The following is a 53,809-nucleotide window of genomic DNA, read 5'->3' as shown; positions in this document are numbered from 1 at the left end:
GCCCCCTCCCGCCGTACGACCGCCCCCGCTCCGATCAGTCCGCTCCTTCCCCGCAGCAGACCGACCTCCCTGGAGACAGCCGATGGAACGCAAGCCCACCACCGTCCCGGTTCAGCCCGCCCCCTTCCGGATCGACGCCACCGGCAGCGACATCCACGGCGAGGCCGCCCGCATCCGGGCCCGGGGCGCGGCGACGCCCGTGGAGCTTCCTGGGGGAGTGGTGGCGTGGGCAGTGACCACCCAGCCGCTGCTGAAGGAGCTCCTGACGGACCCGCGCGTCTCGAAGGACCCCCACCAGCACTGGCCGGCCTGGGTCAACGGTGAGATCTCCCCCGAGTGGCCCCTGTTCACCTGGGTCGCGGTGCGGAACATGTTCACCGCGTACGGCACCGACCACAGGAGGCTGCGCGCCCTGGTCGCCAAGGCCTTCACCGCCCGCCGCACCGCCGCCCTGCGCCCGCGCATCGAGGCGATGACGGCGGAGCTCCTCGACGGCCTGGCCGCCGCGGATCCCGGCGAGCCCGTCGACCTGCGCGAGGGGTACGCCTACCCGATCCCGATCCAGGTCATCTGCGAGCTGTTCGGCGTCACCGACCCGGACCTCCGCGAGGGCCTGCGCGACTGCGTCGACAGCATCTTCCACACCTCCGCCGACCCGGCGGAGGTCACCGCCACGTACGCGCGGACCTACGAGCTCCTGGGCGCCCTCGTCGCCGCCAAGCGGACCGCCCCGGGCGACGACATGACCAGCGTGCTGATCTCCGCCCGCGAGGAGGACGGCTCCCGGCTCAGCGAGCAGGAGCTCCTCGACACCCTGCTGCTGGTGATCAGCGCCGGGCACGAGACGACCGTGAACCTCCTCGACAACGCCATCCACGCCCTGCTCACCCACCCCGACCAGCTGGCCCTCGTCCGCGCGGGCACGGCCGGCTGGGACGACGTGATCGAGGAGACCCTGCGCCACCGGTCCCCGGTGGCGAGCCTCCCGCTGCGTTACGCCACCGAGGACATCGCGCTCCCGGACGGCACCGTGCTGCGGCAGGGCGACGCGATCCTCGCCGCCTACGCCGCGGCCGGCCGCGACCCGGAGCTGCACGGCGCCGAGCCGGACCGTTTCGACGTCACCCGCGCCGTCAAGGACCACCTCGCCTTCGGCCACGGCGTGCACTTCTGCCTCGGCGCCCCCCTCGCGCGCCTGGAGGCCTCGATCGCCCTGCCCGCGCTCTTCGAGCGCTTCCCCCGGATGCGGCTCGCCGTGGAGCCGGGCGAGCTGCGCCCGGTGGAGTCCTTCATCTCCAACGGCCACCGGGCCCTGCCGGCGCTGCTGGACGGCTGACCCGCACCCTGCCGCTCACTGCAGACGCACATGCAGGAACGCGCGCGGACACACGCCGCACCCCGCGACCGGCCGGGTGCGGCGTGCGCCACATTTCCCTTCCGGCGGGTGGCGGGTGGGCGCCCGTCCGGGCGAGCGCTTACGATCCTCTGTTGTGTCCAAACTGACCGACCTGCCGAAACGGATCCTCATCGGCCGGGCGCTGCACAGCAGCAAGCTGGGAGAAACCCTTCTCCCGAAGCGCATCGCCCTGCCCGTCTTCGCCTCCGACCCGCTCTCCTCCGTGGCGTACGCGCCGGGCGAAGTGCTCCTCGTGCTCTCCGCGGCAGGCGTGTCGGCCTACCACTTCAGCCCATGGATCGCCGTCGCCGTCGTCGTGCTGATGTTCACGGTGGTCGCCTCGTACCGCCAGAACGTCCACGCCTACCCGAGCGGCGGCGGCGACTACGAGGTCGCCAACGTCAACCTCGGCCCCAAGGCCGGCCTCACCGTCGCGAGCGCCCTGCTCGTCGACTACGTGCTGACCGTCGCGGTCTCCATCTCCTCCGGCATCGAGAACCTCGGCTCCGCCATCCCGTTCGTCATCGAGCACAAGACGGCCTGCGCCGTCGGCGTGATCGTGCTGCTCACCCTGATGAACCTGCGCGGCGTCAAGGAGTCCGGCAAGCTCTTCGCGATCCCCACGTACGTCTTCGTGGGCGGCGTCTTCATCATGATCGTCTGGGGTGCCGCCCGCGGCCTCTTCATGGACGAGACCATGAAGGCCCCCACCGCCGACTACACCATCCACGCCGAGCACCAGGGCCTCGCGGGCTTCGCCCTCGTCTTCCTGCTGCTGCGCGCCTTCTCCTCCGGCTGTGCGGCCCTCACCGGCGTCGAGGCCATCAGCAACGGCGTCCCCGCCTTCCGCAAGCCGAAGTCGAAGAACGCCGCCACGACGCTCGCCCTGATGGGCGCCCTCGCCGTCACCATGTTCTGCGGCATCATCGGCCTGGCCATGGCGACGAACGTCCGCATGGCCGAGAACCCGGCCACCGACCTGCTCAAGAACGGCACGCCGGTCGGCGAGGACTACACCCAGAACCCGGTGATCTCGCAGGTCGCCGAGGCCGTCTTCGGAAGCGGATCGTTCCTCTTCATCATCCTCGCGGCGGCCACTGCACTGGTGCTGTTCCTCGCGGCCAACACCGCGTACAACGGCTTCCCGCTGCTCGGCTCGATCCTCGCCCAGGACCGCTACCTGCCGCGCCAGCTGCACACGCGCGGCGACCGCCTGGCGTTCTCCAACGGCATCGTGCTGCTCGCGGGCGCCGCTGCCGTCCTGGTCTACATCTACGGCGCGGACTCGACCAAGCTGATCCAGCTCTACATCGTCGGCGTCTTCGTCTCCTTCACCCTGAGCCAGACGGGCATGGTCCGGCACTGGAACCGCCACCTGCGCACGGAGACCGACCCGGCCAAGCGCCGCCGCATGGTCCGCTCCCGCGGCATCAACATGTTCGGCGCCTTCCTCACCGGCCTCGTCCTCGTCGTCGTCCTGCTGACGAAGTTCACCCACGGCGCGTGGGTCGCCCTGCTCGGCATGGTGATCTTCTACGCCACGATGACCGCGATCCGGAAGCACTACGACCGGGTGGCCGAGGAGATCGCCGCCGACGAGGGCCCGGGCGACGAGGCCGTCCGCCCCTCGCGCGTCCACTCGATCGTCCTGGTCTCCAAGATCCACAAGCCGACGCTGCGGGCCCTGGCCTACGCCAAGCTCATGCGCTCCGACACCCTCGAAGCGCTCAGCATCAGCGTCGACGCGGCCGAGACCAAGGCGCTGCGCGAGGAGTGGCAGCGCCGCAGCCTCGACGTCCCGCTGAAGGTCCTCGACTCGCCCTACCGCGAGATCACGCGCCCCGTCATCGACTACGTCAAGAGCCTCCGCAAGGAGAGCCCGCGCGACGTCGTCAGCGTCTACATCCCGGAGTACGTGGTCGGCCACTGGTACGAGCACCTGCTGCACAACCAGAGCGCCCTGCGCCTGAAGGGCCGCCTGCTCTTCACGCCGGGCGTGATGGTCACCTCGGTGCCCTGGCAGCTGGACTCCTCGGAAGCGGCCAAGCTGCGGGCGCGCAAGCGGGCCGAGTGGAACGCGCCGGGTTCGGTGCGCCGGGGCCCGGTGAGCGAGCAGAAGAAGGAAAAGGCGTCGACAAAGAAGTAGCGACGCAGTGACGTAACGAATCCGCCGGTCGGCGAATTCGCAGGTGGGGTGGGACGGCCCGTAGACTGGACGGCTGTCCCACCCCACCTTTCCCTTTACGTCTCTGGAGCCGACCACCATGCAGAACGCCCCGCAGGAATCGCTGGTCGGCGAGGAGTACGAGGTGGAGGTGGGCCCGGTGGCCCACGGAGGCCACTGCGTCGCCCGTACGGAGTCGGGCCGCGTGCTCTTCGTCCGCCACGCCCTGCCGGGCGAGCGCGTGATCGCGAAGATCACGGAGGGCGAGGCGACGTCCCGCTTCCTGCGCGCGGACGCGGTGGAGATCCTCTCCGCCTCCAAGGACCGGGTCCCGGCCCCCTGCCCCTTCTCCGGCCCGGGCAAGTGCGGCGGCTGCGACTGGCAGCACGCCAAGCCCGGCGCCCAGCGCCGCTTCAAGGGCGAGGTGATCGCCGAGCAGCTCAAGCGCCTCGCGGGCCTGACCCCGGAGGAGGCCGGCTGGGACGGCACCGTGATGCCGGCCGAGGGCGACAAGCTCCCCGCGGGCGAGGTCCCCGCCTGGCGCACCCGTGTCCAGTACGCGATCGACGCCGAGGGCCACGCGGGCCTGCGCAAGCACCGCTCCCATGACGTCCAGGTCATTGACCACTGCATGATCGCCGCGCCGGGCGTGAGCGAGCTGGGCATCGAGAAGCGCGAGTGGCCGCAGATCGCCACGGTGGAGGCCATCGCGGCTTCGGGCTCCGCCGACCGCCAGGTCATCCTGACCCCCAAGCCGGGCGGCCGCCTCCCGATCGTAGAACTGGACAAGCCGGTCTCGGTGATGCGAGTGGGCGAAAAGGATGGACGGGTCCACCGAGTCCACGGCCGCCCCTTCGTCCGCGAACGCGCCGACGAGCGCACGTACCGCGTGGGCGAGGGCGGCTTCTGGCAGGTCCACCCGCAGGCCGCCGACATGCTGGTGAAGGCCGTCATGCAGGGCCTCATGCCCCGCAAGGGCGACATGGCCCTGGACCTCTACTGCGGCGTCGGCCTCTTCGCCGGCGCCCTCGGCGAGCGCATCGGCGAGAAGGGCGCGGTCCTCGGCATCGAATCCGGCAAGCGCGCCGTCGAGGACGCCCGCCACAACCTCCAGGACCTCGACCGCGTCCGCATCGAACAGGGCAAGGTCGAGCAGGTCCTCCCGCGCACGGGCATCAAGGAGGCCGACATCATCGTCCTCGACCCGCCCCGAGCCGGCGCCGGCAAGCAGACGGTCAACCACCTCGCCTCCCTCGGCGCCCGCCGCATCGCCTACGTAGCCTGCGACCCGGCCGCCCTGGCCCGAGACCTCGCCTACTTCGCCGAGTCCGGCTACAAGCCGGTCAAACTCCGCGCCTTCGACCTCTTCCCGATGACCCACCACGTGGAGTGCGTGGCGATCCTGAAGCCCATGGGGAAGGACGCCTGACCTTTCGGCCTGAGGCGCAGCCACGGAGACCCTTGAGGCAGCGATGACGGCCGCGCCGGAGGCGAACGCGGACGGAGGCTCTGCCTTCAGTAGGAGTGGGGGCCGTAGGGGCTCCAGCCGTGCAGGAAGGGCTTCAAGTCTTCGGTGCGTGGTTCCGGGACCGTTGGCAGACGGGGCGGTGTGGTCAGAGGATTCAACCGCTTCACGTGGGCGTCGGCCCAAGCGATCCACGCCTCGGCGTCGGCTCTGACCTGCCCACTCGGCAAGCCCTCCACCTGCAGGCGGACGGCACTGAGGTACTCGGCCAGGCCGGCCGCGCGGCGCCACGCCTCCTCCTGCGCTTCCAGGTGCTTCACGCGATACGCCTCGGCGTACTCGGTGCGTGCTTGCTGCATCGCGGCTTCCCAGCGCAGCCGCTGATGCTTTGCCGCCTCCAAGTCGGCCAGCCGCTTGCGTTCGGCGGCTTCTCCTCGGAGATCCACCTCCTGCACGACCTCTGCGAGCTGATCTTCGAGGGGTCGCTCCGGAGTGTCTGCCCATTCACTCGCCCGGTGCGCCCGTCCGCCGCTGAGAACGATCCGCAGGCGGTCGGCAGGGGTGTAGTCGAACCGAGGGATCTTGACCCAGGAGTACCTCTTGGCCTCTGCGAGTTCCTTCTCGGTGGGCGTGTGCTTGCTCCGGTCCTGTTCCTGGATGATGAGGAAGCCGCACTCCTGCCCCTGAGCGGTGATCGTGAAGTGGGGATCGGCACTTCGCCGCCGATGCGGCGAGGGCGCGCCACGAGTCGCCCCGGCCTTACTGCTGTGGCCTCGCCTCTGAGTTGCGGTGATAAGCGCTTGAACAAGCCTCAATGCTCGCGCTTGCACGGCCTTGGTCAGCCCCATGGGCGGGGACTGGCTTTGCAGGGCTTTGACCACGGCATGGGGCTGAGTGAGTCTGGCCGGTACGGGGATGGGTTCGAGGACGGCCAGGCGCCACGCCGGGGTGTCTGTCAGCCGGATTTCGTAGCCCTCACGGCACCAGCTTCCGTGCAAGTCCTTCGTCTTGGGAATCCTTCCGGACCTGCGCGCCGCACTCACGCGGGCCGGCCAGTTCACGGCATTCGGGCCGCGGGCACTGCTCTTGACGATCCGGCCACCCGCTTCGGTCAGTTCCTCCAGAAGCTGCTCGGTGACCGTCTTGCGTGTCTGCTGTGCCTGTGACGCCTTCCGCGGGGCGGCGGGCGCAGCCGGTCCTGCGCTTGTGCCACTGCCGGTGGACGTTGCCGGAACCGTGGGAGCCGGCCTCTCCGCAGGCCTGGTGCGGCTGACCCGAGGCTGGGCAGGCGGGTAGTTCCCGTGCTGCAGATAGTGCTGGCCGGCACTGGTCAGGGCGGTGCTCCACTGCCCCCGCCGCTTCGTGACCGTGAGCAGTCCGCGGTTCTGCAAGGCCTGACAGGTGATCTTGTGCGAGCTGCCCTCCCACACACCGTCGAGGCATCCTTGTTGGACCCACCGCAACACTGCTAGCTGACGTTCATTGAGCTTCTGTTTCACATGAGCCTCCAGCCGGAGCGACAATACGCCGTCGGTCGCGAGCTGTGAGGTCTCTGGCTTTTTCTGGACCGGTGCCGGATACGCCTCCTTCGCGCGCCTCGCCGTGCCCGATGTCGTCCTTTACCGGAGAACGATGCGGGCGTTCCTCGCCACCAAGCAGAGGTTCGCGATGCACCTGCGGCCCGAGGACGTGCGCGAGGCTCTGCCGGCTGATGAGCGTCCGGCCGAACTGGAGATCGTGGTCGAGGCACTCGACAGCCTCGTGGAGCGGGGGAACCTGCGAGCCGATCCCGACACCGCGCGCGTCACCGCCGTCGAAGACTTCTACCGCAAGAGGTTCGTCTACCGGCTCACCCGGGCTTGGGGAGGCCGCGGAGGAGGCGCTGCCACGCACGACGAGGCGCTCGGTCGGCGCGGCGCGCGGCAGGCGGTGGCTCTGCACGACATTGTCACCCAGCTTGAGTGCCTTGCTCGTCTTGGGAACCGGGAACGAGCTCGACCCGGCCAAGACGTACCTCGCACTCGAGATGCCGGCCAGCCGGTTCGCGGCCCGCGCCGAGAGCGCGTACCCTCGCCGCCCGCATGGCACGACCGGTGCCTGCCGCCACACCGTGGGTCGAGTCCGACCCGACCTCCTGCGTATCCGCCCGCAGTTACGTCGAACCGGCAGCTGCGGACGGCGTCGCTCCTCGCGGACCTGGCATGACCATGCGCGCCCATGCTGCTCCGCCCGGGCCCCGGCCGGAATCTTCCGCGAACGTCGGTTCGAGGTCTCCTATACCCTGAAATGACACTCTGGACTGCAGGAACGGAGCTCCTCGCCATGTCTCGGCCTCGGCCTGACGTCACGGTCATCATTGCTGCGTACAACGCCATGCCGTACGTGACCGGCAGCGTCGGTTCCGTTCTTGAGCAGACCCTTGGGTTCGACCGGATCGAGTTGATCGTGGTCGACGACGGGTCCACGGACGGGACGGTGGCCGAGCTGGACCGGCTTGCGGAGCGGGCCGGGCCGGGGATGCGGGTTGTCCGGCAGGCGAATTCCGGGGGGCCGGCCGGGCCGCGGAATCTTGGGCTCGAGCAGGCCACCGGGCGTTATGTCTACTTCCTCGACGCGGACGACCGCATCGGGCCCGAGGCCCTCGAGCGCATGGTCGCGGCCGCGGATGAGAACGGGTCCGACGTCGTGCTCGGGCGGATCGTCGGCGAGGGCGGGCGTCGGGCGCCTCAGTCGATGTTTCGGAGGAACCAGCCCAAAACGGATGTTTTCTCTTCCAGGGTCTACTGGACGCTCAACCCCATGAAGCTGTTCCGTCGCGAGCTGATAGACCGGCTCGGGCTCCGCTTCGACACCGGGCTGTCGATCGGCGAGGACCAGCCGTTCGTCGCCACCGCCTACCTCCAGGCCGCCGCGATATCCGTCGTCGCCGACTACGACTGCCTCTACTGGGTCGCGCGCGAGGACGGCAACAACATCACCGCGCAGGAGCACGGCGCGCGGATGCGAATAGACCTCTTCCGGATGATGTCGGGCCTCGTCGCCGAGCACGTACCGGCCGGCCCCGGCCGCGACACGCTGATGCACCGGCACTTCGCCGTCGAACTGCGCGACGCCGTCCTCCAGTTGAGCCGCGAGCCTCAGCGCGACGTACAGGACAAGCTGCTGCACGAGCTGGCGGACCTTGTCGCGCTGCACTGGAGCGAGGGCCTGGCCGCCCGTCTGCCCGCCGTGGTCCGCCTGCGCTGCCACCTCATCCGCCACCGGCTCCTCGACGAGCTCCTCACCCTCGTCCGCTGGGAGCTCGACCGGGGCGCCGCCAGCTACGGCATCACCACCCTCGCCGCCACCGCCGCCACGCTCCCCGACCTGCAGATCGAGGACGGGCGCGTCTACGCGCTCCACCCCTACTTCCGCGACTCCACCCTCAACATCCCCGACGACTGCTACGACATCACGGCCGAACTGCGCGTCCGCCACCGCGTCGACTCCGCGGAGATCAACGCCGCCGGGCTGCGCCTCACGGGTCACGCGTACATCCACCGCATCGCCACGCACGACGTCACCACCGAACTCGTCCTCCGCAAGCGCGGCACGGACACCGAGCACCGCCTTCCTGTTCATCACACCCCCACCCCGGGGCTGGGGGCCGAGGAGGACGGCGGTCTCCATGAGTACGACACCGCCGGGTTCGACGCGACGATCGACCTCGCCTCGCTGACCGCCGGCCTCTGGGACCTCTCGCTCGCCGTGGGCGCCCAGGGCATCGTCAAGGAAGCCCGCCTCGGCAGCAGCCGCGCCGAGTCCGTGACCGCCGCCACGACCACCCTCGTCACGGACGCGGGCACGGCGGTCGCCCTCTTCACCACCAAGCCCTACGGAAACCTCTCGCTGGACATCGGCGAGACCCGCCACCGCGTACTGCCGCGCCTGCGCGTCACCGGCGCGAAGTGGGCGGCCGACGGCCCCGCCACCCTCGCCGTGAGCGGCCGCTGCGCGCTGGCGAGCCGGCCCGAGGGCGCGCTGACGGTGCGGGCCGAGGGGCCGAAGGGGGTCGAGCAGGTGATTCCGGTTGAAGCTTCGGCCTCCGACGGCACCTTCACCGTGCAGGTGCCCTGCACGACCGCCGGTGAGTGGGCGCTGACGCTCCGCCTCGCCGCGGCCGGCAAGGAGTGGTCCGTACCCGTACCGCCGCAGCCGTCGCTGAAGCCGGCGCGCTGGCAGCGGTTCGGCCTGCCGTGGTACGCGAAGCCTCTGCCCGGGCGCGATGCGCTGACGCTGCGCGTCGGACGGGTGGAGCTGCTCAAGGCGGTACGCGGGCGTCTGAAGCAGCGGTAGGGACGGCAGCGGCGCTGACCTGCGGATCTTTACGGTTCCTTGTGACGCCCGGGGGTCGCCCCGCCCCCGGTCACCCTCCGTGCTCACGTAGTGTTGATCTTGGTCGTGTGGCCCTTCGGCGCCCCGTCCCCGTCTCCCGTGCCCCGTGCCGGGCTAGTCGGGGCGCGCGCCGTACGGGGTCACGTCGTGTCCAAGGAGGGGGAAAGCACGTGGGGGAGTTAGGGCCCAAGCTGCGGGCGGCGCTGGAGGGGGTTCCGGCGAGCAGGCCACCGAGCAGGCAGCCGAGCAGGCTGAGCAGCTCCGCGGGAGCGCCCGGTACCGAAGCGCAGCAGTCGCCACCGCAGCACTCTCAACCGCAGCCGGTGTACAAGCTGTCCGCGAACGAGAACCCGTATCCGCCGCTGCCCGGCGTGATCGAGCGGGCCGTGGCCGGTGCGCAGGGAATCAACCGCTATCCCGACCTGTGGTGCGGGGAGCTGACGCGCGAACTCGCCGCGCGCTTCGACGTGCCGGAGTCGCACATCGCGACCGGCACCGGTTCGGTCGGCGTCACCCAGCAGCTGCTGCAGATCACCGCGCAACCCGGTGACGAAGTCCTCTACGCCTGGCGGTCCTTCGAGGCGTACCCCGTCCTGACCCGCATCGCGGGCGCCCGGCCCGTCGAGGTGCCGCTGGCCGCGGGCGAGGTGCACGACCTCGACGCCATGGCCGCAGCCATCACCGAACGCACGCGCCTCATCTTCGTCTGCAACCCCAACAACCCGACCGGCACCATCGTGCGCCGGGCGGAACTGGAGCGCTTCCTCGACCGCGTGCCGTCCGACGTCCTCGTCGTCCTGGACGAGGCGTACATCGAGTTCGTCGAGGACGAGGACTTCCCCGACGGCATCGACGTCTACCGCGGCCGTCCCAACGTCTGCGTCCTGCGCACCTTCTCCAAGGCGTACGGGCTCGCCGGCATGCGCGTGGGCTTCGCCGTCGCGCACGAACCCGTGGCCGCCGCCCTACGGAAGACGGCCGTCCCCTTCGGCGTGACGCAGTTCGCGCAGGACGCCGCCGTCGCCTCGCTACGGGCCGAGGCCGCCATGCGGGAGCGCGTGACCGCCCTCACCGCCGAACGGGCGCGGGTGAGCGCGGCGTTGACCGGCCAGGGCTGGGCCCTGGAGCCCTCGCACGCCAACTTCGTCTGGCTGCGGACCGGGGAACGCACGGACGCCCTCGCGGAGTTGTGCGCACACGAGGGGATCCTGGTGCGGGCCTTCAACGGCGAGGGCGCGCGCATCAGCCTGGGGGAGCCCGCCGCGAATGACCGGTTCCTTTACGTCGCCGAGCGGTTCCGCAAGGAGTTGCCGGGTGTGTAGCGGGTCGGCACCCGGCGTTCCCCGGTAATTCCCACCCCTCTACCCCTCTACCCCTCTACCCCTCCACCCTTCCGCTCTTCCAACCTTCCACACCTTCGCAGACTTCCGGCCTGCTGCGCGCGTCAATTCCTGCCGCAGGCCGGAATCCGCCTGCCCGAAAACAAAGAAATTCACCTCTCCCTGTGACATCCGACACCGTTGACTGATCCCGGCAAATCGATCAAGGATTGGCGAATACACGGAGATTGGTACGGGAGGATTCCTTGGGCACCCACCAAGATGTGCGCCGGCAGCGGAACGTGATTCTGGTCGACAGCTACGAGACCGCCGAGCACGGAGTTCCGCAGACGGCCCGTCATATCGCCCCGGCCTTCATCCGTGCCGGATATTCGTGCGTGCGCGTCCAGAGTTCCCCGCAGCCGCCCGGCGTCTACGCCTCCTCGCGGCCGGCGCTGGAGAACTACGTCGCCAACCTCGTGCACGACGGCGACCTCGCCCGCACGGTCGCGGAACTGCGGGCCTACGACCCGGTGGCCGTGGTGCCCGGCGGCGAGTACGGCGTGGCGTTCGCCGACGTGCTCAGCGAGGCCCTCGGGCTGCCCACCAACGGGACCGCCCTCAGCCGGGCCCGCCGGGACAAGGCCGAGATGGCGGAGACCGTACGGCGGGCAGGTCTGCGCACGGCGGAGCAGCTGCGGGCGGAGAGCGAGCAGGAGCTCGTGGACTGGCACCGCAAGCTCGGCGGCCGGATCGTCGTCAAGCCGCTCTCCAGCGCGGGCGGCGACGGGGTCGCGTTCTGCGACACCGCCGAGCAGTCCGCGGCGGCGTTCCGCCGCATCGTCGGCGCGGACGACATCTTCTCGCGCCCCAACACCGCCGTGCTGGCCCAGGAGTACCTGGTCGGCACCGAGTACATCGTCAACACGGCCAGTCTCGACGGCGCCCACCACGCCGCCGAGATCTGGCGCAGCTCGCGCTTCAGCGTCAACGGCATCCGTGACCTGTCGGGCGCGTGCTACATCGTCCCGCGCCGCGGCGAGGTGCAGGACCAGCTGGTCGAGTACGCCTTCGGGGTGCTCGACGCGCTGGGCATCCGGCACGGCCCGGCCCACGTGGAACTCAAGATGACGCCGGACGGCCCCTGCCTCATCGAGGCCGGCGCTCGGCTGTCCGGCGGCGACCTGCCGCACTACGCGCGGCTGGCGGCGGGCGAGTCCCAGCTCGACTGGGCCGTCGACGCCTACGTACGGCCCAAGCGCTTCCTGGCGCGCCGGGGAGAGCCGTACGAGATAGACCGGTACTTCGCCTGGGTGGCCCTGATCTCACCGGCCTCCGGGCGGCTCAAGAGCTACCGGAACATCGAGGAAATCCGTTCACTGGAGAGCTTCCGCGAAATGTGGGAGCTGGTCCGGCCGGGGGAGGAGATCGTGCCGACCGTGGACGACACCACATACCCCGTCATCATCAACCTGATGCACGAGGTGGAAGAAGTTGTGCAGCGCGACATGGGAACGATTCGATATCTGGACGGGGCGGGATTCTATGAACTCGAGGGATGATTATTCGGCCGGTTGTCCGGCCAGTTATTCAGCCGGTTATTCGAGCTCTTCGGTATTCGGCTGCGAGGTGAGCGCCTCGTGACTGCGCAGACCTTGCACACCTTGGACAGCAAGGACGCCATGGACGCCCTGGACACCCCGGACGTCCTCGAAGCCGCCGATCTCATTGCCCAGGCGCCCTTCAGCGCCGAGATCAGCCCTGCCACCCGCTACGCCTCCGTGGCCACGCTCGCCGACGACCCGGCGGGCCTCACCTGCAGCGTCACCGTGGGCACGCGCTGGGCGGCGACCGGCAAGGCGAGCCGGCTGTTCGGCTACCCCTCCTTCGAGGCGGCCGCCGATTCGGTGAAGGACGGCCGGCACGACGCCCTGCTCGTGGCCGGCGCCTACCCGGAGATCCGTACGTTCTTCTTCGACCCCGAACTGCGGGCCGTCGAGGCGTTCGTGGGTCCCCTGCCGGACATGGTCTTCGCCGCCCCGCCCGAGGACGCGAGCCTGGACCGGTTCGACGTCGTCCACTACCACCCGGCGACCAGGAGGCTCTTCGAGTCGCGCGTGAGCGGCCGGGCCGCGGAGTCCTTCCACGCCACCTCGAACAGCGCCGCCTGCAAGGCTGCCCTGGCCCACGGCGGACGTGCCGCCGCCATCACCAACGCCACGTGCGCCGAGCACTTCGGGCTGGAGGTCATCGAGGTGCTCTCAGCGGGCACCCCCATGAGCTTCGTCGTCTTCGAGCGGAGAAAATGACCGGATGGGCGGGACGGGCGAGACAAGCGGGATGAGCGGGATACGCGGGATGAGCGGGATACGCGGGATGAGCGGGCCGAGCGGGAAGTGAACGGGATGAGTGGAACGCCAGAACTTCTTCGTACGGTGATCGCCGTCGACAAGTCCCTGGAAGCGGGCGCCGTCGCCAACGCGGCCGCCATCGTCATGGGCCAGCTGGCCCGTATCGACTCCAGGATCTACGCGGACGACGTGCGGGACGGCGACGGGGTGCACCACGCCGGCATCCGCTTCAACACCGTCGTCCTCGCGGGTCGCAACGGTCACCTGCTGCAACTGGCCGAGTCCGCCCGTGCGGAGGGGCTCAGCCCGGTGGTGTTCACCACCCGCGGCCAGGCGCTCAGCAACAGCTTCGACGACTACCGGGCCATGGTCGCCGGGGCCTCCTCCGGGGAGCTCGGCATCTGCGCGGTGGGCGTCGTCGGAGAGGACGCCGGCATCCGGGCGCTGACCAAGCGCTTCAGCGTCTACAAGGGCTGACCCGGACGCCCGCGCGGGTGCGCCGGACGGGCCGTCACGGTCCGTCCGGCGCTCAGGCGTGTCATTGGTCCCGTCGGGTGACGATTGTCCCTAGGATTGTGGGATGCATATAGCGAGCACGTTCCCCGGAGGGGTGAGCCGGTGAACAGGTCCGAGGCCACCGACGAGCAGTGGGAGGGTCTGGCCGAGGTCGTCCCGCTCCGTGGTCACCACGCATGGCCGTCATGGCCGAACCACCGGGCCCTGCCCGAGGACGAACAGCAGCCCGACCCGAACCAGCGGCGCATGGTCGTCCTGCGGGTCCAGGTCTTCGCGGACGCCCGCGAGGTCGCCGAGCACCTGATGGCCCGGGTGCCGGTCCTGCTGGACCTCACCAGCGCCGACACGGATGTCGCCAAGCGCATCCTTGACTTCTCCAGCGGCGTCGTCTTCGGCCTGGGCAGCGGCATGCACCGGGTCGACACGAACGTCTTCCTGCTGGCCCCGGAAGGGACGGAGGTGGCGTCGGGATACCCCGATCGTAGGAAAAGTGATCAGCCGAAACGGTTTGGCTGAATATCTGTCACATACGGTCCGGGCATGGACACCCGCTGTGCCCGACCGGACGCCCTTCCCGCCACCTCTCCTGCCGCCCCTCCTGCTGCCACCTCTCCTGCCGCCCGTCCTGCCGCCACCTCGGTTCCTTCCGGCGGTCAGCGTCCCGCGGTGACCGAGTTACGGCTCTCCGCCTTCAAGTCCCATCGCAACGCCGTCTTCGCGCTCGGCCCGCTGACCCTCTTCCGGGGCCCGAGCGGCAGCGGCAAGTCCAGTGCCCTCCAGGCCTACGCGGCCCTCGCGCGGCTCGCCGGAGGCGACACCCTGGAGGAGGCCTTCGCCCCCGTCGACGGCGGCCCCGAGGCCTGCGTCCCGCAGCAGGCCCGCCCCGACGCCCAGGGCCGGCGCGGCTTCCGCATCGGCTGCACCGTCGGAGGCCCTGTGGGCCCCGTCCGCCTCGACGTCGCCGTCCAGGCCGAACCCGAGCTGCGCATCGTGGGCGAACGGATGACGGCCGCCGGCCGCACCCTGCTCTCCACGGCTCTGCGCGATCCCGGCCGCCGCGCCGTGGAGGCCGCCTGGCACACGGCCGGTGCCGTCCCCGTCACCCGCGCCCCCCTGCCGGACGACCGGCTCGGCACCGCCCTGCTGCCGCTGCGCGTCGCGGGCAAGACCGCCGGCCAGCGCCTCGTCCTCGACGCCGCCGAACAGGTCGTCGTGGCGTTGCGTTCCGTCTTCGCCTGCGACCCCCGCCCCGAGGTCATGCGCCTGCCCGTCGCCGCCGGCGACGGGATGCTGCGCGGCTCCTGCGACAACGTCGCCGCGGTCCTCGGCCGTACGCGCCACGAGTGCGCAACCCGGCATGCGGCGCTCGTGGCGGCGGTGGACGCAGGGTGCCGGGTTCCCGTGCACGAACTGGCGGTGCGGGGCACGGGCGACGGACTCGTACGGGCCCTGCTGGAGCAGCGGTCCGGGACGGCGACGCCCCTGGAAAGGCTGGGGGACGGCGAGTTGCGCTACCTCGCCCTCTGCATCGTGCTGATGACCGGCCCGGGGGTGCTGGACATGGACCCGGCGGCCGAGGTGCTGCAGGCGCGGCAGACCCTCACCGTCCTGGCGGACGGCTTCGACCGCTGCCTGGATCCCCGCCAGGCGCGTGAGCTGCTCTCCCTGGCCGTACGGATGGGGGAGCGGGGGCACGTCCGGCTGGTGGCGGCGGTGCAAGGGGGCGCGGATCCCTCGGATCCCGCAGGGGGTCCGGCTCTGCCGGGAGTCTCGGTGGTAGATCTTGGGGGTGAATCATGAACACCGAGAAGAGGGGCGCGCCGGCGAGGGCGGCGAGCTGCGCGTGCTGCAGCGCCGCCTGGCCGACTTCGCGGCCGCGCGCCGCTGGCTCCCGTACCACACGCCCAAGAACCTCGTTGCGGCCCTGAGCGTCGAGGCGTCCGAACTGGTCGAGATCTTCCAGTGGTTGACGCCGGAGGAATCCGCGCGGGTGATGGACAGCCCCGGAACCGCCGCCCGGGTCGAGGACGAGGTCGCGGACGTCCTGGCGTACCTCCTGCAGTTCTGCGGGGTGCTGGGCATCGACCCCGCGGCGGCCCTCTCCGCGAAGATCGAGCGCAATGAGCGGCGGTTCCCGGTGCCGGAAACGCCCGAAGAGCCGGACCAAGGCGCTCCGGATACGCCCGGCCGTCACTCTCCGGAGTGATTGAGTTATCCACACCCCATCTGGTATCCACAGATTTCTGAATTCCCCTGGCGTTTCCGGCGGTTAGTCATCACTCTGGGTAGTGAGCAGGTGCGGGCACGGCGCAGTCGGTAGCGCAGTTGAAGGCGCAGTCGGGAAGATGGGGGATTCAGGCCATGGATGCAGTGCGGCTCATCGGAGCCACCCGGACGGCCCTGGCGCAGGCCAGGGCCGTTCACGACATCGTCACCGAGGCGTGGCAGACCCAGGCGCTGGCGGGAGCGGTCGGCGGTCACCTCGCGGTGCACGGGCCCTTCGAGGCCCGCGCCGCCGCGGGAAGTCTGAGCGAGGCCGGCTCGCGTGCGTCCGGCGCGCTGCGTCACACGCTGCGCGCCGGAGCGATACGGGCGGGGCAGCTCACCGAAGTACGCGACCCCTGGGGTGCGTTGGCGGGGCTCTGCGGGCTCCTCGGTGAAGTGGGCATCGCCCTGGTGGGCGTCGCCTGCTCTTCCGGTGAGGACGCCATGTACTGGCAGTGCATAGAAGCCATCGACGCCGCCGACGAGACGAGCGACAGAGTCCGCTGGTTACAAAGACGGCTCGCGTCGCGCGAGCGGGAGGGTGGTGCCGCGTGAGGCGCGGGCGGTCAGCGGGCATCCCCTCCGTCGACGGACGCCGGGCGTTCGTCGCGCGGCTGCAGATCGGCGTCGAGCTGCGACAGGTCGGCGCTGAGCGCGGCCATCAGCTCCTCCATCTGCTGCAGCAGGCCCTTGGGCTGGCCCTGCTCGCCGGGCTTCCGGGCGGCTGGCTGGGCGGGCACCGTTTCGTCGGGCACGGCTTCCTGGGTCATCGCGGCCTCCTCGGCCCCGGCCCTCCCGGTGCGGGAGAGCGGTGTTGCGGTCGTCGCCTCCGGCAGAGCACACCGGTGCGCGGGCCGGGCGGTCCGGCTCCGCCCGAGCCAACGACCACCGGCCGCGGCGGACACTGGCCGGGGCTCACCCGTCCGGCGGGGGCGGCGGAATTTCACCCGACCGGGGAGGGTGGACCGGGGCAGGGCACGGTCGGTTGACGCGCGTACGGCAGTGCAGGATGGGAGGCATGGATCTGCGAATCTTCACCGAGCCCCAGCAAGGGGCGAGCTATGACACCCTGCTGACGGTCGCCAAGGCCACCGAGGACCTCGGCTTCGACGCCTTCTTCCGCTCCGACCACTATCTGGCCATGGGCTCCGCCGACGGCCTGCCCGGACCGACGGATGCCTGGATCACCCTGGCGGGGCTCGCCCGTGAGACGCGCCGCATCCGGCTGGGCACCCTGATGACCGCGGGCACCTTCCGGCTGCCCGGCGTGCTGGCCATTCAGGTGGCCCAGGTGGACCAGATGTCGGGCGGGCGGGTCGAGCTCGGTCTGGGCGCCGGCTGGTTCGAGGAGGAGCACAAGGCGTACGGCATCCCCTTCCCCAAGGAGAAGTTCGGGCGGCTGGAGGAGCAGCTGGCGATCGTGACGGGCCTGTGGGAGACGGAGGTCGGCCGGACCTTCGACTTCGACGGCGCGTACTACCAGCTCACCGACTGCCCCGCCCTGCCCAAGCCCGCACAGCAGAAGGTGCCCGTGCTCATCGGCGGCCACGGTGCGAAGCGCACGCCGCGGCTCGCCGCCAAGTACGCCGACGAGTTCAACATCCCCTTCGCCTCGGTCGAGGACAGCGAGCGGCAGTTCGGCCGGGTGCGGGCGGCGGCGGAGGAGATCGGCCGCAAGGGCGATGAGCTCGTGTACTCCAACGTGCTGGTCGCCTGCATCGGCAAAGACGACGCGGAGGTCGCGCGCCGCGCTGCGGTCATCGGGCGGGATGTGGCCGAGCTCAAGGAGAACGGTCTGGCGGGCTCGCCCGCCGAGGTCGTCGACAAGATCGGCCGCTATGCGGCGATCGGTTCCTCCCGGGTCTACTTCCAGATCCTGGACCTGGACGACCTCGATCACCTGGAGCTGATTTCCTCGGAGGTCCAGTCCCAGCTGAGCTGACGCCGGCCGGAGCTGCCCCCTGCCGGGCCGGCGCCCCTGGGGGCGGTCGGCTCCCGGCCTGACGCCCGCCCGGCATCGCCGCATCACCGAGGAGTACCTGTGACGCCCGCCCCCACCCCCGCCGTCTCCCTGGCCGACGCGCTGGCGCGCGGTCCGCTCGTCCTCGACGGCGGGCTGTCCAACCAGCTGGCGGCGCAGGGCTGTGACCTGTCGGACGCGCTGTGGTCGGCCCGGCTGCTCGCCGACGACCCGGGGCAGATCGAGCAGGCTCACGCCGCCTATGCGCGGGCGGGCGCGCAGGTGCTCATCACCTCCAGCTATCAGGCCACCTTCGAGGGCTTCGCGCGCCGCGGCCTGGGCCGTGCCGAGGCCGCGGCACTGCTGCGGCGCAGCGTGGAGCTGGCGCGCGGCGCGGCGGAGCGCGCGGCCCCCGGGAAGGAGGTCCGGGTCGCCGCGTCCGTCGGCCCCTACGGTGCCTTCCTTGCCGACGGCAGCGAGTACCGCGGCCGTTACGGCCTGAGCACCGCCGCGCTGGAGCGTTTCCACCGGCCGCGGATCGAGGCCCTGGTGGAGGCCGCGCCCGACGTCCTCGCCCTGGAGACCGTGCCCGACGTGGCCGAGGCGGAGGCGCTGCTGCGCGCCGTGGAGGGCTGCGGAGTGCCCGTGTGGCTGTCCTACAGCGTGGAGGGCGAGCGCACCCGGGCCGGGCAGCCGCTGCGCGAGGCGTTCGCGGCGGCCGCCGGGAACGACCAGGTCGTCGCCGTCGGGGTCAACTGCTGCACGCCCGCCGATGCCGACCGCGCGGTGCCGCTCGCGGCGGAGGCCGCAGGGAAGCCCGTCGTGGTCTATCCCAACAGCGGCGAGCAGTGGGACGCCGCGGCCCGGTCCTGGACGGGGCGGCCGGCCTTCGCCCCCGATCGCGTCACCGAGTGGTACGCGGCCGGGGCCCGCCTCATCGGGGGCTGCTGCCGCGTGGGCCCGGACGGAATCGCCGCCTTGGCCTCCGTCCTCGAAGAGGGCCGGAGCCAGGGCGCCGCGTGACGCCCGGGTAGCCCCGATTCCGCGGCCGGGGCCGTTCCCCGTCATCTCCCGTCAACGCTGCTCCACGCAAGGCCAGTTGGCGCAACCTCGCGTCCAGGCCACGGGTTCACCATTAGCGTGGAAGCGGACGTGAACGGTGCGTCGTAGGGGATCCAGGACCGGGGGTGGGAAATGTCCCAGGAATCCACTGAGGCGACGGTCAGAGTGCGGCCGCCGGATCTGGCGCGGGGTGCGGTGATCGCCCAGTCCCTGGACAACCAGTGGGTGACGGCGGAGCTGACCAGGGAGATGGTCGCCGGGGGAAGGTCGCTCCGGGAGGTCGGGGGCGGGCGGGAGAAGGAGGTGCGGGCCGAGTACTTCCGCAGCCTGATCAACACCCGCCAAGTGGTGGCCAACCGCGTGTTCTTCTACAACAATCCCGCGGTCAGCCGCGACCTCGTGGAGGGCGGCGCGGCCCGCCGCGCCCACCAGAAGCTGCTGGCGCAGGCGGCCCTGGTGCCGTACCTGCTGAACGAGCGCGATCCCGCCGAGCGCCCGAGCACCGGCCTGGACTTCGACGAGCGGGCCTTCACCGCCTGGCAGGAGACGCTCGAAGCGATGCCGGCCGGCGAGCGCGTCAAGTGCGTCCGGTTCTCCTGGGAGGACCAGGAGAACCGGGACGCCACCAGGAGCGCCCTCTTCAACGCCTTCGCCGCGCGGGTGCAGGGCCTGACCGCGAAGGACATCCCCCTGCTCGCCGCGCAGGTCGGCGTGGAGCGGCGGCGGCACGCGGCGTTCGCCGCCCGCATCGGGGAGGTGGTCCAGCTCAGCAACGAGCGCAGCATCCGCGGCGAGCTCGTCACGCGCAACGTCCTCTACCAGGAGTTCGTGTGCGTGCCGGGCGTGCCCGTCTCCGAGGGCAGGTACGACAGGGACAAGCCGTTCGCGGGGGAGATCAAGCAGCTCCTCGACCTCATCTACAACGTCAACCTCGCCGACGCCCTGGGCATGTACCCGCTCACCCCGGCCGGCAGCCTGCGCAGGGTGGCCCTCCAGGAATGGCGCGACATCCGTACGACACCCGCCGGGACGGTCACGGACCCCGAGCAGCTCCTGCTGTTCCTGCAGCGGCAGGCGTTCTCCACGGTCCAGGACCGGCTCGCCCTCACCCCCGCCGCGGTCGACGCGCTCGCCCTGGAGGACATCTGGAGCCTGCGCCAGAGCGATCCGTGGAACGCCTACATATCCGCCTTCGACGAGCTGACCGCCGACCCGGCGTCCTTCCACGAGCGTGTCGGCCCCGTCTTCGACCGCTACGTCAGGCTCAACTCCGAGATCGTCCGCCTCGCCGAGGCCCGCGGCGACCACCGGGTCCGCGCCAACAAGTGGCTGCCCGTCATCGAGGTCGTCGTCACCGTCGGCGGCGCCGTGTTCACCGCCGTCACCGGCGACGAGGCCTGGAGCGTGGCGGGCAGCCTCGGCGGGGTCTCGGCCAAGTACGGCGGGTCCGTGCAATTGGTCCTCCGCAACAGGAGGGAGGGCCGGCGCGAGCAGAAGTTCGCCCGGGAGATGGCCGCGGTCCGGTTCGACGGCACGCGGGAGTGGGAAAGGTTCCACGACATGGTGCGCAAGCTGCCCGGGTACCGGGAGGAGGGCGGCTCCCCGGCCGCCACCGGCTCCGCCACCGTCCAGGACGAACTCCCGGAGTACTGAGCCAGTGCGAGAAGAGAACCCGGCAACCCCCTACGACCGGCTGCGCGCCGACCGTCCCGAGCTGTTCGGCAACTCCCCGGGCGGCATCGACATCCTCTTCGACCCTGCCGAGATCGAAGAGGCCAGGCGCACGGCGGACGCCGGGGCGGAGGGCACGGCGGCCACGGTCGGCGTCGTCTACGCCGACCGGTTCGTCACCCTCGTACGGGACGCGGTCCGCTTCCCCGGCGGCGCCCCGGGGCTCTACGTCCGCATGCTCTCCACGGTCGCGAGCCCCGGCGCCGTCGTCCTGCCCCTCACTCCTGCGGGAGACGTCGTCCTCGTCGAGCACTACCGGCACGCCACCCGCTCCTGGCACTGGGAGGTCCCCCGCGGCATGGGCGCGCCGGATGCAACCGGGGCCGAAAACGCCGTGCGGGAACTGGCGGAGGAAATCGGCGCGGATGTCGCCGAATTGATTTCCCTGGGCCGCATGCACCCCGACAGCGGTCTCCTCGGCGACCACGTCGAGCTGTTCGCCGCCCGTATCGACGGCTTCGGTTCGCCGGAGACTTCCGAAGGCATCCGCAGGATCGTCACCCGCCCCTGGCCGGAGGTGGCCGAGATGGTCGAGACAGGGGCGATCACCTGCGGATTCACCATCGCCGTCCTCACCCGCGCCCTGCTGAAGGGGCTCGTGGGAAGCCCGTCGGTCCGTCCGGCGGGGCACCGGACGGGAAAGCCGGCAAATCCTGGGAATACGGCGGACGAAAAGCGTTAGCCGCGGGTGCGCGCCCCCGGGGATACTCGGCAGCGTGTTCCTGACGATATCCACCACCGGCACGACCGGGTCCCCTGCGACCGACCTCGGATTCCTGCTGCACAAGCATCCTGACAAGGCGCAGCGTTTCTCGACCTCCCACGGCACCGCGCACGTCCTCTACCCCGAGGCGACGGCCGAGCGCTGCACCGCCGCGCTGCTCCTGGAGATCGATCCGGTGGCACTGGTGAGGCGCTCCAAGGGCAAGGGCCGCGGCGGTGCGCCCGACTCCGCCCTCGCGCAGTACGTCAACGACCGCCCGTACGCGGCGTCCTCGCTGCTCGCCGTCGCCGTCGGCAGCGTCTTCTCCACCGCTCTCAAGGGCCAGTGCGCCGCCCGGCCCGAGCTGCCCGGGGCGGCGCGCCCGCTGCGCATCGAGGTGCCCGTGCTGCCCGCCCGCGGCGGCGCGGCCCTCGTGGAGCGGCTGTTCGCACCGCTGGGCTGGACGGTGTCCGCCGAGCCGGTCGCGCTGGACGAGCAGTTCCCGCAGTGGGGCGACTCGCGCTACGTACGCCTGGTGCTGGAGGGCGAGCAGCGGCTGGCCGACGCCCTGCGCCACCTCTACGTCCTCCTGCCGGTGCTGGACGACTCCAAGCACTACTGGGTGGCGCCCGACGAGGTGGAGAAGCTGCTGCGCTCCGGCGAGGGATGGCTGGAAGGCCACCCCGAGCAGCGCCTGATCGCCGGCCGCTACCTCGGCCGCCGCTGGTCGCTGACGCGCGACGCCCTGGAGCGCTTGGCCCTGGCCCGCCTCGCCGAGGCCGACGACAGCGAGGCGGAGGAGCTCGACAACGCCGTCGACGAGGAGACGGACACCGCCGAGCGGCCCGTTCCGCTGGCCGTGCAGCGCCGTGAGGCGATCCTGGGCGCCCTGCGCGCCTCGGGGGCCGCGCGCGTGCTCGACCTCGGCTGCGGGCAGGGGCAGCTCGTCGGCGAGCTGCTGAAGGACCCGCGGTTCACCGAGGTCGCCGGCATGGACGTCTCGGCGCGCGCCCTCGCGATCGCCGCGCGGCGGCTGCGGCTGGACCGCATGACCGAGCGCCAGGCGGGGCGGGTCGCGCTGTTCCAGGGCTCGCTCGCCTACACCGACCGCAGGCTGGCCGGGTACGACGCGGCGGTGCTCAGCGAGGTGATCGAGCACGTGGACCCGGCCCGGCTGCCCGCCCTGGAGCACGCGGTCTTCGGCGCGGCCTGCCCCGCCACGGTCGTCGTGACCACCCCGAACGTCGAGTACAACGTGCGCTGGGAGACCCTCCCCGCCGGGCACGTGCGCCACGCCGACCACCGCTTCGAGTGGACTCGCGAGGAGTTCCGCGCCTGGGCGGCGGGCGTCGCGGAGCGGTACGGCTACGAGGTGGCGTACGCACCCGTGGGGCCGGACGACCCGGAGGTCGGACCGCCCACCCAGATGGGCGTCTTCTCCCGTACGGAGAAGCCCACGGAGAAGCCCACGGAGAAGCCCACGGAGAAATCCACGGAGAAATCCACCGGGAAAGACGCAGAGAAAGAACCGAAGCAGGAGAAGGCCGCATGACCACAGCAACCGCCACCGCGGCCGCCGGGCGCACCCTCCCCGTCACCGACCTCTCCCTCGTGGTGCTGGTCGGCCCGACGGGCTCGGGCAAGTCCACCTTCGCCCGGAAGCACTTCAAGCCCACCGAGGTGCTCTCCTCGGACTTCTGCCGCGGCCTGGTCGCCGACGACGAGAACGACCAGAGCGCCAGCGGCGACGCCTTCGACGTGCTGCACTACATCGCGGGCAAGCGCCTCGCCGCGGGCCGCCTCACCGTGATCGACGCGACCAACGTCCAGGCCGAGGCGCGCCGGCAGCTGGTGCGGGTCGCCCGGGAGCACGACGTGCTGCCCATCGCGATCGTCCTCGACCTGCCCGAGGACGTGTGCGCCGCCCGCAACGCCGCCCGCCCCGACCGGGCCCACCTGCCCCGCCACGTCATCCAGCGCCACCGCCGCGAGCTGCGCCGCTCGCTGCGCGGCCTGGAGCGCGAGGGCTTCCGCAAGGTGCACGTCCTGCGCAGCGTCGAGGAGGTCGAGGCCGCCCAGGTCGTCCTGGAGCGCCGCTACAACGACCTCCGGCACCTCGCCGGTCCCTTCGACATCATCGGCGACATCCACGGCTGCAGCTCCGAACTGGAGACCCTGCTCTCCCGGCTCGGCTACGCCGACGGCGTCCACCCCGAGGGCCGCACGGCCGTCTTCGTGGGCGACCTCGTCGACCGCGGCCCCGACAGCCCCGGCGTGCTGCGCCGCGTCATGGGCATGGTCGCCTCCGGCAACGCCCTGTGCGTGCCGGGCAACCACGAGAACAAGCTCGGCCGCTGGCTCAAGGGCAAGAAGGTCCAGCAGACGCACGGGCTGGCCGAGACCATCGAGCAGCTGGAGCGCGAGGACGCCCGCGACCCCGCCTTCCGCGCGCAGGTGCAGGAGTTCATCGAGGGGCTCGTCAGCCACTACGTCCTCGACGGCGGCAAGCTCGTGGTCTGCCACGCCGGCCTGCCGGAGAAGTACCACGGCCGCACCTCGGGCCGCGTGCGCTCGCACGCGCTCTACGGGGACACCACGGGCGAGACCGACGAGTTCGGCCTGCCCGTGCGCTACCCGTGGGCCGAGGACTACCGCGGCAGCGCCGCCGTCGTCTACGGCCACACCCCCAACCCGTCGGCCACGTGGCTGAACAACACCATCTGCCTGGACACCGGAGCCGTCTTCGGCGGGAAGATGACCGCGCTGCGCTGGCCGGAGCGCGAGCTGGTGGACGTACCGGCCGAGCAGGTCTGGTACGAGCCGGCGCGGCCGCTGGCGAGCGACGCTCCCGGCGGGGAGGACGGCCGCCCGCTCGACCTGGCCGACGTCACCGGCCGCCGCATCGTCGAGACCCGGCACATGGGCCGGGTCGCGGTGAAGGAGGAGAACGCCGCGGCCGCGCTGGAGGTCATGAGCCGCTTCTCCGTCGACCCGCGGCTGCTGCCCTACCTCCCGCCGACCATGGCGCCGTGCGCGACCTCCCAGGAGGAGGGCTACCTGGAGCACCCGGCCGAGGCGTTCGCCGCCTACCGGGCCGACGGGGTGCGCCAGGTGGTGTGCGAGGAGAAGCACATGGGCTCGCGGGCCGTGGCGCTGGTCTGCCGCGACGCGGACGTGGCGCGGGAGCGCTTCGGCGCGACCGGCGGGGCGAGTGGCGCGCTGTACACCCGCACCGGCCGGCCGTTCTTCGACGACCCCGCGATGACCGAGCGCGTCCTGCGGCGGCTGAGCCGGACGGCCGCTTCGGCCGGACTGTGGGAGGAGCTGGAGACCGACTGGCTGCTGCTGGACGCCGAGCTCATGCCCTGGTCCCTCAAGGCGCAGGGGCTGCTGCGCCACCAGTACGCGGCCGTCGGCGCCGCGTCCGGCGCGGTCTTCCCGCCGGCGCTCGCCGCGCTGGAGTCGGCGGCGGGGCGCGGCGTGGACGTGTCGGAGCTGCTGGACCGCCAGCGCGGGCGCGCCGCGGACGCCGCCGCGTTCACGCAGGCGTACCGCCGCTACTGCTGGACCACCGGCGACAGCGCGCAGGGCTGGCCGGGGGAGCAGGCCGAGACGCAGTCCCTGCGCCGGGTCGGGGCGAAGGGCACGGACGGCCTCGACGGCATCCGGATGGCGCCCTTCCAGATCCTGGCGGTGCAGGGCCGCAGCCTGGCCGGGCTCCCGCACGACCAGCAGCTCGCCCTGATCGACCGCATGATCGAGGCCGAGATGTACGACGCCGAGGCGAACAACGGCCTCTGCGCGTACACCCCGGTGTACGTCAACCGCCTGCTCGCCCCGACCCGCCGGCTCGTGGTCGACACCGAGGACGAGGAGTCCGTCGCGGCCGGCGTGCAGTGGTGGCTGGACCTGACCGGCGCCGGCGGCGAGGGCATGGTCGTCAAGCCCCTGCAGGGGCTCGTACGGACCGCGAACGGGCGCCTCGTCCAGCCGGGCGTCAAGTGCCGGGGCCGGGAGTACCTGCGGATCATCTACGGTCCCGAGTACACCCGCCCGGACAACCTGACCCGGCTGCGCGCACGCCACCTCGGCCACAAGCGCTCGCTCGCCCTGCGCGAGTACGCGCTCGGCCTGGAGGCGCTGGACCGGCTGGCGGCGGGCGAGCCGCTGTGGCGGGTGCACGAGGCCGTCTTCGGGGTCCTCGCCCTGGAGTCGGAGCCGGTCGACCCGCGGCTGTAGGCGCGGCGCGGTGGGCCCCCGTACGGGCGGCCCCCGCTCGCCGCCCCGCGGGGTCGGCGGCATGCTGGCCGCATGAGTACCCCGCACCCGGGCGGCCCCGCGCACGGCCAGTGGGCGCCGCCCGCCCGTGCCCGCAAGGGGCGCCGCAAGTGGCCGTGGGTGCTGCTCGCCGCCGTGGTCCTGCTGGCCGGCGGGTGCGCGGCGCTCGTCATCGGGCTCGCGGAGGAGACCGACAAGACGGTGCGGGTGCGCTACGAGGTCACCGGCGACGCGAAGGGCGTGTCCGTCGCGTACACCACCTGGCGGGGCGGTGGCCTCGTGACGCAGAAGGAGAGCCCCCCGGGCCTGCCCTGGCGCAAGGAGCTGGAGACGAACGACTTCGTGAAGGGCGGCCTGCTGGCCGTCACGACCGGAAAGTCCGGCGGTACGGTCTCCTGCTCGGTGACGGTGGACGACCGCCGGCCGTGGACCGCCACGGCGTCCGGCCGGGAGGCCACGGCGACCTGCAGCGGCTTCTGAAGCCGTTTCTGAGGCGGTTCCGCAGCGGTTTCCGAAGAGGCTTACGATCAGGCGCCCGGGACGGGTGTCACGGCAGCATCGCGGTGCCGTCCAGCTCCACCAGTGCCTCCTCGTCCCACAGGCGCACCGCACCGACGACGGCCATCGCCGGGTAGTCCCGCCCGGCCAGCCGCCGCCAGATGCCGCCCAGTTCCCGGGCGTGCGCCCGGTAGGCGGCGACGTCGGTGGTGTAGACGGTGACGCGCGCCAGGTGCTGCGGCCCGCCGCCCGCCGCGCGGAGGGCGGCGAGCAGATTGCCCAGGGCCCGCTCGAACTGCTCCGGCAGCCCGCCCGGCACGATGCGGCCCGCGCCGTCCAGGGCGGTCTGCCCGGCGAGGAAGACGAGCCGGCCCCCGGTGACGGTGACGGCGTGGGAGAAGCCCGCCGGCGGCGAGAGCTCCGGGGGGTTGAGGCGCCGGAGCTCTCCGGGGTCGTGCGACGGCACGCTGCCTTCCCCTCCGGCGGCCTTCCCGTCCGGTGCGTCCGCCCCGCTCACCGGTACAGCTCCTTCGCGATGATCGTGCGCTGGACCTCGCTCGCGCCCTCGTAGATCCGTGGCGCGCGCACCTCCCGGTACAGGTGCTCCAGCAGGTGCCCCCGGCGCAGCGCGCGGGCGCCGTGGAGCTGGACGGCCGCGTCCACGACGTACTGCGCGGTCTCGGTGGCCAGGAGCTTGGCCATCGCCGAGCGGGCCGCGATGCCCGGCTCGCCCGCGTCGTAGGCCGCGGCCGCCGCGTACACCAGCAGGGCCGCGGCCTCCGTACGGGTGGCCATCTCGGCGAGCTGGTGGGAGACGGCCTGCAGGTCCTTCAGGGGGCCGCCGAACGCGCGCCGCTCCCCGGCGTGCGCGACGGCCGCCGCGAGCGCCGCCCGTGCCATGCCGACGGCGAAGGCCCCCACGCTCGGCCGGAACAGGTCGAGCGTGCGCATGGCGACGCGGAACCCGCCGCCCGGCACCCCGAGCACGTCCCCGGCGCCGACCGGCACGCCGTCGAAGGTCAGCGTGCCGATGGGGTGCGGGCTGAGCATGTCCAGGCCGCGCCCGGACAACCCCGCGCTGTCGCCCGGTACGAGGAACGCCGTCACGCCCCGCGAGCCGGGCGCCTGCCCCGTCCGCGCGAAGACGGTGTAGACGTCGGCCTCGGGCGCGTTGGAGATCCACGTCTTCTCGCCCGAGAGGCGCCAGCCGTCCCCGGCGCCGGACGGGTCGGGCTCGGCGCACAGCTCCAGCGCCGCCGCGTCGGACCCGGCCGCGGGCTCGCTCAGCGCGAACGCGGCCACGGCCCGGCCCGCGATCACCTCCGGCATCCAGCGGGCGCGCTGCCGCGCGGTCCCGGACTGCACGACCGGGTACGCGCCGAGCCCCTGCAGGGCCAGCGCGGTCTCGGCCTCCGTGCACTCGCGGGCGAGGGACTCCCGCAGCAGGCACAGGTCCATGGCGCGTACGGCGCCCGCGGCGGGTCCCTCAGGGGGTCCCGCGGCGGATCCTCCGTCCGGGAAGAGCCGGGCCAGCAGGCCGAGTTCGCCGAGGGCGGCGACGAGGGGCCGGTTGACGCGGCCCGGCTCGCCGCCGGCCGCGAGCGGGCGCAGCCGCTCCGCCGCGAGGGTGCGCAGCTCCTCGCACCAGGAGCGCTGCCGTGGGTCGAGGGCGAACGGGGTGGCCATGGGCGGCCCCTTCTGTCTCCGAGTTCCGTCTCCGAGGTCGGTCTGGAGCGCGGTCTATCGCGCTCTGTTGACTGCCGTCACCAAGTCGCTACGCTGACAGCGGATCCGTACAGCTGGCAAGACCCCCGTTCACCTCCATGTCACCGGCGCGAGGGGGCGCACAGCGATGGCAGCGATGGAGCTTCGGCCCTCGGTCCACGACGACACCTTCCCGCGCGACCACCTCCCGCCCGCCGACCAGTGGCCCGACCTGCTCCTCGGCCCGCGGGGCGGCGTCCTCCCCGCCTACCCGGACCGCCTCAACTGCGGTGCCGAGCTGCTCGACGGCACCATCGCCCAGCTGGGACCCGACCGCCCCGCCGTGCACGACGACACCGGCCGCCTGTGGACCTACGGCCGGCTCGCCGCCCACGTCGACCGCATCGCCCACACCCTCACCGACGACCTCGGCGTGGTCCCCGGCAACCGCGTCCTGCTGCGCGGCCCCACCAGCCCCTGGCTCGCCGCCTGCTGGCTCGCCGTGATGAAGGCCGGCGCCGTGGCCGTCACCGTCCTGGCCGCCCAGCGCCCGCACGAACTCACCACGATCTGCGAACTCGCCCGCATACGGCACGCCTTGTGCGACGCCCGCTCGCTCGACGGCCTCGGCACCCTCGCACGGGCCGCCGACCCACTGCGCGTCACCCCGTACGGCGGCGACACCCCGGGCGACCTGCTGCACCTGGCCGCGGACAAACCCTCATCGTATGCGGCGGCGGACACCTCGGCCGACGACGTCGCCCTCATCGCCTTCACCTCCGGCACCACCGGACGCCCCAAGGGCTGCATGCACTTCCACCGCGACGTGCTCGCCATAGCCGACACCTTCTCGGCCCACGTCCTGCGGCCGCGCCCCGACGACGTCTTCGCCGGCAGCCCGCCCCTGGGCTTCACCTTCGGCCTCGGCGGCCTGGTGATCTTCCCCCTGCGGGCGGGGGCGTCCACCCTGCTGACCGACTGGCGCGGTCCCGAACGGCTTCTCGACGACGTCCGGCGCCACCGCGTCTCCGTGCTCTTCACCGCCCCCACCGCGTACCGCTCGATGCTGGAGGCGCTGGAACAGCCCGGCCCGCACGACGTCTCGTCGCTGCGGCGCTGCGTCTCCGCCGGCGAACACCTGCCCGCGGCCCTCTGGCACGCCTGGCGGCAGGCCACCGGACTGCGCGTCATCAACGGCATAGGCGCCACCGAAATGCTGCACATCTTCATCTCCGCCGCCGACGACGCGATCCGCCCCGGCACCACCGGCCTGCCCGTCCCCGGCTACGAGGCGCGCGTCGTCGGCCCCGACGGCCGGACCCTGCCGGACGGCGAACCGGGCCTGCTGGCCGTGCGCGGCCCCACCGGCTGCCGCTACCTCGCCGACGAACGGCAGCGCGCGTACGTGCGCGACGGCTGGAACCTCACCGGGGACACCTACGTGCGCGAGCCCGGCGGCCACTTCCGCTACGTGGCCCGCGCCGACGACATGATCATCTCCGCCGGGTACAACATCGCCGGCCCGGAAGTCGAAGAAGCCCTGCTGCGCCACCCGGACGTGCTGGAAGCGGCCGTCGTCGGCCGCCCGGACGAGCGGCGCGGCGAGATCGTCGTCGCCCACGTGGTGCTCCGGTCCGGGGTGCCGCGCACAGCGGCGACGGCCGCGGCGCTGCGGGAGTTCACCAAAAAGGAGATCGTTCCCTACAAGTGCCCTCGCGAGATCGAGTTCACGGAGGCCCTTCCCCGCACGCCAACCGGCAAGTTGCAGCGCTTCCGGCTGCGTCACGGCGCTTTACAGTTTCCCCGTGACTGACCAGCAACCACTCCATACTCCTCGGTCCCTCATCGTCACTTTCTACGGCGCGTACGGCCGCGGGGGCGCCCGCCATACGGGCGGCCGGCCCGTACCGATCGCGGCCCTGATCCGGTTGCTGGGTGCCGTCGGCGTGGACTCGCCCTCGGTGCGGTCGGCCGTCTCGCGGCTCAAACGGCGCGGTCTGCTCGTCGCGGACCGCACGCCCGACGGGGCCGCGGGCTACGGCCTCTCGGAGGCCGCACGGCAGCTCCTCGACGACGGCGACCGGCGCATCTACGGCCGGGCCTCCACGCGCACGGCCGGCGGCTGGCTGCTGGCGGTCTTCTCCGTCCCCGAGGAGGAGCGGCACAAGCGGCACCTGCTGCGCTCGCGGCTGGCCCGGCTCGGCTTCGGAACCGCGGCCCCCGGCGTGTGGATCGCCCCCGCGCACGTCCACGACGAGACGCGGCACACCCTCGAACGCCTCGGACTGGCCCCCTACGTCGACCTGTTCAGGGGCTCCCACCTCGGCTTCGAACCGACCGCGGAAGCCGTGGGCCGCTGGTGGGACCTCGGCTCGCTGGCCGCGCAGCACCGCGCCTTCCTGGACGCCCACGAGCCGGTGCTGCGGCGCTGGGCGCGGCGGCGGGTGGTGCCGCCGCGCGACGCCTACCGCGACTACCTCCTCGCGCTGGACTCGTGGCGGCACCTGCCGTACGCGGATCCCGGCCTGCCGGCGGGCTTGCTGCCGGCCGACTGGCCCGGGGGACGGGCCGCGCGGGTCTTCGGGGCGCTGCACGCCCGCCTGCGGGATGCGGGGGCGCGCTTCGTGGCGGGGGAGTTGGCTTAAGGCCCAGGGCTCAAGGCCCCGAAGCCCCTATCCCTTTCCGGTCGGCGGCCGCCGGCTCCCCGCCCGGTACGGCGCCGGCCAGGACACCCCCGGTCCCGCGTACCCCTGCTCGGCCGCCGCGTGCAGCGTCCAGTGCGGGTCGTACAAGTGCGGCCGGCCGAGGGCGCACAGGTCGGCCCGGCCCGCCAGGACGAGGGAGTTGACGTCGTCCCAGGAGGAGATGGCGCCGACCGCGATCACGGGCACGCCCGCCTCGTGACGGATGCGGTCGGCGAAGGGCGTCTGGTACGAGCGGCCGAAGGCGGGCCGCTCGTCGGCGACGACCTGGCCGGTGGAGACGTCGATCGCGTCGGCCCCGTGCGCGGCGAAGGCGCGCGCGACGGCGACGGCGTCCTCCGCGGTGGTGCCGCCGTCCGCCCAGTCGGTGGCGGAGATCCGTACGGTCATGGGCCGGTCGGCGGGCCATGCGGCCCGGACGGCGTCGAAGACCTCCAGGGGGTAGCGCAGCCGCCCCTCGAGGCCGCCTCCGTAGGCGTCGTCGCGGCGGTTGGTCAGCGGCGAGAGGAAGCCGGACAGGAGGTAGCCGTGGGCGCAGTGGAGTTCGAGCAGGTCGAACCCGGCGCGGCCGGCCGCCTCCGCGGACCGTACGAACCGGTCCCGTATCGCGGCCATTTCGGCGACCGTCAGGGCGTGCGGGGTCTGGTTGACGCCGGGCCGGTAGGGCAGCGCCGACGGGGCTACCAGCGGCCAGTTCCCCTCCGGGAGGGGCTCGTCGATGCCCTCCCACATGCGGCGGGTGGAGCCCTTGCGGCCCGCGTGCCCGAGCTGCAGTCCGATCGCCGTGCCGGGCGCCTGGTCGTGGACGAAGCCGGTGATGCGGCGCCACGCCCGCTCGTGCTCGGGGGTGTACATCCCCGAGCAGCCGGGCGTGATCCGGCCCTGCGCGCTCACGCAGACCATCTCGGCCATGACGAGCCCGGCCCCGCCGAGGGCGCGGGCGCCGAGGTGGACGAGGTGGAAGTCGCCGGGGGTGCCGTCGGTCGCGGAGTACATGTCCATGGGGGAGACGACGACCCGGTTGCGCAGGGTCAGGCCGCGCAGCCGGAAGGGGGTGAACATGGGGGGCGTGCCGGGCGGGACGCCGGCCTCGTCCTCCACGGAGGCGACGAAGTCCGCGTCGCGCAGGCGCAGGTTGGCGTGGGTGACGCGGCGGCTGCGCGTGAGGAGGTTGAAGGCGAACCGGCGCGGCGGCTGGTCCACGTGCACGGCGAGGTCCTCGAACCACTCCAGGCTGGCGCGGGCGGCGCGCTGGGTGGAGGCGACGGCCGGGCGCCGCTCGGCCTCGTACGCGGCGAGCGCCGCGGGGACGTCCGGGTGCCGCTCCAGGGCCCGGGCGAGGGCGAGGGCGTCCTCGACGGCGAGCTTGGTGCCCGAGCCGATGGAGAAGTGGGCGGTGTGGGCGGCGTCGCCGAGGAGGACCGTACGGCCGTGGTGCCAGCGCTCGTTGACGACCGTGCGGAAGGCGGTCCAGGCGGAGTTGTTGGAGCGCAGGGGGCGGCCGCCGAGGGCGTCGGCGAAGTGCTTGCCGCACGCGGCGAGCGTGCCGTCCTCGTCGCAGCGGTCGAGGCCGGCGCGGCGCCAGACGTCCTCGCGCATCTCGACGACGACGGTGCTGGCGTCGCTTCGGTACGGGTAGCCGTGGAGCTGCATCAGGCCGTGCTCGGTCTCGGCGATCTCGAAGCGGAAGGCGTCGAAGGCGAAGTCGGCGGAGAGCCAGATGTAGCGGCAGCGGTGGGTGGTGAGCGTGGGCCGGAAGTGCTCGGAGTGTGTTTCGCGCGTGCGGCTGTGGACGCCGTCGGCGGCGATGACCAGGTCGTGGGTGCGGGCGAGCGCTGCCGCGGGCGGCGCCTCGGTGCGGAAGCGGAGCCGGACGCCGAGCCCGTGGCAGCGCTCGTGGAGGATCTCCAGGAGCCGGCGGCGGCCGAGGGCGGCGAAGCCGTGACCCCCGGAGCGCAGGGCGGTGCCGCGGTGGACGACGTCGATGTCGTCCCAGCGGACGAACTCGCGGCGCAGGGCGGCGTAGACCTCCGGGTCGGCGCTCTCGATGCCGCCGAGGGTCTCGTCGGACAGGACGACGCCGAAGCCGAAGGTGTCGTCGGGGGCGTTGCGCTCCCACAGGGTGACCTCGCGCTGCGGGGCGAGCCGTTTCAGCAGGGCGGCGGCGTAGAGGCCGCCGGGGCCGCCGCCGATGACGGCGACCCTCCCGGCGGGTGTCACTGCCCCTGCCACTTCGGCGGCCGCTTCTCGGTGAAGGCGGCGTGGAACTCGGCGTAGTCGGCGCTGTTCATCAGCAGGGCCTGGGTGGCGGCGTCGAGTTCGACGGCGGCCGCGAGCGGCATGTCGAGCTCGGCGGTGAGCAGGGCCTTGGTCTGGGCGTGGGCGAGGGCGGGCCCGTCGGCGAGGCGGCGGGCGAGGGCCTGCGCCTCGGGCCCGGCCTGCCCCTCCCCGGCCATCAGGCTGACGAGTCCGATGCGTTCGGCCTCGGCGGCGCGCACGGTGTCGCCGAGCATGAGCAGCCGCGTGGCGTGTCCGAGGCCGACGACGCGGGGGAGTAGGTAGGCGGCGCCCATGTCGCCGCCGGAGAGGCCGACCCGGGTGAAGAGGAAGGCGAAGCGGGCGGTCGGGTCGGCGACGCGGAAGTCGGCGGCGAGCGCGAGGACGGCCCCGGCGCCCGCGGCGACCCCGTGCACGGCGGCGACGACCGGGAAGGGGCACTCGCGCAGGGCCCGTACGGTCTGCCCGGTCATCCGGTTGAAGTCCAGGAGCTGAGCGGTGTCCATGGCCAGCGTCGCGCCGATGATCTCGTCGACGTCGCCGCCGGAGCAGAAGCCGCGGCCTTCGCCGCCGAGCACGAGGGCGCGCACGGAGCCGTCGCGGGCCAGCTCGGGCAGGAGGTCGCGCAGGTCGGCGTAGGCGCCGAAGGTGAGGGCGTTGAGCTTGTCGGGGCGGGCGAGGGTGACGGTCGCGACGCCCGCGTCGAGGGTCAGGCGCAGGTGCCGCCACTCCTCGGTACGGGACGCGGAGCCGGTGAACGGACTCATGGAGCGCGGCCTCCTTCAGCCGGGGGGCTGGTGCGTGCCTGCGCTGTGAAGTTATCACCGCTATGTGACTGTCGTCACGAGTACGCGATAAGGATCCGGGGTCGCGGGAAAACGCCCGCCGCCGCGGCGGGTTGCCGCGGCGGCGGGGGAACGGTCCGGTTCGGCGTGCGGCGTGCGGGGCGTCAGCCCGCCAGCGTCGCCACCAGCACCGCCTTGATCGTGTGCATCCGGTTCTCGGCCTGGTCGAAGACGACGGAGTGCGGCGACTCGAAGACCTCGTCGGTCACCTCCAGGGAGGTCAGTCCGTGCCGCTCGTGGATCTCGCGGGCGACCGTCGTCCCGAGGTCGTGGAAGGCGGGCAGGCAGTGCAGGAACTTCACCGCCGGGTTGCCCGTCGCGCGCAGCACGTCCATGGTGACGGCGTACGGCGCGAGCAGGGCGATGCGGGCGTCCCACACCTCCTTGGGCTCGCCCATCGACACCCACACATCGGTGGCGACGAAGTCCGCGCCCTTGACGCCCTCGGCGACGTCCGGAGTGAGGGTGATCCGCGCCCCGCTCGTCTCGGCGAGCCGCCGCGCCGCCGCGATGACCTCCGCGCCGGGCCACAGCTCCTCCGGGGCGACGATGCGCACGTCCATGCCGAGGAGCGCGCCGGTGATCAGGTAGGAGTTGCCCATGTTGTAGCGGGCGTCGCCGAGGTAGGCGAAGGCGACGTGCTCCAGGGGCTTGGCGGTGTGCTCGGACATGGTCAGGACGTCGGCCAGCATCTGGGTGGGGTGCCACTCGTCCGTCAGGCCGTTGTAGACGGGCACCCCGGCGTGCGCGGCCAGCTCCTCCACGACGTCCTGGCCGTGGCCCCGGTACTCGATGGCGTCGAACATCCGGCCGAGCACGCGCGCGGTGTCCTTGACCGACTCCTTGTGCCCGATCTGGGAGCCCGCCGGGTCGAGGTAGGTCGTACGGGCCCCCTGGTCGCCCGCCGCGACCTCGAAGGCGCAGCGGGTCCGCGTCGAGGTCTTCTCGAAGATCAGGGCGATGTGCAGCCCCAGCAGCCGCTGCTCCTCGACACCGGTCTGCCGGGCGGCCTTGAGTTCGGCCGCGAGCTCGACGAGGCCGTGGAACTCCTCGGCGGTGAAGTCCGTCTCCTTGAGGAAGTGACGGCCCTTGAGGTCTGTCGTCATGGGGATGGACTCCTAGCTGGCTGGCGGGGCTCACGACTGCGGAAAAATGGAATTCTATACATGCCCCCGCATTGCTATGCAATCATGTGTGCGAAGGGCCACTCGGGGCGGGGGCCGGAGCGGAGACGGGACCCACGGCCGGTGTCGTCAGCGGCGCAGGGGCCGCACCCACCGCGTCCCGCTCGATCGGACAGCTCATGCAGCGCGGCCCGCCCCGCCCCCGGCCCAGCTCGCTGCCCGGGATGGTGATCACTTCGATGCCGTTCTTGCGCAGGTGGGTGTTGGTCGTCACGTTCCGCTCGTAGGCCACCACCACGCCCGGCTCGATGGCCAGCACGTTACAGCCGTCGTCCCACTGCTCCCGCTCCGCCGCGTGCACGTCCTGCGTCGCGGTGAGCACCCGCACCGCGTCCAGGCCGAGGGCCGCGGCGATCGCCCGGTGCATGTGCTCCGGCGGGTGGTCGGTGACCTTCAGCTCGCGCTCGCCGGCACCCGGCTCGATCGTGTACGAGCGGAGCATCCCGAGCCCGGCGTACTGCGTGAACGTGTCCCCGTCCACCATCGTCATCACCGTGTCCAGGTGCATGAAGGCGCGCCGCTTGGGCATGTCCAGCGCCACGATCGTGCGGGCCGAGCCGGCCGCGAAGAGCCGGTGGGCGAGCATCTCCACCGCCTGCGGCGTGGTCCGCTCGCTCATCCCGATCAGCACGGCGCCCTCGCCGATGACGAGCACGTCGCCGCCCTCGATCGTGGACGGATAGGCGGCCTGGCCCTCGGACCAGACGTGGAAGCCGCCGTCCGAGAAGAGCGGGTGGTAGCGGTAGAGGGCCTCGTAGTGGACCGTCTCGTGCCAACGCGCGGGCCAGCGCATCGCGTTGACGCACACCCCGTCGTAGACCCAGGCGGAGGTGTCCCGGGTGAACAGGTGGTTGGGCAGCGGGTTGATCAGGAAGTCGTCCAGCTCCATGGCGTGGAAGCGCACGGAGACCGGCTCGCTCCAGCGCTCCAGGAACTCGCGCTTGGTCATCCCGCCGACCAGCCACTCGCCCAGCTCACCGGCCGGCAGCCGCTCGAACGCGGCCCGCAGGTGGCCGGTGGCCAGCGGCCCGTACTCCTTCTCGTCGAAGACCCGGTCCAGCACCAGCGCCCGGGCCTCCGGCACCGTCAGGCTCTCCTCCAGCAGGTCCTGGAAGAAGTGCACCTCGACCCCGCGCTCGCGCAGCACGTCCGCGAACCCGTCGTGCTCCGCGCGGGCCCGCCGCACCCACAGCACGTCGTCGAAGAGGAGAGCGTCCTTGTTGGAGGGCGTGAGCCGCTTCAGCTCCAGGCCGGGGCGGTGCAGTATGACGCGGCGCAGCCGCCCGGCCTCGGAATCGACATGGAATCCCATCCCCCCATCCTGTCCCGGATCACGCGTGATGACCCGGTTCACCACGGCGAAACGTCCACGGGCGGCCCGCCGTGGCCCGGGCGGGAGGGTGAGGTGCGAGGCCGGGCTCAGATGTCGCGGAAGATCTCGATCTGGGCGCCGATCGTGTTGAGGCGCTCCGCCAGGTCCTCGTAACCGCGGTTGATGACGTACACGTTGCGCAGGACCGACGTGCCCTCGGCGGCCATCATGGCGAGCAGGACGACCACGGCCGGGCGCAGGGCCGGCGGGCACATCATCTCCGCGGAGCGCCAGCGCGTGGGGCCCTCGACCAGGACGCGGTGCGGGTCGAGGAGCTTGACGTCCGCGCCGAGGCGGTTGAGGTCGGTGAGGTAGATGGCCCGGTTGTCGTAGACCCAGTCGTGGATGAGGGTCTGGCCCTGGGCGGCCGCGGCGATGGCCGCGAAGAAGGGCACGTTGTCGATGTTGAGGCCCGGGAACGGCATCGGGTGGATCTTGTCGATCGGGGCCCGGAGCTTGGACGGACGCACGGTCAGGTCCAGCAGACGCGTGCGGCCGTTGTTCGCCGGGTACTCCGGGCTGCGCTCGTGGTCCAGGCCCATCTCCTCCAGGACCGCCAGCTCGATCTCCAGGAACTCCACCGGCACGCGCCGGATGGTCAGTTCGGACTCGGTGACGACGGCGGCCGCCAGCAGGCTCATGGCCTCGACCGGGTCCTCGGACGGGGCGTAGTCCACGTCGCGGTCGATGGTGGCCACGCCGTGGACGGTGAGGGTGGTCGTGCCGATGCCCTCGACGCGCACGCCGAGCTCCTCCAGGAAGAAGCACAGGTCCTGGACCATGTAGTTCGAACTGGCGTTCCGGATGACGGTGACGCCGTCGTGCCGGGCGGCCGCGAGGAGGGCGTTCTCGGTGACGGTGTCCCCGCGCTCGGTCAGCACAATCGCCCGGGTGGGTGCGACCGAACGGTCGACCTGCGCGTGGTAGGTGCCGTCGGTCGCGGTGACCTCCAGGCCGAAGTGGCGCAGGGCCGTCATGTGTGGCTGCACGGTGCGGGTGCCGAGGTCGCAGCCGCCCGCGTACGGAATCTTGAAGTGGTCCATGCGGTGCAGCAGCGGGCCCAGGAACATGATGACGCTGCGCGTGCGGCGGGCGGCCTCGGTGTCCATCGCGGCCAGGTTGAGCTCCGCGGGCGGCACGATCTCCAGGTCGTTGCCGTCATTGATCCAGCGGGTGCGGACGCCGATGCTGCCCAGCACCTCCAGGATCCGGTAGACCTCCTCGATCCGGGCGACCCTGCGCAGGGTCGTGCGGCCCGCGTTGAGCAGGGTCGCGCAGAGCAGTGCGACACACGCGTTCTTGCTGGTCTTGACGTCGATGGCGCCGGAGAGCCGGCGGCCGCCGACCACCCTGAGGTGCATGGGCCCCGCGTAACCGAGGGAGACGATTTCGCTGTCCAGCGCCTCACCGATCCTGGCGATCATATCAAGGCTGATGTTCTGATTGCCTCGCTCAATGCGGTTCACGGCGCTCTGGCTGGTGCCGAGGGCCTCCGCGAGCTGCGACTGGGTCCAGCCTCGGTGCTGACGGGCATCGCGGATCAGCTTGCCGATACGGGCGAGGTATGCGTCTGTCATGCCGTAGACGTTATCTCACATATGAGATTTCATCCGCATGGCGGTTCTGGCCATTGGTTGTTCTATTACGATGCGTATAACTCGAAGGCGCCACGACGGCGCCTCGCGGGTGACACGGAGGTGTCATGACTGCGATCCCCCGCCCGCCGAGCGGCGTTCGCGCGCCCCTCGTCGTGGCGTCCGCCCATCTGCTGGCCTGCGCCGCCTTCCTGACGGTCTTTCTCGTCCGCCGTGACGGCCTGCCCGACCCCGTCGCCACGCACTTCTCCGGTTCCGGGGGCGCCGACGGGTTCACCGCGCTCGGCTCCTTCCCCTACCAGGCCCTCGCGCTGCTGCTCGTGCCCGCGCTGATCTCCGGCGCGCTCGTGCACGCGACGCGCGGCGCACGGGTGCTCGTCGCCCTCGGCTGCGGCGTCGCGGGCCTGCTCGGCGCCGTCATGGTCTCCGTCGTCCTCGGCAACGCCCGCGCGGATTCGGCCGATCGGGCGCATCTGGGCTTGGCGACGCTCGGCATAGCCGTGGCCGTCGCCGCCGTTGCGGCAGGTCTCGGCGTCCTGGCCGCGGGCCGGAGCGCCCCGCCGGCGCCGGCGACAGCAGCGGCGGCGGGGACGACCCCCGGCGCCGTGCCCCGCCTCGACCTCCGCGAGGGCGAGAGCGCGACTTGGACGCGAGCCGCGGGCTCGCGCCCCATGCTCGTCGGCGGAGGGAGCCTCCTGGCGGCCGGCGCCGTCCTCGTCCCGTTCGCCGGCTGGGGCGCCGGCATCGGCCTGATGGTCGGCGGAGGCGTGCTGTGCGCCTGCGCGGGCGCCCGCGTCACCGTCGACCGGCACGGTCTCACCGTCAACCTGCCGGGCCTGCCCCGCCCCCGGGTCCGCATCCCCCTCGACCGGATCGAGGAGGCCGAACGCCGCGACGTCGACCCGCTGCGCGACCTCGGCGGCTGGGGCTACCGCGCCGTCCCCGGCCGCAGCGGCTTCGCCCTGCGCTCCGGCGAAGCCGTGGTGCTCCGCCTGACGACCGGCAGCGAATTCCTCGTCACGGTCGACGACGCCGCCACCGCCGCCGCGCTCCTCAACGCCCTGGCCGGCCGCGCCCGCACGGCGAACGGCGGGGGCTGACGTGCTCTTCCGCCTCGACCACGCCTCCCCGGTCCCCCTCGGTGACCAGATCGCGGCCGCCGTGCGCGGCGCCGTCGCCGACGCCGCCGTACACCCCGGCGAACGCCTCCCGGCCGCCCGCGCCCTCGCCGATTCCCTCGGCGTCAACGTCCACACCGTCCTGCGCGGCTACCAGCAACTGCGCGAGGAGGGCCTCATCGAACTCCGGCGGGGCCGCGGCGCCATCGTCACGGCCGACCCGTCCGCCCCGGGCCGCGCCCGCCTGACCGACGGCGTCCGCGCCCTCATCACCGAAGCGCGCTCACTGGGCCTGTCGGACGACGAGGTGATGGACCTGGTACGGACGGGGCTGGCGTGACGCACCTCGGCCGGCGGCTCAGAACTCCGAGGTGTCCAGGTCGAGGTCGAACGGCTCGGGAAGACGGACGGGCAAGCCGAAGGGGAGGGGGCCGTCCGTGCGCGTGTAGCCCAGTCGGCCGGGCTCGCTGAAGAGCGTGCAGGAGTGCTCCTGACAGTCCACGAGCAGGTAGAGCGGGGCGCGGTACTCGGCGTAGCGGCGGCGTTTCGCGACCGCACCTGTCGCCCCTCCGGGCACGGAGGTGACCTCGACGACGAGGAGGGTCTGGCCGGGCAGGAGTGCTCCGGCGCCTGTCGCCGACTCCGTGGGCACGACGGCCAGGTCCGGGACGTACCAGTTGAGGCTTCCGGGAAAGTCCAGATCGCCGGAGCCTTGGGTGCCACCCAGCCTGTCCAGGACAGGGGCGAGCTGGTTACGGATGCTTCCCGCTGTGGTGACGTCGCTCCACGGTCGGGACAGAGGGACGATCACTCCCTCAATGAGCTGCACTTGATCATTTTCGAAGCGCTGAAGCGCGTATTTGAGTGCGGCTTCAGGATCCGCGACCGCGTAGGTACGGGCTTGAGTGCTCATCGGTCCTTCTTCGGTGAACGGTGCGGCGGCGTGATGACCGCATCGGTTTACAGCAATCCGCGCCGCAACAGCTGCGTTCGAACATCTCCCACCCGTATGGGTGAACCAGACCCGCCCGTGGCAGTCGATCCACCCCCTGCCATGATCGAACCGCAGCGGCGGCCGGGGGTGCCGCCGCGCGGGGAGGTCGCCTCATGGGTGCACTGGTCAGTTCTTTCGCCGACGACGCCGCGCGGGCCCGGATACTCGGTGCCTACGACAAGGCCATGGCCTTCTGGCCGGAGCCGCGGGGGCAGCAGGACGTCGCGACGTCCTTCGGGAGCACCCGGGTCCACACCTACGGCGGCGGTCCCGGCACCCCGGTCGTCCTGCTGCACGGGCAGAACGCGACACCCGCCGAATGGGCGTCGAACGTGGCCGTGCTCGGCGAGGGCCGCCCCGTGCTGGCCGTCGACCGGGTGGGGGAGCCGGGCTACAGCACCCAGACGGCCCCCGTCCGCACCGCCGACGACACCGCGAACTGGCTCGAAGAGGTCCTTGCGGGCCTCGGGCTGGAGCGGGCGCACCTGGTCGGTCACTCGTACGGCGGCTGGGTGGCGCTCAATCACGCGGCCCGCAAGCCCGCCCGCGTCGTCTCGGTGGCCGCCTACGAGCCGCCCCGCGCCCTGGCGGCCCTGAAGCCGGGCTTCCTGCTCGGCGCCGTGGCCGCCATGCTCAGCGGCTCCGAGAAGTTCCAGCAGCGCTGGTTCAGCGGGCTCATCGGCGACACGGGGGCGGCCCCCGAGGAGGCCGACGCGCAGCTGCAGCTGTCGCTGGAGGCCATGCGCGGCTTCCGCGTACGCCTGCTCCCGCCGCCGCGCATGACCGACGAGGAACTGCGCTCGGTGACCGCCCCCGTGCTGATCATGCTCGGCGGGGCGGACCGGGCCATGGACTCGCAGCGTGCCCGGGAGCGGGCACGGCGGCTGATCTCCAACGTGCGGGCGGAGATCGTGCCCGGTGCCGGGCACGGCATGCCGGTGAAGGCGCTGAACAGCCGTGTGCCGGAGTTCTGGCGCGAGGTGGAGGCCGCGGCGCCGGCCGGGCAGGCCTGACGGGGCCGGGTAGGCCTGCCCGGGGCCGGACGTGCCCGGCGGGGGCGGGCCCGCCGGACCGGACGGGCCCCTGCCGCGGAGAGCGCGGGCCCGCCAGGACATGACCGTTCCCCGGCGATGTATTAGAGTTATCTCGACATCGAGATATCTGCCGAGAGGCGTACCGCTGTCGCGCCAGTAAGGCATGCCTAACTAAGGCACACCTTATCGGATCGGCGGGACCGTGGGGCGGCAGGATGGCCGCAGTACGCGAATTCATGCATGAAGGAGACTGTCGTGTCGGCGAACAGCTTCGACGCCCGCAGCACGCTGCAGGTGGGCGACGAGTCGTACGAGATCTTCCGGCTGGACAAGGTCGAGGGCTCCGCACGCCTTCCCTACAGCCTGAAGGTGCTGCTGGAGAACCTGCTCCGCACGGAGGACGGCGCGAACATCACCGCCGACCACATCCGTGCGCTGGGCAGCTGGGACTCCCAGGCCCAGCCCAGCCAGGAGATCCAGTTCACGCCGGCCCGCGTGATCATGCAGGACTTCACCGGCGTCCCCTGCGTCGTCGACCTCGCCACCATGCGTGAGGCCGTCAAGGAGCTCGGCGGCGACCCGGCGAAGGTCAACCCGCTCTCCCCGGCCGAGCTGGTCATCGACCACTCCGTCATCGCCGACAAGTTCGGCACGAAGGAAGCCTTCGGCCAGAACGTCGAGCTGGAGTACGGCCGCAACAAGGAGCGCTACCAGTTCCTGCGCTGGGGCCAGACCGCCTTCGACGACTTCAAGGTCGTCCCCCCGGGCACCGGCATCGTCCACCAGGTGAACATCGAGCACCTGGCCCGCACCGTCATGGTCCGAGGCGGCCAGGCGTACCCCGACACCCTCGTCGGCACCGACTCGCACACCACGATGGTCAACGGCCTCGGCGTGCTGGGCTGGGGCGTCGGCGGCATCGAGGCCGAGGCCGCGATGCTCGGCCAGCCGGTCTCCATGCTCATCCCGCGCGTCGTCGGCTTCAAGCTGACCGGCGAGCTTCCGGCCGGCACCACCGCGACCGACCTGGTCCTCACGATCACCGAGATGCTGCGCAAGCACGGTGTCGTCGGCAAGTTCGTCGAGTTCTACGGCGAGGGCGTCGCCGCCACCTCGCTGGCCAACCGCGCCACCATCGGCAACATGTCGCCGGAGTTCGGCTCCACCGCCGCGATCTTCCCGATCGACGGCGAGACGCTGAACTACCTCAAGCTCACCGGCCGCTCCGAGCAGCAGGTCGCGCTCGTCGAGGCGTACGCCAAGGAGCAGGGCCTGTGGCTCGACCCGGCCGCCGAGCCGGACTTCTCCGAGAAGCTGGAGCTCGACCTCTCCACGGTCGTCCCGTCGATCGCCGGCCCGAAGCGCCCGCAGGACCGCATCGTCCTCGCCGAGGCCAAGGCCCAGTTCGAGCGTGACGTCCTCAACTACGTCTCCACCGCCGACGAGGCGGGCGAGGAGTCCTTCCCGGCCTCCGACGCCCCGGCCGAGACCAACGGCGTGCCGAGCAACCCGGTCACCGTCACCGCCCCCGACGGCTCGACCTACGAGATCGACCACGGCGCCGTCACCGTCGCCGCGATCACCTCCTGCACCAACACCTCGAACCCGTACGTGATGGTGGCCGCGGCCCTCGTCGCGAAGAAGGCGGTCGAGAAGGGCCTGACCCGCAAGCCGTGGGTCAAGACCACCCTCGCCCCGGGCTCGAAGGTCGTCACCGACTACTTCGACAAGGCGGGCCTGACCCCCTACCTCGACAAGGTCGGCTTCAACCTCGTCGGCTACGGCTGCACCACCTGCATCGGCAACTCCGGCCCGCTGCCGGAGGAGGTCTCCAAGGCCGTCAACGACCACGACCTCGCGGTCACGTCCGTCCTGTCGGGCAACCGCAACTTCGAGGGTCGCATCAACCCCGACGTCAAGATGAACTACCTGGCCTCCCCGCCGCTGGTCGTCGCGTACGCCATCGCGGGCTCCATGAAGGTGGACATCACCAAGGACGTCCTGGGTACGGACACCGAGGGCAACCCGGTCTACCTCAAGGACATCTGGCCGTCCGAGGCCGAGGTCAACGACGTCGTGGCGAACGCCATCGGCGAGGACATGTTCAACAAGTCCTACCAGGACGTCTTCGCGGGCGACGCCCAGTGGCAGGCGCTGCCGATCCCGACCGGCAACACCTTCGAGTGGGACGCCGAGTCCACCTACGTCCGCAAGCCCCCGTACTTCGAGGGCATGACGATGGAGACCACCCCGGTCACCGACATCGAGGGCGCCCGCGTCCTCGCCAAGCTCGGCGACTCGGTCACCACCGACCACATCTCCCCGGCCGGTGCCATCAAGGCCGACACCCCGGCCGGCAAGTACCTCACCGAGCACGGTGTGGAGCGTCGTGACTTCAACAGCTACGGCTCGCGCCGCGGCAACCACGAGGTCATGATCCGCGGTACGTTCGCCAACATCCGCCTGCGCAACCAGATCGCGCCGGGCACCGAGGGCGGCTTCACCCGCGACTTCACCCAGGCGGACGCGCCGGTGTCGTTCATCTACGACGCCTCGCAGAACTACCAGGCCGCCGGCATCCCGCTGGTCATCCTGGGCGGCAAGGAGTACGGCTCCGGCTCGTCCCGCGACTGGGCGGCCAAGGGCACGGCCCTCCTCGGCGTCAAGGCCGTCATCACCGAGTCGTACGAGCGCATCCACCGCTCGAACCTCATCGGCATGGGCGTCCTGCCGCTGCAGTTCCCGGCCGGCCAGTCGGCCGACTCGCTCGGCCTGACCGGCGAGGAGACCTTCTCCATCGCGGGCATCACGGAGCTGAACGAGGGCACCACCCCGAGCACGGTCAAGGTCACCACCGACACCGGTGTCGAGTTCGACGCGGTCGTCCGCATCGACACCCCCGGTGAGGCGGACTACTACCGCAACGGCGGCATCATGCAGTACGTGCTCCGGAGCCTGATCCGCAAGTAAGCGGTTCCGGCAGGCGAGTTGTGAGGGCCGCACCCCGTTACGGGGTGCGGCCCTCGCGCGTGTCCGGGCGCCGGTGCGCCCGGGGCGTATGAGCGGCCGCCCGAGCCGGGTGGCCCGGCTCACCACCCCTGACCCGGTACGCGCGTTCGCCCCTGCACCCTCGCGGGGCAAATCCCAACACGACCGGGTGATCAGAGGATTGGCGAAGTGTCGGACATTCCGCTCCTGGTTAGGCTCCGGCGGGGATCGACGCCGGGACGATGTCGTCCCCTAGGGAGGGAACAACCATGGAATCCGCCGTCACTTTCGGGGAGCTCGAACGCCTCTCGGGCGAGGAGCTCCCTCCGCGACTCGTCCTCTCGAGCGTGCTGCCGGCGGGCACCGACCAGCCGGTCTACCCGGCGATGGTGAAGACCGACCACGGCACCACGGTCGCCTACGCCTGCCAGTACCGGCAGAACGCGGGAAGTCCTCCGCTCCTCGTCTTCCTGGGACTCGCCTCCCAGAACCCCGGCTACACGACGACGTGCATTCCCGCGGCCATCTCCACCCATTGAGCACTGATCCGCAATCCGTAATCAGAGAAGGGGAATGGAATGGACAACGCCATCAGCTTCGAGGAACTCGACGGCGTCGCGGGTGAGCTGCTGCCCGAGCGTACGGTCATGGGCATCGTGGCCGCCCCGCTCGCCTACGGCCCCGCCGGGGACGGCGACGGCGGTGCGGGCGCCGGAGCCGGCAGCTCCAGCAGCAGCTCCGCGACGTCCTCGGGCGGCGGGGTCTACGCTCCGCCGGCCTCCGACCACGGCACCACCATGCTGTCCGCCTGCCAGTCCGTGGACCGGCAGCAGCCCGCCGGCCTGCTGAGCTCGCTCAGCCTGCACTCGCAGAACCCGGCGACCGGCCTCCACTGCGTCCCGGCGGCCGTCTCCAGCCACTGATCGCCTAGCGGTCCGCCGTGAGCACCGGGGAAGGAGCGGACACGTCCGCTCCTTCCCCGGACTCCTTCTCGGCCCGCATCCCCCGACCCGACCCCGCCCCCTTACGGAGAGCGCTCATGACACCGCCCGCGCTGGTGGCCGGTACGGAACTGGTCGGCGAGTTCGAGGACTCCGGCTACCGCGAGCCGCCGCACCTGGTCTGCCGGCCCGACGGGCAGATCGTCCGGCTGCCCCCTCTGCTGTACCAGGTCGCGCGGGCGCTGGACGGCCGTCCCGTGGCGCGGGTGGCCGAGGAGATCAGCCGGGAGACGGGCCGGACGTTCACCGAGGAACACGTCGTCTTCGTCATCGACAAGAAGCTCGCCCCGCTGGGCCTCACGACGTACAGCGACGGCTCGCCGCCTCCGGCCGTGCACAAGAGCGACCCCTTCCTCGCCTTCCGGTTCCGGCTGGCGGTGCTGCCCGAGCGCGCCACCTGGTTCCTGGCCGGCCTGTTCGCGTGGCTGTTCCGGCCGCTGCTCGTGCTGCTCGCCCTGGGCGCCTTCGCCTTCGGCGAAGTCTGGCTGTGGCTGACCCAGGACACCGGCGCCGCGCTGCGGTCCGTGCTCGCCTCCCCGGCCGACGTCCTCCTCGTCGTCCTCCTGGCCGTCGCCTCCTGCGTGTTCCACGAGATGGGCCACGGCGCCGCCTGCCGCTACGGCGGCGTCCGGCCCGGCGCGATGGGCTGCGGCATCTACCTGGTGTGGCCCGCCTTCTACACCGACATCACCAGCTCCTACCGGCTCGGCCGGGCCGGGCGCATCCGTGCGGACCTGGGTGGCGTCTACTTCAACGCGCTGTTCGTGCTGGGCCTGCTGGCCTGGTACGAGGCGACCGGCAGCCCGCTGCTGCTGGTGGCGATCTTCTCCGTCCACGTGGAGATGGTCCAGCAGCTCCTTCCCACCCTGCGCTTCGACGGCTACTACATCGTGGCCGACCTGGTCGGCATCCCCGACCTGTTCAAGTACATCGCGCCGATCCTGAAGCGGGTCGTCCTGCGCCGCCCGGAGGACGAGCGCCTGAAGGCGCTGAAGCGTTGGCCGCAGATCGTGGTCGCCGCCTGGGTCCTCTTCCTCATCCCCGCGCTGACCCTGCAGCTCGGCATGGTGCTCGCCAACATGCCCCAGCTGCTGCGGACGGACTGGCGGACGATCACGTCGCTGGCCGAGCACGCGGGCGCCGACGGCTATCCGGTCCTGGGCACGGTCGCGGCCTGCCTGCAGGTCGTCCTGCTCACGCTGCCCGTGGCGGGCCTGACGCTGGCGCTGTGGCGGCCCGTGCGCTCGCTCTTCCGGCTCGCCCTCAAGGCGGCGGGCCCGGACGACGGGCGGCGAGCGCGTACCACGTGAACCCGCCTCGCCCTGCCCGAGTGATGGTGCCCGCCGGCCTCGCCGGGCGGGCACCGTCAGCTGCGGGACGCCGGGGTCAGCCCAGCAGCTCGCGGGAGGCCAGGGCGGTGCCTTCGACCCGGGCGCGGATCTTGGCGAAGGCGGTGTCGCGGGAGGTGGAGGTGTCGTCGGCGAAGGGGGAGAAGCCGCAGTCGTCGCAGGTGCCCAGGCGGTCGGCGGGCAGATGGCGGGCGGCGGCCAGGACCCGGTCGCGGACCTGCTCGGGAGTCTCGACGCGGGGGTCGATCGGGTCGGTCACCCCGACGAACACGCGGGCGTGGCCGGGAAGATGGCCGGCGAGGACGGCGAGCACCTTGTCGGGGTCCGGCTCACCGGCCAGCTGGACGTAGAACACCCCGGCCTCGAGCCGCAGCAGCCCGGGCAGAAGAGCGGCGTAGTCCACGTCGAGACTGTGCGTGGAGTCCTGGTCGCCACCCGGGCAGGTGTGCACGCCGATCCCGGCCCGGTCGGCCGCGGAGAAACGTTCCAGGACACGGTTGTTGATCGCGACGAACTGTTCCAGCAGGCCCCCCGAAGGGTCCAGCTTCAGCGACAGGCGGGCCTCGGTGAAGTCGAGCTGGACGACATGGGCCCCGGCCTCCAGACAGCCGCGGATGTCGGCCTCCGCCTCGGCGGCGAGATCGTCGAGGAAGGCTTCGCGGGGATACCCGTCGACAGCGGTCGGCGGATAGAGCAGGCTGAGCGCCGAAGGGGCGATGACGGCCTGCTTGACGGGGACGGTCGCGTGCCGGAGGGCGGAGCGCAGATAGCGCTCGGCGTGCACGGCGTAGCGCAGGGGCCCCGCCGTCAGCCGGGGCAGCTGCCGCGAGTGCCCGTCGGCGAAGGGGATGACCACGCCGTCGGGCGCCAGCCGGTCCGAACCGGCCAGGGGGTACGTGGCGAAGCTGGGCTTGGCCTGTTCGCCGTCGGTGACGACGGGCGAACCGGTGTCCTCAAAACGACGGATGGTGTCGCGGACCGCGGCGTCCTGGGCGGTGGCGAGCTCGTCGTCCCCGATCCGGCCGGCGGCGTGGTCCGCCATGGCAGCGAGCAGCTCGGCGGGGCGGGGGATGCTGCCGATGGGTTCGGTGGGGATCGCCGGGGGAGTGGGGGGAGCCAGGGGAGTTACGGGAGTTGTCGGGTTGTGGGTCATGGCCGGATCTCCAGCTGTGCCTGGCCGCTGCTTCCCTCGAGCCCGGAGGAGAGGCACTCGGTGGGGAGCCCCACGGACGCCGCCACGACGGTCCGCTGCGCCTGCTGCCCCTCCCCGCGCCCTTCGACGACCCGGCCCGTCAGCCTGAGGACTTGGCCGTTGGTGACGCGGTACGTGCCGCCGCCGTCGTAGGCGATCAGCGACTGCTGTCCGTCGGCGTAGCGGACGACCTCCGTGATGCGGGCGGAGCTGCCCAGTGTGAGGCAGGAGGCCGACGGCGACACCCCGTCGAGCGACCCGGTGGCCGGCACGTTGCGGCCCGGTGCGACGTTGCACGTGTAGTGGGCTTCCACGGAGACGCGCGTCTCGCGTGAGACGAGCGTCAGAGGCGGATCGTAGGTGCTGGTACTGCCGCCCGTGCACAGCACCGGGCCTTCTCTGTGCCGGCCCGGGTCGCCGTGCCGGCCCGAGTCCGCCTGCCCGGCCGGGGACCACACCCACGACGACCCGGCCAGAGTCAGAGCGCTCAGTGTCACTGCCGCACCACGTGCGCCGATCATGTGCCCTCCCGGGGACCGGTTTCACCACCGGCCCTGTCACTACCCCTGCACGTGTCCGCTGCCCCCGGCACTCGCAGCGGTCCGGCCGCGTACGTTCCGCCCTCCGCGCGGGGCTCGCACGCCGCACCACTGCGTGGGGCCCGGCGTTCCGGGTAGAGACCATCGAATAGGAACGTAGCCTGATAGAAGGTGCTTCAGTGGACGAAACTGCTGCCAAGCGACTTGTCTTCGCCATGCTGGACGCGGACGGCGACGGAGTCGTCTCGAAGGCCGAATACTCCGCGCGGGTCGAGCGCGTGACACGGGCGACGGGACGGACGGAGGACGACCCCCTGGTCATTGCCGCCCGTGCGGCCGGAGCGCGGGCATGGGCGGCGATGGACGCGGACGGCGACGGAGGGGTGACCTTCGAGGAGTACGCGGCCTGGGCCGGCGCCGAAGCGTTCGACACCGTCTGCGAGCCCGTGCTCGGCGGCCTGTTCGACCTCGCCGACACCGACGGGGACGGCGCTCTGGACCTGAAGGAGTTCACGACGCTGCGCACGGCACTGGGGAACCCGGTCGGCAACGCCGCATCCGCCTTCGCCGCGCTGGACGGCGACGGCGACGGCCTGGTCGGCCGCGACGACTACCTCGCCTCGGTCCGTGCGCACGTCGCCGGGGAGGACTCTCCCGTGGGCGAGGCCCTGTACCGCCGGGAGGCTTCGCTGCGCGGATGAGGGTCCGCCCGCGAGGGCGCGGCGCTCAGGCACGGGGTCCCGTAGCGCCCGGCCGCCTGCGGGATCCCCGGCCGCCTGCGGGTTCGGCTTGATCACTTAGGATCGGAAGAGCCGAACACCTGGGGGAACACATGAACTTGAGACTCCGGTCGGTCGTGGCGGCGGCCGCCCTCGCCGTCGGCCTGGCCCTCCCTCCGGGCACGGCCGCGGCGGCGGGCACCGCCGCCCCTGCGGGTACCGGCACCGCAGGCGCCGCGACCGTGGACGGCTCCCCCGACGGGCTGGACGCCAAGGCCCTGCAGGCGGCCCTGGACAAGCTGACGGCCGCCGGCGCGCCCGCGGCCCTCGCCGAGGTGCGGGTCGGAGACCAGCGGTGGTCGGGCGCCAGCGGGATGCGGGACGTACGGACCAAGCAGCCCGCCCGGCCCGGTGACCGCTACCGCGTCGCCAGCGTGACCAAGTCGATGGTCGCGACCGTCGTCATGCAGCTCGCCGACGAGGGGCGGCTGAAGCTCGACGACCCGGTCGCCAAGCACCTTCCGGGCGTGCTCCCCTACAAGGAGCCCATCACCCTCAAGCAGTTGCTCAACCACACCAGCGGCATCCCGGACTACTTCGGCGACCTCTACCCGACCGGTTCGCTCGACGAGCATCAGAAGAACCGCTTCCGGTACTTCGCTCCCCGAACCCTCGTCGAGAACGCGGTCAAGAAGCCGCTCGCGGACACGACCGGCCCGGAGCTGCCCTACTCCAACACCAACTACGCGCTGCTCGGGCTGGTCGTGGAGAAGGTCACCGGCAAGTCGCTGGGCAGCGAGCTCACGCGCCGGGTGTTCCGGCCCGCCGGCATGCGCGACACCTCGTACCCGACCGTGACCCCGTTCCTGAACGGGCCGCACGTGAACGGCTACATCAAGCCGGAGAACGGGCCCCTGTTCGACGCCACGGACTACACGCCCTCGGTGTGGGGCGCCGCGGCCGCCGTGGTCTCCACCAACGCCGACCTCAACCGCTTCTTCCGCGCGCTGTCCGACGGCACGCTGCTCTCCCCGGCCCGGCTCGCCGAGATGCGGCAGCAGGACAGCAAGTACCCGTACTACACGCAGGGCCTGATGGCCGGCGGCGACCTGTGTCCCGCCCGGCCGGGCGATCTGCTGTGGGGCAACCGGGGCAACGGCTTCGGCTACCGGTCCATGACCTTCAGCTCACCGGACGGCCGCCGTCAGCTGAGCTTCGGCTGGACGGTGAGCGTGCCGGGCGTGGTCGGCCCGCCGGCCGTGGAAAAGGCCTGGCAGGATTTCCTGCTCGCGGCCCTCGGAGCCACGTGCGGGCGGGGCTGACGGAGGGGCCGGACGAAGGGCCGCACCCCCGCGGGGCGCGGCCCTTCGCGTGACGTCAGGTCACGACGGATCGGATCGGTACGTCAGTACCCGGTACATCACCCCGGTACATCAGTACATCAGTACCTCAGTACATCAGGCGGAACTGGTTCCAGCCCGAGTTGCCGATCTTCACCTTGTAGTCGTACGGCTGGTCCGTGCGGCCCGTGCCGCGGTACAGCCACAGCGCGCCGTCCTTGTCGCGCGCGATGAGGTCGGCCTTGCCGTCCAGGTCGACGTCGCCCGTACCGAGGATCTTGTTGAACTGGTTCCAGCCGCCGCCGATGCGCTGCTTGTACTCGAACGGCTTGGTGTAGTCGCCGGTGCCCTTGTAGAGCCAGAGCACGCCGTCCTTGTCGCGGGCGACGATGTCGGCCTTGCCGTCACCGGTGAGGTCGCCGCGGCCGGCGATCTCGGTGAACTGGCCCCAGCCCGGGCCGACCTTCTTGCGGCCGGTCAGCGTGCCGTCCGGGTAGGCGAGGTAGAGCCACAGGACGCCCTCGCGGTCGCGGACGAGGATGTCCGACTCCTTGCCGCCGCCGAGGTTGCCGGGGGACATGAACTGGTCGTACTGGCCCCAGTCGTCCGCCACGATGCTCGGGCTCTTGCCCGCGGGCGCGAAGATGATGTTCTGGTCGTTGTCGCGGACGTACAGGCCGTCGGCGATGCCGTCGCGGTCGTGGTCGACGCGGGCGGCGGCGTTGATCGCGCTCCAGCCGTTGGTGACGTACTCCTTGGGCGTGATCCCGCCCTTGCCGTCGGGCCAGTAGAAGTACAGGTCGTCGTTGTTGACGGCGCTCAGCGGGAAGAAGGGGGCCTCGGCGGCGGGACTGTCGGCCTTGACGCCCTTGCGCGGGGCGGCCGGGCGCGGGGCCTGAGGGGCGACGGCGCCGGTCTTCGGGTAGTCGCCGGACTTCGCCTCGCCGCGCAGCGCCTCGGAGCGGTGCTTGAAGGACGCGTCGGCGGGCAGCTTCGCCGCCCGCTCGGCGGCGGTGGTGACGGGGGAGGCAGGGGAGGCAGGGGAGGCCTTGGGGCCGTCGGCGAGGGCGGTGCCGGCGGTGGCGCCGACCAGAGCGGCGGCTATCGCAGCGGTGGCGATGCGGCGCTGCGCCGCGCGAGCGCGCGGGCGGCCGGGAAGGTGAGCCACGTGGGTTCTCCAGAGGGTCTCAGCGAAGAGTGACGCGCGCCTTGTCAGGGGTCTCCCGCCAGAGGCCTCCGCGGCAGGGCCGGCCTCCCGGCAGGGCTGCCTCCTGTCAGGGGCACGCCACTGGATCCACGTGATCGTTTCACACTTTCTTTACGAGTCAATGGCGTTTATGGGGATCTCGGCCCCTCGACCCCAATAGTTCGATCTCGGCGAGGACGTGGTCGCCGCCGTCGGCCGCGCGCAGCCGGTAGTGCCGGTAGGCCGCGGGCCGGGCGACCGAGAAGACCCGTGTCTGCCGGTCCCAGGCGAACGCCTCGCCCGTGCGCCGGTCCACCGTCTCCCACCCCTCCTCGCCGTCCCGTGACCCCTCCAGCACCCAGCCGTCCGGGGCCTTGGCGCGGTCCGCCGAGGTGAGGGTGTAGGAGGTGACGCGGTCGCCGGACGGCACCTGCAGCAGGGCCGTGCCGAAGGAGACCTCCGTGACCGAGCTGTCGTCGGTGAGGGGGGAGGCGCCCGGCGCGGTCAGGTCCTCGTCGGGCTTCGGGGCCTCGAAGTCCTTGCTGATGGACGTGGGCCCGTCGCCCCGGCCGCTGCCCCAGGAGGACGGCCGCGGACCCATGTCGAACTCCAGGACCGCCCCCTTCGCGAGGACGGCGTGCGGGAGGGCCGTCGACCGCCAGGCCTTGCCGTTGACCCGCAGGCCCTGGACGTACACGTTGCGGGCGCTGTTGCGGGGGGCCTTGACCACCACGTCCCGCCCGCCCTCCAGATGGAGCGTGGCCTTCCGGAAGAGCGGCGACCCGATCGCGTACTCACCGCCGCCCATCACCAGCGGATAGAAGCCCAGTGCGCTGAACAGGTACCAGGCCGACATCTCGCCGTTGTCGTCGTCGCCCGGGTAGCCCTGGCCGATCTCGCTGCCGAGGTAGAGACGGGACAGCACCTCGCGCACCTTCTCCTGCGTCTTCCAGGGCTGCCCGGCGGCGTCGTAGAGGTAGGCGATGTGGTGCGAGACCTGGTTGCTGTGGCCGTACATGCCCATCCGGACGTCCCGCGCCTCCGTCATCTCGTGGATGACGCCGCCGTAGGAACCGGCGAACTCGGGCGCCCCCGTCTCCGGCGTGCCGAAGAACTGGTCGAGCTTGTCGGCCAGGCCCGACCGCCCCCCGTACAGCCCGGCCAGGCCGCGCGTGTCCTGCGGGGCGTGGAAGGCGAAGTTCCAGCCGTTGGTCTCGGTGTAGTCGTTGCCCCAGACGCGCGGGTCGTACCGCCCGGGCGGCAGGCGCCGCGAGCCGTCGGCGTTGCGGCCCTGGAAGAAGCCGACGGCGGGGTCGAAGAGCTTGACGTAGTTGCGGGCGCGGTTCAGGAAGTACGCCGCCTCGTCGCGGTAGCGGGCCTTGCGGGTGCGCTCGTACAGCGCCTTGCCCATCGTCGCGAGCCCGTAGTCGTTGAGGTAGCCCTCCAGGGCCCAGGACATGCCCTCGCGGGTGGTCGTGCTCGTGTAGCCGAGGAAGGGCGAGGTCTCCATGCCCTTGCGGCCGACGCCGGGCTGCGTCGGCACCACCGTCGCGTTCTTGAGCGCGGCCTCGTAGGCGGCCTCCGCGTCGAACGGGACGCCCTTGGCGTAGGCGTCGGCGAAGGCCACGTCGGAGCTCGTGCCCGTCATCAGGTCGGCGTAGCCGGGGGAGGACCAGCGCGCTGTCCAGCCGCCGTCCTTGTACTGCTGCACGAAGCCGTCGACGAGCCGGCCCGCCCGCTTGGGGGTGAGGAGGGAGTAGGCGGGCCAGGTGGTGCGGTAGGTGTCCCAGAAGCCGTTGTTGACGTACACCTCGCCGTCGTTGATCCGCGCGCCCGTGCGGGTCGGGGTGTTCTCGCCCTCCGGGCGGGAGAACGGGCTGGCGTAGCGGTGGCGCGGGCGGGCCCGGGTACCGGTGTTCTCGAAGCCGGAGTTGGGATAGAGGTAGAGCCGGTAGAGGCTGGAGTAGAGGGTGGTGAGCTGGTCGCGGCTCGCTCCCTCGACCTCGACCCGGCCGAGGAGGGCGTCCCACGCGGCGCGGGCCCGGTCGTGGACGCGACCGAAGGAGGCCCCCTGCGGGATCTCCTGCTCCAGGTTGGCCTTGGCCTGCTCCGTGCCGATGAGGGACGTCGCGATGCGCAGGGTGACCGTACGGTCCTTGCCGGGGGCGAGGCGCAGCCAGCCGGTCGTGCCGGAGTCGTCGCCCGGACCTCCCGGTTTGCCGCTCGCGGTGACCGGCGTGTCGAGCACCCCGTAGACGAACATGCGGCCCGCGCCGACGGACAGGCCGCTCTTCACGTCCGAGTAGGCGGTGAACGACCGGGTGGCGGGATCGAGGGAGAGGCCGCCCTGGTTGCGGACGTTGTCGAGGATCAGAGCGGCGGTATCGGTGCCGGTGTCGGTGCTGGTGCCGGGCGCGGGGTCGGCGGCGTGCGCCGGATAGGTGAAGCGCATCATCGCGGCGTGGTCGGTGGGTGTGATCTCGGCCTTGATGCCGTTGTCGAAGGTGACGCCGTAGTAGTGCGGGCGGGCGACCTCGTTCGCGTGGCGGAAGGGGAGGGCGCGGGCGGTGCGGCCGGTGTCCGGGGGG

45 protein-coding genes are annotated in these 53,809 nt (G+C 71.9%); 31 read left to right on the top strand and 14 right to left on the bottom strand.

What is annotated here, in order from left to right; all coding sequences use genetic code 11:
- The first annotated feature begins 82 nt into the window (after positions 1 to 82).
- The 3 genes from ACSNOG_RS08405 to ACSNOG_RS08395 all read left to right on the top strand — a co-directional run bounded on the left by ACSNOG_RS08405 (position 83) and on the right by ACSNOG_RS08395 (position 4,989).
- Entirely contained in the window at positions 83 to 1,336 is a 1,254-nt protein-coding gene (locus tag ACSNOG_RS08405) for a cytochrome P450 family protein (RefSeq protein WP_436751922.1), read from the top strand.
- Between the two features lie 154 nt (positions 1,337 to 1,490).
- Positions 1,491 to 3,542, top strand: coding sequence for an APC family permease (locus ACSNOG_RS08400; protein ID WP_436751921.1), 2,052 nt, complete (start codon positions 1,491 to 1,493; stop codon positions 3,540 to 3,542).
- A 118-nt stretch (positions 3,543 to 3,660) separates the two neighbouring features.
- Positions 3,661 to 4,989 (top strand): class I SAM-dependent RNA methyltransferase, encoded by a 1,329-nt coding sequence (locus tag ACSNOG_RS08395; RefSeq protein WP_436751920.1) that lies wholly within the window; start codon positions 3,661 to 3,663, stop codon positions 4,987 to 4,989.
- 86 nt (positions 4,990 to 5,075) lie between these two features.
- Here the strand turns inward: ACSNOG_RS08395 and ACSNOG_RS08390 are convergent, their stop codons facing one another.
- The gene (locus tag ACSNOG_RS08390; protein WP_436751919.1) at positions 5,076 to 6,524 is read right to left on the bottom strand and encodes a hypothetical protein; all 1,449 of its coding nucleotides are present in this window, start codon (positions 6,522 to 6,524) and stop codon (positions 5,076 to 5,078) included.
- A 133-nt stretch (positions 6,525 to 6,657) separates the two neighbouring features.
- Between ACSNOG_RS08390 and ACSNOG_RS08385 the strand changes: the two genes are divergently transcribed.
- From ACSNOG_RS08385 to ACSNOG_RS08340, 10 genes are all read left to right on the top strand, one after another.
- Positions 6,658 to 7,230 (top strand): DUF2397 family protein, encoded by a 573-nt coding sequence (locus tag ACSNOG_RS08385; RefSeq protein WP_436751925.1) that lies wholly within the window; start codon positions 6,658 to 6,660, stop codon positions 7,228 to 7,230.
- A 117-nt stretch (positions 7,231 to 7,347) separates the two neighbouring features.
- Positions 7,348 to 9,360, top strand: a complete 2,013-nt coding sequence (locus ACSNOG_RS08380; protein WP_436751918.1) for a glycosyltransferase family 2 protein — start codon at positions 7,348 to 7,350, stop codon at positions 9,358 to 9,360.
- A 209-nt stretch (positions 9,361 to 9,569) separates the two neighbouring features.
- Positions 9,570 to 10,721: a histidinol-phosphate transaminase gene (gene hisC / locus ACSNOG_RS08375; protein ID WP_436751917.1), complete on the top strand. Its 1,152-nt coding sequence runs from the start codon at positions 9,570 to 9,572 to the stop codon at positions 10,719 to 10,721.
- A gap of 263 nt (positions 10,722 to 10,984) precedes the next feature.
- Positions 10,985 to 12,280 (top strand): ATP-grasp domain-containing protein, encoded by a 1,296-nt coding sequence (locus ACSNOG_RS08370; RefSeq protein ID WP_436751916.1) that lies wholly within the window; start codon positions 10,985 to 10,987, stop codon positions 12,278 to 12,280.
- Between the two features lie 78 nt (positions 12,281 to 12,358).
- Entirely contained in the window at positions 12,359 to 13,027 is a 669-nt protein-coding gene (locus ACSNOG_RS08365) for a hypothetical protein (protein ID WP_436751915.1), read from the top strand.
- A gap of 96 nt (positions 13,028 to 13,123) precedes the next feature.
- The gene (locus ACSNOG_RS08360; protein WP_436751914.1) at positions 13,124 to 13,546 is read left to right on the top strand and encodes a DUF2000 family protein; all 423 of its coding nucleotides are present in this window, start codon (positions 13,124 to 13,126) and stop codon (positions 13,544 to 13,546) included.
- Positions 13,547 to 13,687: 141 nt separating this feature from the next.
- Positions 13,688 to 14,101: a cell division protein SepF gene (locus ACSNOG_RS08355; protein ID WP_382041354.1), complete on the top strand. Its 414-nt coding sequence runs from the start codon at positions 13,688 to 13,690 to the stop codon at positions 14,099 to 14,101.
- Between the two features lie 24 nt (positions 14,102 to 14,125).
- A complete protein-coding gene (locus ACSNOG_RS08350) occupies positions 14,126 to 15,385 on the top strand; it encodes an AAA family ATPase (protein ID WP_436751913.1) in 1,260 nt (419 codons plus the stop codon).
- On the top strand, positions 15,375 to 15,791 hold the full coding sequence (locus tag ACSNOG_RS08345; RefSeq protein WP_436751912.1) for a nucleotide pyrophosphohydrolase: 417 nt from the start codon (positions 15,375 to 15,377) through the stop codon (positions 15,789 to 15,791). Before ACSNOG_RS08350 ends, ACSNOG_RS08345 begins: the two co-directional genes overlap by 11 nt.
- Before the next feature lie 155 nt (positions 15,792 to 15,946).
- Positions 15,947 to 16,405, top strand: a complete 459-nt coding sequence (locus ACSNOG_RS08340; protein ID WP_436751911.1) for a DUF6099 family protein — start codon at positions 15,947 to 15,949, stop codon at positions 16,403 to 16,405.
- Between the two features lie 11 nt (positions 16,406 to 16,416).
- Here ACSNOG_RS08340 and ACSNOG_RS08335 read toward each other — a convergent pair whose 3' ends face one another.
- Entirely contained in the window at positions 16,417 to 16,620 is a 204-nt protein-coding gene (locus tag ACSNOG_RS08335) for a hypothetical protein (protein WP_436751910.1), read from the bottom strand.
- Positions 16,621 to 16,868: 248 nt separating this feature from the next.
- On the opposite strand from ACSNOG_RS08335, the gene ACSNOG_RS08330 reads away from it, so the two are divergent.
- The 7 genes from ACSNOG_RS08330 to ACSNOG_RS08300 all read left to right on the top strand — a co-directional run bounded on the left by ACSNOG_RS08330 (position 16,869) and on the right by ACSNOG_RS08300 (position 26,064).
- Positions 16,869 to 17,792 (top strand): LLM class F420-dependent oxidoreductase, encoded by a 924-nt coding sequence (locus ACSNOG_RS08330; RefSeq protein ID WP_436751909.1) that lies wholly within the window; start codon positions 16,869 to 16,871, stop codon positions 17,790 to 17,792.
- A gap of 99 nt (positions 17,793 to 17,891) precedes the next feature.
- Complete coding sequence (gene mmuM, locus ACSNOG_RS08325) at positions 17,892 to 18,833, top strand: homocysteine S-methyltransferase (RefSeq protein ID WP_436751908.1); 942 nt, start codon at positions 17,892 to 17,894, stop codon at positions 18,831 to 18,833.
- 234 nt (positions 18,834 to 19,067) lie between these two features.
- Positions 19,068 to 20,525 (top strand): hypothetical protein, encoded by a 1,458-nt coding sequence (locus ACSNOG_RS08320; RefSeq protein WP_436751907.1) that lies wholly within the window; start codon positions 19,068 to 19,070, stop codon positions 20,523 to 20,525.
- Positions 20,526 to 20,529: 4 nt separating this feature from the next.
- Complete coding sequence (locus tag ACSNOG_RS08315) at positions 20,530 to 21,285, top strand: NUDIX hydrolase (protein WP_436751906.1); 756 nt, start codon at positions 20,530 to 20,532, stop codon at positions 21,283 to 21,285.
- Between the two features lie 34 nt (positions 21,286 to 21,319).
- Positions 21,320 to 22,858, top strand: coding sequence for a 3' terminal RNA ribose 2'-O-methyltransferase Hen1 (locus tag ACSNOG_RS08310; protein WP_436751905.1), 1,539 nt, complete (start codon positions 21,320 to 21,322; stop codon positions 22,856 to 22,858).
- A complete protein-coding gene (locus ACSNOG_RS08305) occupies positions 22,855 to 25,545 on the top strand; it encodes a polynucleotide kinase-phosphatase (protein WP_436751904.1) in 2,691 nt (896 codons plus the stop codon). Before ACSNOG_RS08310 ends, ACSNOG_RS08305 begins: the two co-directional genes overlap by 4 nt.
- 72 nt (positions 25,546 to 25,617) lie before the next feature.
- Positions 25,618 to 26,064, top strand: a complete 447-nt coding sequence (locus tag ACSNOG_RS08300; protein WP_436751903.1) for a hypothetical protein — start codon at positions 25,618 to 25,620, stop codon at positions 26,062 to 26,064.
- Positions 26,065 to 26,131: 67 nt separating this feature from the next.
- On the opposite strand, the gene ACSNOG_RS08295 is transcribed toward ACSNOG_RS08300, so the two are convergent.
- Positions 26,132 to 26,548, bottom strand: coding sequence for a RidA family protein (locus ACSNOG_RS08295; RefSeq protein WP_436751924.1), 417 nt, complete (start codon positions 26,546 to 26,548; stop codon positions 26,132 to 26,134).
- Positions 26,549 to 26,595: 47 nt separating this feature from the next.
- The gene (locus ACSNOG_RS08290) at positions 26,596 to 27,768 is read right to left on the bottom strand and encodes an acyl-CoA dehydrogenase family protein (protein WP_436751902.1); all 1,173 of its coding nucleotides are present in this window, start codon (positions 27,766 to 27,768) and stop codon (positions 26,596 to 26,598) included.
- Between the two features lie 175 nt (positions 27,769 to 27,943).
- Here ACSNOG_RS08290 and ACSNOG_RS08285 point away from each other — a divergent pair, with 175 nt between their 5' ends.
- Both ACSNOG_RS08285 and ACSNOG_RS08280 read left to right on the top strand, forming a co-directional pair.
- Positions 27,944 to 29,599 carry an AMP-binding protein gene (locus tag ACSNOG_RS08285; RefSeq protein ID WP_436751923.1) on the top strand — a complete coding sequence of 552 codons (1,656 nt, stop codon included), beginning with the start codon at positions 27,944 to 27,946 and terminating at the stop codon, positions 29,597 to 29,599.
- Positions 29,592 to 30,431, top strand: a complete 840-nt coding sequence (locus tag ACSNOG_RS08280) for a PaaX family transcriptional regulator (RefSeq protein ID WP_436751901.1) — start codon at positions 29,592 to 29,594, stop codon at positions 30,429 to 30,431. Before ACSNOG_RS08285 ends, ACSNOG_RS08280 begins: the two co-directional genes overlap by 8 nt.
- 27 nt (positions 30,432 to 30,458) lie before the next feature.
- Here the strand turns inward: ACSNOG_RS08280 and ACSNOG_RS08275 are convergent, their stop codons facing one another.
- From ACSNOG_RS08275 to ACSNOG_RS08255, 5 genes are all read right to left on the bottom strand, one after another.
- Positions 30,459 to 32,720, bottom strand: coding sequence for a bifunctional salicylyl-CoA 5-hydroxylase/oxidoreductase (locus ACSNOG_RS08275; protein WP_436751900.1), 2,262 nt, complete (start codon positions 32,718 to 32,720; stop codon positions 30,459 to 30,461).
- On the bottom strand, positions 32,705 to 33,532 hold the full coding sequence (locus ACSNOG_RS08270) for an enoyl-CoA hydratase family protein (RefSeq protein ID WP_436751899.1): 828 nt from the start codon (positions 33,530 to 33,532) through the stop codon (positions 32,705 to 32,707). Before ACSNOG_RS08270 ends, ACSNOG_RS08275 begins: the two co-directional genes overlap by 16 nt.
- Positions 33,533 to 33,714: 182 nt before the next feature.
- Positions 33,715 to 34,716 (bottom strand): ornithine carbamoyltransferase, encoded by a 1,002-nt coding sequence (gene argF, locus ACSNOG_RS08265; RefSeq protein ID WP_436751898.1) that lies wholly within the window; start codon positions 34,714 to 34,716, stop codon positions 33,715 to 33,717.
- An 82-nt stretch (positions 34,717 to 34,798) separates the two neighbouring features.
- A complete protein-coding gene (locus tag ACSNOG_RS08260; RefSeq protein WP_436751897.1) occupies positions 34,799 to 36,106 on the bottom strand; it encodes an arginine deiminase in 1,308 nt (435 codons plus the stop codon).
- Between the two features lie 107 nt (positions 36,107 to 36,213).
- Positions 36,214 to 37,743, bottom strand: coding sequence for a helix-turn-helix domain-containing protein (locus tag ACSNOG_RS08255; RefSeq protein ID WP_436751896.1), 1,530 nt, complete (start codon positions 37,741 to 37,743; stop codon positions 36,214 to 36,216).
- A gap of 125 nt (positions 37,744 to 37,868) precedes the next feature.
- Between ACSNOG_RS08255 and ACSNOG_RS08250 the strand changes: the two genes are divergently transcribed.
- Complete coding sequence (locus ACSNOG_RS08250; protein WP_436751895.1) at positions 37,869 to 38,861, top strand: hypothetical protein; 993 nt, start codon at positions 37,869 to 37,871, stop codon at positions 38,859 to 38,861.
- A 1-nt stretch (position 38,862) separates the two neighbouring features.
- The gene (locus ACSNOG_RS08245; RefSeq protein ID WP_436751894.1) at positions 38,863 to 39,219 is read left to right on the top strand and encodes a GntR family transcriptional regulator; all 357 of its coding nucleotides are present in this window, start codon (positions 38,863 to 38,865) and stop codon (positions 39,217 to 39,219) included.
- An 18-nt stretch (positions 39,220 to 39,237) separates the two neighbouring features.
- Here the strand turns inward: ACSNOG_RS08245 and ACSNOG_RS08240 are convergent, their stop codons facing one another.
- Positions 39,238 to 39,792, bottom strand: a complete 555-nt coding sequence (locus ACSNOG_RS08240; protein ID WP_436751893.1) for a Uma2 family endonuclease — start codon at positions 39,790 to 39,792, stop codon at positions 39,238 to 39,240.
- 194 nt (positions 39,793 to 39,986) lie between these two features.
- On the opposite strand from ACSNOG_RS08240, the gene ACSNOG_RS08235 reads away from it, so the two are divergent.
- From ACSNOG_RS08235 to ACSNOG_RS08215, 5 genes are all read left to right on the top strand, one after another.
- Positions 39,987 to 40,886, top strand: a complete 900-nt coding sequence (locus ACSNOG_RS08235; protein WP_436751892.1) for an alpha/beta fold hydrolase — start codon at positions 39,987 to 39,989, stop codon at positions 40,884 to 40,886.
- A 276-nt stretch (positions 40,887 to 41,162) separates the two neighbouring features.
- Positions 41,163 to 43,877, top strand: a complete 2,715-nt coding sequence (gene acnA / locus ACSNOG_RS08230; RefSeq protein WP_436751891.1) for an aconitate hydratase AcnA — start codon at positions 41,163 to 41,165, stop codon at positions 43,875 to 43,877.
- 287 nt (positions 43,878 to 44,164) lie between these two features.
- Complete coding sequence (locus ACSNOG_RS08225) at positions 44,165 to 44,434, top strand: hypothetical protein (protein ID WP_436751890.1); 270 nt, start codon at positions 44,165 to 44,167, stop codon at positions 44,432 to 44,434.
- 39 nt (positions 44,435 to 44,473) lie between these two features.
- Positions 44,474 to 44,818 (top strand): hypothetical protein, encoded by a 345-nt coding sequence (locus tag ACSNOG_RS08220; protein ID WP_436751889.1) that lies wholly within the window; start codon positions 44,474 to 44,476, stop codon positions 44,816 to 44,818.
- A 116-nt stretch (positions 44,819 to 44,934) separates the two neighbouring features.
- Entirely contained in the window at positions 44,935 to 46,206 is a 1,272-nt protein-coding gene (locus ACSNOG_RS08215) for a hypothetical protein (protein ID WP_436751888.1), read from the top strand.
- Positions 46,207 to 46,282: 76 nt separating this feature from the next.
- On the opposite strand, the gene ACSNOG_RS08210 is transcribed toward ACSNOG_RS08215, so the two are convergent.
- Both ACSNOG_RS08210 and ACSNOG_RS08205 read right to left on the bottom strand, forming a co-directional pair.
- A complete protein-coding gene (locus tag ACSNOG_RS08210; protein WP_436751887.1) occupies positions 46,283 to 47,398 on the bottom strand; it encodes a cobalamin-independent methionine synthase II family protein in 1,116 nt (371 codons plus the stop codon).
- Complete coding sequence (locus ACSNOG_RS08205; RefSeq protein ID WP_436751886.1) at positions 47,395 to 47,934, bottom strand: hypothetical protein; 540 nt, start codon at positions 47,932 to 47,934, stop codon at positions 47,395 to 47,397. Before ACSNOG_RS08205 ends, ACSNOG_RS08210 begins: the two co-directional genes overlap by 4 nt.
- 221 nt (positions 47,935 to 48,155) lie before the next feature.
- Between ACSNOG_RS08205 and ACSNOG_RS08200 the strand changes: the two genes are divergently transcribed.
- Both ACSNOG_RS08200 and ACSNOG_RS08195 read left to right on the top strand, forming a co-directional pair.
- Positions 48,156 to 48,677: an EF-hand domain-containing protein gene (locus ACSNOG_RS08200; protein WP_436751885.1), complete on the top strand. Its 522-nt coding sequence runs from the start codon at positions 48,156 to 48,158 to the stop codon at positions 48,675 to 48,677.
- 131 nt (positions 48,678 to 48,808) lie between these two features.
- Positions 48,809 to 50,017 (top strand): serine hydrolase domain-containing protein, encoded by a 1,209-nt coding sequence (locus tag ACSNOG_RS08195; protein ID WP_436751884.1) that lies wholly within the window; start codon positions 48,809 to 48,811, stop codon positions 50,015 to 50,017.
- Between the two features lie 127 nt (positions 50,018 to 50,144).
- On the opposite strand, the gene ACSNOG_RS08190 is transcribed toward ACSNOG_RS08195, so the two are convergent.
- Both ACSNOG_RS08190 and ACSNOG_RS08185 read right to left on the bottom strand, forming a co-directional pair.
- Positions 50,145 to 51,203 (bottom strand): FG-GAP repeat domain-containing protein, encoded by a 1,059-nt coding sequence (locus ACSNOG_RS08190; RefSeq protein WP_436751883.1) that lies wholly within the window; start codon positions 51,201 to 51,203, stop codon positions 50,145 to 50,147.
- A 157-nt stretch (positions 51,204 to 51,360) separates the two neighbouring features.
- Positions 51,361 to 53,809 (bottom strand): GH92 family glycosyl hydrolase (locus tag ACSNOG_RS08185; RefSeq protein WP_436751882.1); only part of this gene is annotated, 2,449 nt, incomplete at its 5' end.

This window comes from Streptomyces sp. URMC 124 (assembly GCF_051386455.1).
Lineage (GTDB): Bacteria > Actinomycetota > Actinomycetes > Streptomycetales > Streptomycetaceae > Streptomyces.
Note: the sequence above shows the minus strand (reverse complement) of the source record. Positions and strands in the feature narration are given on the sequence as shown.

What these genes read in the sequence shown, in the direction of transcription:
- ACSNOG_RS08405 (WP_436751922.1), top strand. Translation starts at nt 83, where the DNA reads ATGGAACGCAAGCCCACCACCGTCCCGGTTCAGCCCGCCCCCTTCCGG.
- ACSNOG_RS08395 (WP_436751920.1), top strand. Translation starts at nt 3,661, where the DNA reads ATGCAGAACGCCCCGCAGGAATCGCTGGTCGGCGAGGAGTACGAGGTG.
- ACSNOG_RS08385 (WP_436751925.1), top strand. Translation starts at nt 6,658, where the DNA reads ATGCGGGCGTTCCTCGCCACCAAGCAGAGGTTCGCGATGCACCTGCGG.
- ACSNOG_RS08380 (WP_436751918.1), top strand. Translation starts at nt 7,348, where the DNA reads ATGTCTCGGCCTCGGCCTGACGTCACGGTCATCATTGCTGCGTACAAC.
- ACSNOG_RS08360 (WP_436751914.1), top strand. Translation starts at nt 13,124, where the DNA reads ATGAGTGGAACGCCAGAACTTCTTCGTACGGTGATCGCCGTCGACAAG.
- ACSNOG_RS08350 (WP_436751913.1), top strand. Translation starts at nt 14,126, where the DNA reads ATGGACACCCGCTGTGCCCGACCGGACGCCCTTCCCGCCACCTCTCCT.
- ACSNOG_RS08340 (WP_436751911.1), top strand. Translation starts at nt 15,947, where the DNA reads ATGGATGCAGTGCGGCTCATCGGAGCCACCCGGACGGCCCTGGCGCAG.
- ACSNOG_RS08335 (WP_436751910.1), bottom strand. Translation starts at nt 16,620, where the DNA reads ATGACCCAGGAAGCCGTGCCCGACGAAACGGTGCCCGCCCAGCCAGCC.
- ACSNOG_RS08330 (WP_436751909.1), top strand. Translation starts at nt 16,869, where the DNA reads ATGGATCTGCGAATCTTCACCGAGCCCCAGCAAGGGGCGAGCTATGAC.
- ACSNOG_RS08305 (WP_436751904.1), top strand. Translation starts at nt 22,855, where the DNA reads ATGACCACAGCAACCGCCACCGCGGCCGCCGGGCGCACCCTCCCCGTC.
- ACSNOG_RS08300 (WP_436751903.1), top strand. Translation starts at nt 25,618, where the DNA reads ATGAGTACCCCGCACCCGGGCGGCCCCGCGCACGGCCAGTGGGCGCCG.
- ACSNOG_RS08290 (WP_436751902.1), bottom strand. Translation starts at nt 27,768, where the DNA reads ATGGCCACCCCGTTCGCCCTCGACCCACGGCAGCGCTCCTGGTGCGAG.
- ACSNOG_RS08285 (WP_436751923.1), top strand. Translation starts at nt 27,944, where the DNA reads ATGGAGCTTCGGCCCTCGGTCCACGACGACACCTTCCCGCGCGACCAC.
- ACSNOG_RS08270 (WP_436751899.1), bottom strand. Translation starts at nt 33,532, where the DNA reads ATGAGTCCGTTCACCGGCTCCGCGTCCCGTACCGAGGAGTGGCGGCAC.
- argF (WP_436751898.1), bottom strand. Translation starts at nt 34,716, where the DNA reads ATGACGACAGACCTCAAGGGCCGTCACTTCCTCAAGGAGACGGACTTC.
- ACSNOG_RS08260 (WP_436751897.1), bottom strand. Translation starts at nt 36,106, where the DNA reads ATGGGATTCCATGTCGATTCCGAGGCCGGGCGGCTGCGCCGCGTCATA.
- ACSNOG_RS08255 (WP_436751896.1), bottom strand. Translation starts at nt 37,743, where the DNA reads ATGACAGACGCATACCTCGCCCGTATCGGCAAGCTGATCCGCGATGCC.
- ACSNOG_RS08250 (WP_436751895.1), top strand. Translation starts at nt 37,869, where the DNA reads ATGACTGCGATCCCCCGCCCGCCGAGCGGCGTTCGCGCGCCCCTCGTC.
- ACSNOG_RS08240 (WP_436751893.1), bottom strand. Translation starts at nt 39,792, where the DNA reads ATGAGCACTCAAGCCCGTACCTACGCGGTCGCGGATCCTGAAGCCGCA.
- ACSNOG_RS08235 (WP_436751892.1), top strand. Translation starts at nt 39,987, where the DNA reads ATGGGTGCACTGGTCAGTTCTTTCGCCGACGACGCCGCGCGGGCCCGG.
- ACSNOG_RS08225 (WP_436751890.1), top strand. Translation starts at nt 44,165, where the DNA reads ATGGAATCCGCCGTCACTTTCGGGGAGCTCGAACGCCTCTCGGGCGAG.
- ACSNOG_RS08220 (WP_436751889.1), top strand. Translation starts at nt 44,474, where the DNA reads ATGGACAACGCCATCAGCTTCGAGGAACTCGACGGCGTCGCGGGTGAG.
- ACSNOG_RS08215 (WP_436751888.1), top strand. Translation starts at nt 44,935, where the DNA reads ATGACACCGCCCGCGCTGGTGGCCGGTACGGAACTGGTCGGCGAGTTC.
- ACSNOG_RS08210 (WP_436751887.1), bottom strand. Translation starts at nt 47,398, where the DNA reads ATGACCCACAACCCGACAACTCCCGTAACTCCCCTGGCTCCCCCCACT.
- ACSNOG_RS08195 (WP_436751884.1), top strand. Translation starts at nt 48,809, where the DNA reads ATGAACTTGAGACTCCGGTCGGTCGTGGCGGCGGCCGCCCTCGCCGTC.